Source organism: Collinsella sp. AF39-11AT, assembly GCF_003474585.1.
In the GTDB taxonomy this organism is placed as follows: Bacteria; Actinomycetota; Coriobacteriia; order Coriobacteriales; family Coriobacteriaceae; genus Collinsella.
Genome location: NZ_QROG01000012.1, coordinates 2,971 through 51,817, shown reverse-complemented (window position 1 = coordinate 51,817; position 48,847 = coordinate 2,971). Strand labels below are relative to the sequence as shown.

46 protein-coding genes, 1 tRNA gene and 1 pseudogene are annotated in these 48,847 nt (G+C 59.4%); 35 read left to right on the top strand and 13 right to left on the bottom strand.

Annotated elements, in window-relative coordinates; all coding sequences use genetic code 11:
* Positions 1 to 70 precede the first annotated feature (70 nt).
* The 14 genes from DW037_RS06515 to hisE all read left to right on the top strand — a co-directional run bounded on the left by DW037_RS06515 (position 71) and on the right by hisE (position 11,584).
* Entirely contained in the window at positions 71 to 541 is a 471-nt protein-coding gene (locus DW037_RS06515) for a PTS sugar transporter subunit IIB (RefSeq protein WP_118373020.1), read from the top strand.
* Positions 542 to 549: 8 nt separating this feature from the next.
* Positions 550 to 1,341, top strand: coding sequence for a PTS sugar transporter subunit IIC (locus DW037_RS06510; RefSeq protein WP_117637121.1), 792 nt, complete (start codon positions 550 to 552; stop codon positions 1,339 to 1,341).
* Complete coding sequence (locus tag DW037_RS06505) at positions 1,331 to 2,167, top strand: PTS system mannose/fructose/sorbose family transporter subunit IID (RefSeq protein ID WP_099432276.1); 837 nt, start codon at positions 1,331 to 1,333, stop codon at positions 2,165 to 2,167. The genes DW037_RS06510 and DW037_RS06505 overlap by 11 nt, the downstream gene beginning before the upstream one ends.
* 83 nt (positions 2,168 to 2,250) lie before the next feature.
* Positions 2,251 to 3,087 carry a sugar phosphate isomerase/epimerase gene (locus DW037_RS06500; protein ID WP_118373019.1) on the top strand — a complete coding sequence of 279 codons (837 nt, stop codon included), beginning with the start codon at positions 2,251 to 2,253 and terminating at the stop codon, positions 3,085 to 3,087.
* A 326-nt stretch (positions 3,088 to 3,413) separates the two neighbouring features.
* Positions 3,414 to 5,129, top strand: a complete 1,716-nt coding sequence (hisG, locus tag DW037_RS06495; protein WP_117564889.1) for an ATP phosphoribosyltransferase — start codon at positions 3,414 to 3,416, stop codon at positions 5,127 to 5,129.
* Between the two features lie 105 nt (positions 5,130 to 5,234).
* Positions 5,235 to 6,671, top strand: coding sequence for a histidinol dehydrogenase (hisD, locus tag DW037_RS06490; RefSeq protein ID WP_118373018.1), 1,437 nt, complete (start codon positions 5,235 to 5,237; stop codon positions 6,669 to 6,671).
* A gap of 1 nt (position 6,672) precedes the next feature.
* The gene (gene hisC / locus DW037_RS06485) at positions 6,673 to 7,788 is read left to right on the top strand and encodes a histidinol-phosphate transaminase (RefSeq protein WP_118373017.1); all 1,116 of its coding nucleotides are present in this window, start codon (positions 6,673 to 6,675) and stop codon (positions 7,786 to 7,788) included.
* A complete protein-coding gene (gene hisB / locus DW037_RS06480) occupies positions 7,789 to 8,376 on the top strand; it encodes an imidazoleglycerol-phosphate dehydratase HisB (RefSeq protein WP_118373016.1) in 588 nt (195 codons plus the stop codon).
* An 81-nt stretch (positions 8,377 to 8,457) separates the two neighbouring features.
* A complete protein-coding gene (locus tag DW037_RS06475) occupies positions 8,458 to 9,159 on the top strand; it encodes an imidazole glycerol phosphate synthase subunit HisH (RefSeq protein WP_233542287.1) in 702 nt (233 codons plus the stop codon).
* Positions 9,156 to 9,899, top strand: coding sequence for a HisA/HisF-related TIM barrel protein (locus tag DW037_RS06470; protein ID WP_117646207.1), 744 nt, complete (start codon positions 9,156 to 9,158; stop codon positions 9,897 to 9,899). Before DW037_RS06475 ends, DW037_RS06470 begins: the two co-directional genes overlap by 4 nt.
* 3 nt (positions 9,900 to 9,902) lie before the next feature.
* Positions 9,903 to 10,685, top strand: a complete 783-nt coding sequence (hisF, locus tag DW037_RS06465; protein ID WP_117799852.1) for an imidazole glycerol phosphate synthase subunit HisF — start codon at positions 9,903 to 9,905, stop codon at positions 10,683 to 10,685.
* The gene (gene hisI, locus DW037_RS06460; protein WP_118373015.1) at positions 10,686 to 11,027 is read left to right on the top strand and encodes a phosphoribosyl-AMP cyclohydrolase; all 342 of its coding nucleotides are present in this window, start codon (positions 10,686 to 10,688) and stop codon (positions 11,025 to 11,027) included.
* Positions 11,024 to 11,251, top strand: coding sequence for a hypothetical protein (locus DW037_RS06455; protein WP_117843653.1), 228 nt, complete (start codon positions 11,024 to 11,026; stop codon positions 11,249 to 11,251). Before hisI ends, DW037_RS06455 begins: the two co-directional genes overlap by 4 nt.
* A gap of 15 nt (positions 11,252 to 11,266) precedes the next feature.
* Positions 11,267 to 11,584, top strand: coding sequence for a phosphoribosyl-ATP diphosphatase (hisE, locus tag DW037_RS06450; RefSeq protein ID WP_117583614.1), 318 nt, complete (start codon positions 11,267 to 11,269; stop codon positions 11,582 to 11,584).
* Between the two features lie 27 nt (positions 11,585 to 11,611).
* Here hisE and DW037_RS06445 read toward each other — a convergent pair whose 3' ends face one another.
* The 3 genes from DW037_RS06445 to DW037_RS06435 form a co-directional block, all read right to left on the bottom strand.
* Complete coding sequence (locus tag DW037_RS06445; RefSeq protein WP_118373014.1) at positions 11,612 to 12,523, bottom strand: PHP domain-containing protein; 912 nt, start codon at positions 12,521 to 12,523, stop codon at positions 11,612 to 11,614.
* A 119-nt stretch (positions 12,524 to 12,642) separates the two neighbouring features.
* Positions 12,643 to 13,065: a nitrous oxide-stimulated promoter family protein gene (locus DW037_RS06440; protein ID WP_118206261.1), complete on the bottom strand. Its 423-nt coding sequence runs from the start codon at positions 13,063 to 13,065 to the stop codon at positions 12,643 to 12,645.
* Positions 13,065 to 16,631 carry an ATP-binding cassette domain-containing protein gene (locus DW037_RS06435; protein ID WP_118373013.1) on the bottom strand — a complete coding sequence of 1,189 codons (3,567 nt, stop codon included), beginning with the start codon at positions 16,629 to 16,631 and terminating at the stop codon, positions 13,065 to 13,067. Before DW037_RS06435 ends, DW037_RS06440 begins: the two co-directional genes overlap by 1 nt.
* Positions 16,632 to 17,014: 383 nt before the next feature.
* Between DW037_RS06435 and larC the strand changes: the two genes are divergently transcribed.
* From larC to DW037_RS06405, 6 genes are all read left to right on the top strand, one after another.
* A complete protein-coding gene (larC, locus tag DW037_RS06430; protein WP_117629970.1) occupies positions 17,015 to 17,500 on the top strand; it encodes a nickel insertion protein in 486 nt (161 codons plus the stop codon).
* Positions 17,501 to 17,557: 57 nt separating this feature from the next.
* A complete protein-coding gene (yfcE, locus tag DW037_RS06425) occupies positions 17,558 to 18,106 on the top strand; it encodes a phosphodiesterase (RefSeq protein WP_117629969.1) in 549 nt (182 codons plus the stop codon).
* Positions 18,107 to 18,108: 2 nt separating this feature from the next.
* The gene (gene mazG / locus DW037_RS06420) at positions 18,109 to 18,969 is read left to right on the top strand and encodes a nucleoside triphosphate pyrophosphohydrolase (RefSeq protein WP_117629968.1); all 861 of its coding nucleotides are present in this window, start codon (positions 18,109 to 18,111) and stop codon (positions 18,967 to 18,969) included.
* A gap of 189 nt (positions 18,970 to 19,158) precedes the next feature.
* Entirely contained in the window at positions 19,159 to 20,448 is a 1,290-nt protein-coding gene (eno, locus tag DW037_RS06415) for a phosphopyruvate hydratase (RefSeq protein ID WP_117629967.1), read from the top strand.
* Between the two features lie 195 nt (positions 20,449 to 20,643).
* Positions 20,644 to 21,405: a hypothetical protein gene (locus tag DW037_RS10780; protein WP_233502567.1), complete on the top strand. Its 762-nt coding sequence runs from the start codon at positions 20,644 to 20,646 to the stop codon at positions 21,403 to 21,405.
* Between the two features lie 20 nt (positions 21,406 to 21,425).
* Positions 21,426 to 22,427 (top strand): hypothetical protein, encoded by a 1,002-nt coding sequence (locus DW037_RS06405; RefSeq protein ID WP_117629966.1) that lies wholly within the window; start codon positions 21,426 to 21,428, stop codon positions 22,425 to 22,427.
* Positions 22,428 to 22,727: 300 nt separating this feature from the next.
* Here the strand turns inward: DW037_RS06405 and DW037_RS06400 are convergent.
* Positions 22,728 to 22,812 (bottom strand) — tRNA-Leu (locus tag DW037_RS06400).
* Positions 22,813 to 22,843: 31 nt separating this feature from the next.
* Positions 22,844 to 23,467 carry a hypothetical protein gene (locus tag DW037_RS06395; protein WP_117629965.1) on the bottom strand — a complete coding sequence of 208 codons (624 nt, stop codon included), beginning with the start codon at positions 23,465 to 23,467 and terminating at the stop codon, positions 22,844 to 22,846.
* A gap of 163 nt (positions 23,468 to 23,630) precedes the next feature.
* Here DW037_RS06395 and DW037_RS06390 point away from each other — a divergent pair, with 163 nt between their 5' ends.
* Both DW037_RS06390 and DW037_RS06385 read left to right on the top strand, forming a co-directional pair.
* Entirely contained in the window at positions 23,631 to 23,918 is a 288-nt protein-coding gene (locus DW037_RS06390) for a PTS sugar transporter subunit IIB (RefSeq protein WP_055252380.1), read from the top strand.
* An 11-nt stretch (positions 23,919 to 23,929) separates the two neighbouring features.
* Positions 23,930 to 24,304: a VOC family protein gene (locus DW037_RS06385; RefSeq protein WP_117629964.1), complete on the top strand. Its 375-nt coding sequence runs from the start codon at positions 23,930 to 23,932 to the stop codon at positions 24,302 to 24,304.
* Positions 24,305 to 24,599: 295 nt separating this feature from the next.
* Here DW037_RS06385 and DW037_RS06380 read toward each other — a convergent pair whose 3' ends face one another.
* The 3 genes from DW037_RS06380 to DW037_RS06370 are packed head-to-tail and all read right to left on the bottom strand — an operon-like array spanning position 24,600 to position 27,225.
* Positions 24,600 to 25,895: a cell wall metabolism sensor histidine kinase WalK gene (locus tag DW037_RS06380; RefSeq protein WP_117629963.1), complete on the bottom strand. Its 1,296-nt coding sequence runs from the start codon at positions 25,893 to 25,895 to the stop codon at positions 24,600 to 24,602.
* On the bottom strand, positions 25,879 to 26,664 hold the full coding sequence (locus tag DW037_RS06375; protein ID WP_117629962.1) for a response regulator transcription factor: 786 nt from the start codon (positions 26,662 to 26,664) through the stop codon (positions 25,879 to 25,881). Before DW037_RS06375 ends, DW037_RS06380 begins: the two co-directional genes overlap by 17 nt.
* Before the next feature lie 18 nt (positions 26,665 to 26,682).
* Entirely contained in the window at positions 26,683 to 27,225 is a 543-nt protein-coding gene (locus DW037_RS06370) for a DUF4342 domain-containing protein (protein WP_117629961.1), read from the bottom strand.
* A 377-nt stretch (positions 27,226 to 27,602) separates the two neighbouring features.
* On the opposite strand from DW037_RS06370, the gene DW037_RS06365 reads away from it, so the two are divergent.
* Complete coding sequence (locus DW037_RS06365) at positions 27,603 to 28,364, top strand: metallophosphoesterase (protein ID WP_117629960.1); 762 nt, start codon at positions 27,603 to 27,605, stop codon at positions 28,362 to 28,364.
* A gap of 12 nt (positions 28,365 to 28,376) precedes the next feature.
* On the opposite strand, the gene DW037_RS06360 is transcribed toward DW037_RS06365, so the two are convergent.
* A complete protein-coding gene (locus DW037_RS06360; RefSeq protein WP_117629959.1) occupies positions 28,377 to 29,180 on the bottom strand; it encodes a hypothetical protein in 804 nt (267 codons plus the stop codon).
* A 183-nt stretch (positions 29,181 to 29,363) separates the two neighbouring features.
* On the opposite strand from DW037_RS06360, the pseudogene DW037_RS10890 reads away from it, so the two are divergent.
* A pseudogene (locus DW037_RS10890) lies at positions 29,364 to 29,486 on the top strand (hypothetical protein); the annotation flags it as partial.
* Between the two features lie 12 nt (positions 29,487 to 29,498).
* On the opposite strand, the gene DW037_RS10775 reads toward DW037_RS10890, so the two are convergent.
* Complete coding sequence (locus DW037_RS10775) at positions 29,499 to 29,702, bottom strand: hypothetical protein (RefSeq protein ID WP_233505716.1); 204 nt, start codon at positions 29,700 to 29,702, stop codon at positions 29,499 to 29,501.
* 28 nt (positions 29,703 to 29,730) lie between these two features.
* On the opposite strand from DW037_RS10775, the gene DW037_RS10770 reads away from it, so the two are divergent.
* The 5 genes from DW037_RS10770 to DW037_RS06335 all read left to right on the top strand — a co-directional run bounded on the left by DW037_RS10770 (position 29,731) and on the right by DW037_RS06335 (position 37,509).
* Positions 29,731 to 30,012 (top strand): hypothetical protein, encoded by a 282-nt coding sequence (locus DW037_RS10770; RefSeq protein ID WP_233505715.1) that lies wholly within the window; start codon positions 29,731 to 29,733, stop codon positions 30,010 to 30,012.
* A 231-nt stretch (positions 30,013 to 30,243) separates the two neighbouring features.
* Positions 30,244 to 31,692 (top strand): ATP-binding protein, encoded by a 1,449-nt coding sequence (locus DW037_RS06350; RefSeq protein WP_117716262.1) that lies wholly within the window; start codon positions 30,244 to 30,246, stop codon positions 31,690 to 31,692.
* On the top strand, positions 31,693 to 34,455 hold the full coding sequence (locus DW037_RS06345; RefSeq protein ID WP_117629956.1) for a Z1 domain-containing protein: 2,763 nt from the start codon (positions 31,693 to 31,695) through the stop codon (positions 34,453 to 34,455). It begins immediately after the preceding gene.
* A complete protein-coding gene (locus tag DW037_RS06340; RefSeq protein ID WP_117629955.1) occupies positions 34,433 to 35,419 on the top strand; it encodes a PD-(D/E)XK motif protein in 987 nt (328 codons plus the stop codon). The genes DW037_RS06345 and DW037_RS06340 overlap by 23 nt, the downstream gene beginning before the upstream one ends.
* A gap of 5 nt (positions 35,420 to 35,424) precedes the next feature.
* Positions 35,425 to 37,509 (top strand): AIPR family protein, encoded by a 2,085-nt coding sequence (locus DW037_RS06335; protein WP_117629954.1) that lies wholly within the window; start codon positions 35,425 to 35,427, stop codon positions 37,507 to 37,509.
* Here DW037_RS06335 and DW037_RS06330 read toward each other — a convergent pair.
* Positions 37,484 to 39,025, bottom strand: coding sequence for a DNA cytosine methyltransferase (locus tag DW037_RS06330; protein WP_117629953.1), 1,542 nt, complete (start codon positions 39,023 to 39,025; stop codon positions 37,484 to 37,486). The two genes, DW037_RS06335 and DW037_RS06330, sit on opposite strands and share 26 nt — an antisense overlap.
* Before the next feature lie 414 nt (positions 39,026 to 39,439).
* Between DW037_RS06330 and DW037_RS06325 the strand changes: the two genes are divergently transcribed.
* From DW037_RS06325 to DW037_RS06310, 4 genes are all read left to right on the top strand, one after another.
* Positions 39,440 to 40,735 (top strand): ATP-binding protein, encoded by a 1,296-nt coding sequence (locus DW037_RS06325; protein WP_233505714.1) that lies wholly within the window; start codon positions 39,440 to 39,442, stop codon positions 40,733 to 40,735.
* A gap of 286 nt (positions 40,736 to 41,021) precedes the next feature.
* Positions 41,022 to 41,261, top strand: coding sequence for a hypothetical protein (locus DW037_RS06320; RefSeq protein ID WP_117583597.1), 240 nt, complete (start codon positions 41,022 to 41,024; stop codon positions 41,259 to 41,261).
* Between the two features lie 40 nt (positions 41,262 to 41,301).
* Positions 41,302 to 41,940 carry a metallophosphoesterase gene (locus tag DW037_RS06315; RefSeq protein ID WP_117629951.1) on the top strand — a complete coding sequence of 213 codons (639 nt, stop codon included), beginning with the start codon at positions 41,302 to 41,304 and terminating at the stop codon, positions 41,938 to 41,940.
* Complete coding sequence (locus tag DW037_RS06310; protein ID WP_117629950.1) at positions 41,937 to 42,662, top strand: metallophosphoesterase; 726 nt, start codon at positions 41,937 to 41,939, stop codon at positions 42,660 to 42,662. The genes DW037_RS06315 and DW037_RS06310 overlap by 4 nt, the downstream gene beginning before the upstream one ends.
* 15 nt (positions 42,663 to 42,677) lie before the next feature.
* Here the strand turns inward: DW037_RS06310 and gluQRS are convergent, their stop codons facing one another.
* Complete coding sequence (gene gluQRS / locus DW037_RS06305) at positions 42,678 to 43,679, bottom strand: tRNA glutamyl-Q(34) synthetase GluQRS (protein ID WP_117629949.1); 1,002 nt, start codon at positions 43,677 to 43,679, stop codon at positions 42,678 to 42,680.
* Between the two features lie 515 nt (positions 43,680 to 44,194).
* On the opposite strand from gluQRS, the gene DW037_RS06300 reads away from it, so the two are divergent.
* On the top strand, positions 44,195 to 46,141 hold the full coding sequence (locus DW037_RS06300; RefSeq protein ID WP_158551691.1) for a DUF2207 domain-containing protein: 1,947 nt from the start codon (positions 44,195 to 44,197) through the stop codon (positions 46,139 to 46,141).
* A 189-nt stretch (positions 46,142 to 46,330) separates the two neighbouring features.
* On the opposite strand, the gene DW037_RS06295 is transcribed toward DW037_RS06300, so the two are convergent.
* Positions 46,331 to 46,969, bottom strand: coding sequence for a GNAT family N-acetyltransferase (locus DW037_RS06295; RefSeq protein WP_117629947.1), 639 nt, complete (start codon positions 46,967 to 46,969; stop codon positions 46,331 to 46,333).
* Between the two features lie 276 nt (positions 46,970 to 47,245).
* On the opposite strand from DW037_RS06295, the gene purH reads away from it, so the two are divergent.
* The coding region (purH, locus tag DW037_RS06290) for a bifunctional phosphoribosylaminoimidazolecarboxamide formyltransferase/IMP cyclohydrolase (protein WP_118373021.1) at positions 47,246 to 48,847 on the top strand (1,602 nt) is incomplete at its 3' end.

Genomic DNA, 48,847 nt, shown 5'->3' with positions numbered 1-48,847 from the left:
GTTGCTGCCTAGGCTAGCCCCTTGTCACACAAACTACCGAAGCCTCAGTTTTAATCGTTAGGAGCACATCATGATTCAGATGATTCGCGTGGACTATCGACTGCTTCACGGCCAGGTTGCCGTTAGCTGGACCTCGGCTCTGGGTGCCGACTGCATCCTGTTAGTGAGCGACACGGTCCTCAACGACAAGCTTCGTCTGCAGGCCCTGTCCCTTGCAAAGCCCGAAGGATGCAAGGTCGTCGTCAAAAACACCGAGGATGCCGTCAAGGCGCTCCGGAGCGGTGTGACCGACAAGTACAAACTCTTCGTGGTTTGCGAGACGATCCAACAGGCCGGTGCCGTCGCCAAGGCGATGGGCGTCAAGAAGATCAACCTCGGCAATGTGGCCTTTAGCGAGGATGCCCGCCAGGTCTCGACGAGCGTATTCCTTACGCCCGAGAACGAGGCCTACGTGAAGGAGCTACTCGGCGAGGGCTATGAGCTGTTCATTCAGATGATTCCGGCGGATGCGAGGACTGATGCCGCAAAGGTCATCGGTTAGGGGCTGTCATGGTTATCAAGACGATCCTGATTTTCCTGATTGCCCTTTTGGGCTATTCCGAGTGGCTGACCGGTACGAGTTACCTTCAGCGCCCCATTGTGCTCGGACCGTTGGTCGGCCTTGTCATGGGCGATGTGGTGACCGGCACCATTATGGGCGCCACGATGGAGCTTGCCATGGTCGGTGCCATCTCGGTCGGTGCGTATAACCCGCCCGATACGATTTCCGGAACCATTCTGGGCGTGTCGCTTGCCATGCAGGCCGGCGCGGACGCTTCGGCGGCCCTGACCCTGGGCATTCCCATCGCAACGATCGTCCTGGCGCTCGATACGGCCCTGGGCCAGCCGGTCATGCTGCTGCTGGTGCACCGTATCGACAAAAACGTCGAGGACGGAGACACCAAGGCCATCACGCGCAACATGCTCATCGCCGGTTACGCGCAGAGCTGGTGCGGCCTGCTGATCATTCCCCTGGCATTCTTCTTTGGCGCCGATGCTGTTGCCAGCCTGCTCAACATCATCCCCGATTTCGTTCAGACCGGCATGGATGTCGCCGCCGCCTTCTTGCCCGCACTCGGCTTTGCGATGCTGGCGCAGATGATTATGAACAAAACAGTGGCTCCGTTCTTCTTCGCTGGCTTCTTCCTCGTCGCCTACTTTGGCATTAGCACGACTGGCGTGGCGATCTTTGCCGCGATTATCGTCGTCGCGATGACGGTTTTGGGTGACAAGAAAAAGGCGGAGCAGCCCGCAGCGGCAACCGAGGATCCTGCGATTGGGAGTGGGTTCGATGAGTTTTAAGTTTGAGTCTTCTTACGACGGGCTGATTTCCCGCGCAGACCTTAAGAAGCTGTTCTGGCGCTCGATTCCCTATGAGCATTCCTGGAACTACGAGCGTATGGGCCATATCGGCTTTATGTGGGCCCTTATGCCGATCCTTCGCAAGCTGTATCCGCAGGATGCGGACTTTAAGGCCGCACTCAAGCGCCATATGGAGCTCTATAACGTCACACCGTATATCTCGACGCTTCCCATGTCCATTGCTGCCGCAATGGAAGAAGTCAACGCCACCGAAGATAACTTTGACACGAGCGCGATCTCTAATGTCAAGCTTGCTTTGATGGGACCGCTGTCCGGCGTGGGCGATGCCTTCTACTGGGGTACGCTGCGAATTTTGGCAACGGGTGTCGGCACGTCGCTGGCGCTGCAGGGCTCTATTCTTGGCCCGATTTTGTTCCTGCTCGTGTTCAACGTCCCCCACTACATCATCCGTTACCTGCTGACGTTTGTGGGATATCGCTTTGGCTCGGACATGATCAGCAAGGTCCAGGAATCGGGCATTATGGACACGATCGTCAAGATGGCCTCTATCATGGGCGCCATGGTGATCGGCGCTATGACCATGGAGATGGTCACCGTGGACATTCCGCTCATGGTCGGCGCGGGCGATGGCGCTCAGACGCTCGCCGAGCTGCTCAACGGAATCTTCCCGGGCTTTGTCACGATGGGGCTGTTTGGAATTGTCTATCTCATGCTCAAGAAGAAGATGAATCCGCTGCTCATCATGCTCGTGATCCTACTCGTGAGTATCGCCGGCGCGTTCTTTGGAGTGCTTGGTGTTCAGTAGGGCATCCGTCATAATTAAAACAATGTAAGAGGGGGCGTCGCGCACATTGTGCTGCGGCGCCCTTTTGCCGAAAGGTGGACAAGATGGAGTATCCGCAGCTTGCCGTCATGAATATCAGCCATCGTTATTTTGACCTTGAGGAATTCTTTTCTTCGGCAGCGGCCTCGGGCTACGCGTGTTGTGAGCTTTGGACCGGGGCGATGCATCTGTATGTCGATTGCCATGGATACGATTCGCTCGAGCAGGTGCGAAAGCTGTCGCAGCGGTATGGAGTTCGGATTGTGGGGCTTTGTCCCGAACAGAACAACCCCAAGCCGTGGAATATCGCGGCGCGCGGGAATGAGGCGCGTGCCCGCACGCTCGCGTACTTTAAGAACGTTGTAGATATCGCGGCGGAACTTGGAGCCGAGCAGGTCATGGTCTCGAGCGGCTGGGCATTTTTGAACGAGCCGATCGAGGACGCGTGGGGTCGCAGCGCCTCGATGCTGCGTGCGATTGCCGAGCATGCGGGAGAGCGCGGCGTGCGACTGGTGCTCGAGGCCCTACAGCCGGTTGAGTCGATGATCGTGAACTCGGCGGCCGATACGAAGCGCATGATCGAGGCAGTTGATCATCCGGCACTTAAGGCGTGTCTGGATTTGGGCGCTATGGCGGTGGCGGGGGATACCATCGACGATTATTTTGATCTGCTTGGCGATGATGTCGCCCACGTGCATTTTGTCGATGTTGCGGCAGATGGCACGACGCATCTTGCTTGGGGTGACGGCGACCGCGATATGCGCGCCGACCTGGATAGGCTGGTGGCGCGCGGCTATCGCGGAGTTGTTTCGGCCGAGACCTATGATTGGCGCTATTTCGCCAATCCCGCGGCAGCCGACGCTCAGGTTATGGCGGAGTACCGACGCGCGATTGGCGCCTAAGTGGGACAGGGCGCCGAGTTGGCGTTTGACGCTTTTTGAGAAACGGGACGTGCTTTCCGCTTGAGGCTTCTGGCGGAAAGCACGTCCCAGAACAGGCGCTCAGAATGGGACACACTTTCCGCTGAGGACCTCAACCGGAAACCGCATCCCAGTTTTTGGCTGGCGGGCGGGACGCGCTTTCCCCTATGTTTCCAAATGAATACGCTATGAGCCGAGGAGGACGATTCTCCCCGCAAACACTCTAGTATGCTAAAGTACCCAGAAGACCGGCGGAGCTATGCCGGTCTTCTGCTCTATATGAAACACAGCATGAGGAGGCTCACCAGATGACGGCCACACCGTGGGGATTCCGGGACATATTGCCCGAGGAGGCTCAGGCGCGCGAGGAGATTGCGCTGACGGTGAAGGGCTGCTTCAGGGAGCATCATTACCTTCCGGTCGAGACGCCGCTGCTCGAGGACAAGGGCTCGCTCGAGGAGGGCGGCCGCATTGCGGACACCCCGTTTAAGCTCTTTGATGACGACGGTCGCCTGCTGGTGGTCCGTCCCGACAACACGCTGCCGATCGTGCGCTTGGTTTCGACCCGCATGCGCGCGGCCGATCTGCCGCTGCGCCTTCGCTACGAGGCACCGGTGGTTCGCGAGTGCCAACGCAATGCCGGTGGCTCGCGTCAGTTTACTCAGCTGGGCCTTGAACTTATCGGTGCGGGCGATGTCGCGGGCGATGTCGAGATCGTCTCGCTGGTGGCGGAGGCTATGCGCAAGCTGGCGCTGCCCGATGCGCGCATTATCGCGGGCAGCGTGCGTCCGTTTAAGGAACTGCTCGCGGCCTGTGAGGATCGCGAACTGGCTGCCGAGGCATTGCGTTGCGTGCACGCCAACGACTTTGTGGGCCTCGATGCCCGTGTGGCGGCAAGCGCCGAGCCCGAGGCCGTCAAGGCCGCCATTAGCGAGCTGCCGCGCTTGCACGGCGGCGCCGAGGTATTCGACCGCGTCGACGCGCTGCTGGCGGCGGCGGGCATCGTCGCGCCGCTGACGCGCGAGATGCGTGCCCTGGTTGATGGTCTGGCTCCCGAGGACGCCCAGGTGCTGTCCTTCGATTTCTCCATCATGAACTCTTTTGATTACTACACGGGCCTGGTTTTTAAGGCCTATGCCGGTGGCCTGCCCGATCCGGTGGGCTCGGGCGGTCGCTACGACTCCATCTTTACCGGTGCGTTCGGCGACGGCATCGAGGTGCCGGCGGCGGGCTTTGCCTTTTCGCTCGAGCGTCTGGAAGCCGCGCGCACCTCGGCCGAGGACGCTGCTTCCGATGGTGACCATGCCGTGGGCCGTGGCGCCGAGGGTCCGCTGCGTATCGCCGTGCCCAAGGGCTCGCTCAAGGCCGATACGCTCGATGTGCTCGAGGCCGCGGGCTTGGACGTCTCTGAGCTGCGCGATCCCGGCCGTCACCTGATCGTGCGTGGTCGCGACACACGTGCCGGCGAGGGCACGGTCGGCGATATCGAATTTGTCATCGTGCGTCCCAGCGACGCGCCCGCTTTTGTGGGCTGCGGCGGTGCCGACTGTGGCATCTGCGGCTGGGACTCGCTTATCGAGGCAGACCTCAACCTGCTGCAGCTGGTCGATCTGGGCTACGGCCTGTGCACCTTTATCGAGGCGGAGCCCGCGTGGCGCGCCGGCCAGGCCGAGCGCAACTATGCCCGCCGTGGGTCGCTTCGCGTGGCCACCAAGTATCCGCGCATCGCGAGTGCCTGGTATGCCGAGCGCGGCGTGAACGCCGACATCGTCTCGCTGCACGGCAACATCGAGCTGGGCCCCATCGTCGGCATGACCGATCGCATCGTGGATATTACCGCCACGGGCGCCACGCTGCGCGATAACGACCTCGTTATTACTGGTCGCATTATGGACTGCACGGCCCGCTTCTTTGTCAATCCGGGTGCCGCACGTCTGGATCCGCGCGTACGCAATCTGGCAGATCGCTTGGCGGCAGCCGTGAAGGACAAGCATTTTGAGCCCGTTGCGGGCTCGGCACAATAGCGCGAGCACGCACGGGCGCCCCAACGTCCGGGCGGCGGGCCGACTGGCGCCGCCGCCCGGTCTCTCGTTTTTCGAACACAACCTCGACCGATAGGGGATACCGAAATGAAGACCATCAAGCTTGCTCCCGGTGAGCGCCTCGTTACCAACCAGCTCAACCGTAAGGGCGTGCTGCCGCAAAACATCGTCGACGCCGCTCGCGATATCGTGGCCAACGTGCGTGCCAACGGCGATGCCGCGGTGCGCGATTACTGCCAGCGTTTTGACGGTGTTGAGCTGCAGAGCTTCCGTCTTCCGCAGGAGCAGATCGATGCCGCGCTCGAAGGCCTCGATCCGGCCTTTGTCGCCGCGCTCGAAAAGGCTGCGCGCCAGATTCGCGAGTTCCACCAGCGCGAGGTCGAGCAGAGCTGGTTTACCACGCGCCCGGACGGCACGATGCTCGGCGTTAAGGTGACCCCGCTTGCTGCGGCCGGCATCTACGTGCCGGGCGGTCGCGCGCAGTACCCTTCCACCGTGCTTATGAACGCCATTCCCGCCAAGGTTGCCGGCGTTGAGCGCGTGGTCATGGTGACCCCGCCGCAAAAGGATGGACTGATTAGCCCGTATACGCTCGCGGCGGCCAAGCTCGGCGGCGTGGACGAAATCTATATGGTGGGCGGCGCCCAGGCCGTGGCCGCGCTGGCGTACGGTACCGAGACCGTTCCGCGCGTCGACAAAATCACCGGCCCGGGCAACGCCTTTGTTGCCGCTGCCAAGCAGATTGTCTCGGGTGACGTGGGTATCGACATGGTCGCCGGTCCCTCCGAGGTCTGCGTGCTGGCCGATGCCACGGCCAAGCCTATGGTGGTCGCGGCCGACCTGATGGCTCAGGCCGAGCACGATCCGCTGGCGGCCTGCTATCTGGTGACCTGCGACGAGCAGTTTGCGCGTGAGGTCGAGGCGGGTATCGACATTCTGGTAGCGCAGTCCCCGCGTGCCGAGATTACGTGCGCTTCGCTCGATAACGAAGGCGCCATCGTGGTGGCCGCCGACATGGCGGCCGCCGTCGAGGCCGTGAACACCGTGGCGCCCGAGCACCTGGAGCTGCACTGCAAGGATGCGATGGGCCTGCTCGGCGGCATTCGCAACGCCGGCGCCATCTTTGTGGGCGCTTGGAGCTCCGAGCCGCTCGGCGATTACGTTGCCGGTCCCAACCACACGTTGCCGACCGGCGGCACGGCCATGTTCTCCAACCCGCTTTCGGTCGAAGAGTTCGTTAAGCGCTCGAGCGTTATATGCTATACGCCCGAGGGCCTGCTCTCCGACGCTCCCGCTACGCAGCGTCTGGCCGAGGCCGAGGGCCTGTGGGCGCACGCGCTTTCGGCCGCACTGCGTCGCCGCGTGTTGGAGCAGGGCGAGGATGCCGTGAGCGCCGAGTCGCTCGCCGCGGCCGACCTGACCAAGGTTGCCTGGCCGGGCGACGCCGTGGCGACGGTTGCCGAGGGCGTGGACCTGGCGGCTGCAGGCGCAGATGGCGCTGGCGTAACCGGCGGGGAGGCCTAATATGGCCGAACTCACGCCTCGCATGAAGGAGCTCGTCCAGCCTTACCTGGCCGGTATTGAGCCCTACGATCCCAACTTTACGCCCACGCGCATCAACCTTTCGGCCAACGAGAACACCTATCCCGTGCCGGCTGGCGTGCGCGAGGCGGTCGACGCCGCCCTGGCTGCCACGCCGCTCAACCGCTATCCCGATCCAATGTCCATCGATCTGCGCGACGAGCTTGCCGCTTGGCATGGTGTGGCGCGCGAGAATGTCTGCGTGGGCAACGGCGGCGACGAGCTGCTCTATAACTACCTGTTGGCGTTTGGCGGCGCGGGACGGACCCTGCTCAACTGCCCGCCGTGCTTTAGCGAGTATGCGTTCTTTGCGTCGCTCTGCCAGACCGAGGTGCGCGACGTGTGGCGCGACCCCGCGACCTTTGAGCTCGACCAGGCCGCCGTGCTTGCGGCGGCACCCGAGTGTAACCTGGCGATCGTGACCTCGCCCAACAATCCCACGGGTGACGTGGCGCCGCTCGACTTTATCGCGGCGCTGTGCGACGCGTGCCCCGGCATGGTGATGGTCGACGAGGCCTACGTGGAGTTTGCCGACGATTCGTTTGGCGCGGCCACCACGGCGCAGGGGCTTATCGCCGAGCATCCCAACCTGGTGATTCTGCACACGCTGTCCAAGGCGTTTGGCGCCGCCGGCACGCGTCTTGGTTACGTGATTGCGGCGCCCGAGGTCATCGACGTGTTTGCGGCGATTCGCCAGATCTATTCGGTCAATGTGCTGAGCCAGGCCGCGGCGCTTGCCTGCGTGCGTGCCCGCGATGCGTACACGCCCGTGGTGGCGCAGGTTACATCCGAGCGCGAGCGCGAGTTGTGCGCCCTGCGTGCAATGGCTGCCGAGGGCATGCCCGTGGAGGCATGGCCGAGCGCGGCGAATTTTGTGCTCGTGCGCACGCCGCATGCCACGCGCGTGCGCGAGCGTCTGCGCGACGAGTATTCAATTTTGGTGCGCGACTTTAGCTACGCGCCGGGGCTCGCGGACTGCCTGCGCATTACCGTGGGCACCCCGCGGGAAAACGACGAGGTGCTGGCCGCGTTTGCCGCGCTGGTGAAGGAGGAGATGTAGATGGACCGCTATGCCGAGGTGACCCGCAAGACGGGCGAGACCGACATTGTCGTCAAGCTCGACCTGGATGGATCCGGTGTGTGCGATATCTCGACCGGCGTACTGTTTTTCGACCACATGCTCAACGCCTTTGGCCGTCATGGTCTGTTCGATCTGACGGTGCACGCGGTGGGCGACGTGGAGGTCGATGCGCACCACACCGTCGAGGACACGGGTATTGTGCTGGGCGAGGCGTTTTGCCAGGCTCTGGGCGACAAGGCGGGCATTACGCGCTTTGCCGACGCGGCGATCGCCATGGACGAGACGCTTGTGATGGCTGCTGTTGATATTTCGGGCCGCGGGCAGGCCTACTGCGAGCTGCCCGTGCCGACCGAGCGCGTGGGCAGCTTCGATACCGAGCTGGCGGTCGAGTTCTTCTACGCCTTCGCGCGCGATGCCAAGCTCACGCTGCATGTGCGCGAGCTGGCGGGCGGCAACTCGCATCACATTATCGAGGCCGCCTTTAAGGCCGTGGGCCGCACGATGCGCCACGCCTGCGAGCTCGATCCCCGCGTGCAGGGCATCCCTAGCACCAAGGGCTCACTGTAACCGCTACAAAGGCAGAAACCACCACGAAGGTGCCTGTCCCCTTTGTGGTGGTTTTCGGACAAGATGAGGAGGAGGGGTCGCGTGGGCGAACCGAAGATCGTGGTGGTCGACTACCACAAGGGCAACTTGTCGAGCGTCGTGCGCGGGCTTGCGCGCGCCGGTGCCGCCGCCTGTACATCGGACGACCCGGAGCAAATCCGCCGCGCCGACGGCCTGGTCATTCCGGGCGTGGGCGCGTTCTATGACGCGATCGCCTTTATGCGCCAGAGCGGCGAGGAGGCGGCCGTGCTCGATGCCGTTGCCGCCGGAACTCCGCTGCTTGGCATCTGCCTGGGCCTTCAGCTGTTTTTTGAGCGCGGCAACGAGGGCGTGCCTGCGAACGAGGACGCGGACGCGGACGACGATGCCTCCGAGCAGGCCGGTGGTCCCTGGGTCGATGGCCTGGGCATCATGCGTGGCTCGTGCACGCACCTGGAGTCGAGCCGTCTGAAGGTCCCGCACGTGGGCTGGGACCAGGTGCGCATGACGCCCGCCGGTGCGGCCGATCCGTTGCTTGCCGGTTTTGCCGAGGGCGCCAACATGTATTTCACTCACAGCTACGCGGTGGCCGACGACGTCGATGCCGCCGATGTGTTGGCGCGCACGCACTATACACGGAGCTTCCCGTGCATCGTGCGCCACGGCAACGTGTGGGGCTGCCAGTTCCATCCCGAGAAATCCTCTGCGCTGGGTCAGCGCATCCTTAAGAACTTCGTGAGCATCGTCGAGGGGGCCGGCCGATGATTCTGTTTCCCGCAATCGATTTGATCGGCGGCAAGGTCGTGCGCCTGGAGCGCGGCGACCGGAGCCGCTGTAAGGTGTATTCTGACGACCCCGTGGCCGTTGCCCGCTCCTTTGCCGAGCAGGGCGCGAGCTGGGTGCACGTCGTCGACCTGTCCGCTGCCTTTGGCGAGGACGAGGACGCGTGCGCTGCCAACTCGGCAGCGATTAAGGCCATCTGCGGCGTCGACGGTCTGTCCGCGGACGTGGGCGGCGGCGTTCGTTCGCTCGCGCGCATCGACGAGCTGGCCGGCTACGGCGCGCGTCGCATCGCGCTAGGCACGGTGCTCGTGACCGAGCCGGGATTTGCCGAGGTGGCGGCGCAAGGCTTTGGCGAGTTACTGGTGGCAGACATTGCCGCCCGTGACGGCCAGGTCAAGGTGAATGGTTGGCGCGACGGCGCGGGTGTGGCGCTCGACGACGCCGTGGCGCAGCTCACCGAGCTGGGCTTTAAGCATCTGGTGTATACCGACATCGCGCGCGATGGCATGCAGACGGGCATCGACGTGGCGGCGTATCGCCATGTGGCCGAGGTCGCGGGCTTTCCCGTCGTGGCTTCGGGCGGCATCTCGACGCTCGACGATATCCGCGCACTGGCCGCGGTGGGCGAGGATGCCATCGAGGGTGCCATTACCGGTCGTGCGCTCTATGAGGGCAACTTTACGCTGGCCCAGGCGTTGGCCGCCGCCCGAGGGAAGGAGTAGCCCATGCTTGCCAAACGCGTGATTCCCTGTCTGGATGTTAAGGACGGCCGCGTGGTCAAGGGCGTCAACTTTGTGAGCCTGCGCGATGCTGGCGACCCGGTGGAGCTGGCGCGCGCCTACGACCGCGAGGGTGCAGACGAGGTCGTCTTCCTGGACATTACCGCGACGAGCGACAACCGCGCGACGACCATCGAGATGGCGGCGCACGCGGCCGAGGAGCTCGCTATTCCCTATACCGTGGGCGGCGGTTTCCGCGACTTGGCGGGCATGCGAACCATGGTTGCCGCCGGTGCCGACAAGGTGTCGCTTAACTCTGCCGCCGTGCGCGATCCGTCGTTGATCAGCCAGGCCGCCGCGGCGTTTGGCAGCCAGGCCGTGGTCGTGGCGATTGATGCCAAGCGCGTGGGCCTGCCCGGTCAGCCGGATGCCGACAAGTGGGAGGTCTTCACGGCGGGCGGTCGCAACGCCACGGGTATCGATGCGGTGGCGTGGGCCGAGGAAGCGGCTCGTCGCGGCGCCGGTGAGATCTTGCTCACCAGCATGGATCGCGACGGCACCAAGGCTGGCTTCGACCTGGCACTCACCCGCGCCGTGGCGCGCGCGGTGCCGATCCCGGTGATCGCAAGCGGCGGCGTGGGCACGCTCGAGCATTTTGCCGAGGGCGTGATCGAGGGCGAAGCCGACGCCGTGCTGGCGGCCAGCGTCTTTCACTTTGGAACTTTCAGCATTCGCCAGGTGAAGGAGTATATGGCGTCGCAGGGCATTCCTGTGAGATTGGACTTTTAAATGGAGCAAGTGACAACCGCGGCAGAGCTCAAATATGACGCCTACGGGCTGATTCCTTGTGTGGTTCAGCAGCATGACACCGGTGAGGTGCTTATGGTTGCTTGGATGAACGAGGAGTCGGTGGGACTGACGCTCAAGACCGGCACCACGTGGTTTTGGAGCCGCAGCCGCCAGGAGCTCTGGAACAAGGGCGCGACGAGTGGCAACATGCAGGAGGTCAAGGAGCTCTGGGCCGACTGCGATAGCGATACGCTGCTGGTCAAGGTTGACTCGCCGGGTCCTGCCTGCCATACCGGCAACCGTACCTGCTTCTTTAAGCACGTAAAGGGGGAAACACGATGAAGGTCGTGACGCCGTTCGAAGTCGCTGACTGCAACGCCGAGCTCCTCCGCGTGGGCGTGCCGTGCCGCGTGCACCTGACCGATGCCTGCGGGGCGCAGTCGCTTTGGCTCGAGGCCGAGAAGGAAAGGCTCGATGAGGCCCATGCCGTCATCGTTGAGTTCTTTGAGAAAAAGGGCGCAAAGCCTCGGTTCGATGAGACCGGTAATTACTTTACGCTGCAGTAACGAGAGGAAATAACCATGGGAGTCAGAACAGCTAACGTGCAGCCGGGAAACATCGGTGAGACGCTGACGGGACTGGCCGAGGTGATTCACGGTCGTCGCGACGCATCGCCGCAGGAGAGCTATACCGCGCGTCTGCTGACCGACGTCGAGGACGAGCTTCTCAAGAAGCTTGCCGAGGAGGCGAGCGAGGTGATCATGGCCTGCAAGGATAACGACCACGATCACATCCGCTACGAGGCCGGCGACCTGATCTACCACCTGCTCGTGACGCTCGAGCGCTACGGCATCACCCTCGACGAACTGGCCGGCGAACTCAACGCCCGCCGCCACTAGTCATTGGGGACGTTCTTAAACGACTAGTTAGGCGAGGGGCGTGGATTCCCATTCGCCGGTGGGGTGGGGGATATCGAAGGCCCGGTAGCCGCAGTCGTAGGCGTGGGCCTGGGTCTCGCGGATGTTCCAGCAGATGTCGCAGGCGCGGTGCGCGTCCGAGCCAAAGGTGATGGGCACCTCGGCATGGGCGAAGCGGCGCAACAGCCCGGTCGCGGGGTAGTAATCGTCGAGCCCCTTGCGCGGTGCGGCGGTCGAGACCTCAACGCGGCGACCCGTATCGTGGGCGCATTCGGCCATCTGCTCCCAAAACGGCGCGGGGTCAAAGTCGGGTGCAAAGCCGTCCTTCGAAAAGCGCATGACCAGGTCGGGATGGGCCATCGCGTCAAAGTTGAGTGAGCTTTCGCAAGCACGGCACCAGTCGTCGACGTAGCACTCCCACACGCCGCGCACGCCTAAGTTTTCCCAAACATGCAGGTTGGTATCGTCGTCGATCCAACCGCAAAGGGAATCGGGTGTATCGGGGCGCGCGACGTCCTCTGTCCCTGCCGTGCCCGCGGCGCCTGCCGCAATATCGCCCGGGTTGCCAATCCAGTGCACGCTGCCCAGACGTACGACGGCGCCCTGGGACCAGTGCTCTACCAAGGGCTCGCAGCCCTCGTACCAATCGCATTCAAAGCCATAGATAAGCTCGAGCTCCGGCGCGATTTGCGCGGCAAGCTTGCGGGCGTCCTCAAATGCCAGGCGATGCGCCGTCAGGTCGTCCTCGACAACCTGCACTTCGCAGTTGGCGTCCATGCTGGCGGGCAGGGTGAGGTGGTCAGTCGAGACCATGACGCGGCAGCCGGCCGCAGCAGCGGCGCGGACGTTGTCCTCAAACGAGGCATGGCCATCCGAAAACGAGGTGTGGGTATGGCAATCGACCAGCGGGCAGGCGGACATGGCGACTCCTTTGCATTTGGCGAATCCGTTCCATTGTAATGGCGCAGCCTCGGCGCGGCGGGAACGCTGCAAGTCGAAACCGACTGGAAAGGGCAGGCGGCGCGTGCCGGCGCCGGCGACTACTTGCTTCGTGTCGCCGCTCGTTTGGACTGCACGGTTATAATCGCGTGCCGCACGGCGGTGACGGGACGATAGCGGATCATACGCGGTCCCGACCAGCGCATGACCTCGCGGATCTTCTCGCGCATGGCAGGCCGGTAACAATGCGAAGGACAGGCCGAGCAAAATGTCTTGGTGCCCATGTGCGGGCAGTGCTCAATGCGCGCGATGGCGTATTTCTGCAGCTCGGCGCATTCGGGGCAGAGCGTAACGGTTCGGAGCCCGAGTTTGACGCGAGTGGGCTTTTCGCCGTTGGGAGCCTGCTTACCCTCGTGGCCGCCGCGATGATGCCCGCGGCACCACAGTGCAATCATCTGCGACACCATCTGGGCCTCGCGTGCACGTTTGCGCGCCAGCTCCGGTGTGTCGACTGGGCGCGCCATTAGCTCAGCCTCCCGTGCTCGACCGAAAGCGAGAAATCGGCAAACGCGCAGGTGCTGGCACGGTGGCTCACGAGCACAATGGTCTTGCCGCGGCGCTTGAGCTCGTCGATTGCCTGCATCACGGACGCCTCGTTGAGAGCATCGAGCGCGCTGGTGGGTTCGTCGAGCAAGATGAAGGGTGCGTCGTTGAGGAAGATGCGCGCAAGGCCGATGCGCTGGCGCTCGCCGCCCGAAAGCGAGTCGCCCAGCTCGGCAACGGGCGTGTCGAGTCCCTGCGGCAGACGGTCGATGAGCGTGGTGAGTGAGGCGGAGCGGCAAACGTCGAGCAGCTCGGCATCGGTGGCGTCGGCGTGCGCGACCAGCAGGTTCTCGCGTACGGTGCCGCAGAACAGATGCGTGTCCTGGGTCATATAGGCCTCGTGGCTGCGCAGGCTCGCCGTGTTGATGTGGCGGGCATCGACGCCGCTCACCGTGATGGTGCCGGCTGCGGGGTCCCAAAAGCGCATGAGCAGCTTAAGCAGCGTCGACTTGCCCGAACCCGAGCGCCCCATGATGCAGGTCATGGTACCGGGCGCAAAGGTGCAGGTCACGTCGTCGAGGATGAGACTCGCAGCGGTGTCGTTCGCGACCTGCTCTGTGGCGCCCGCACCGCCCGCGTCCACGCCGCCCACATAGCTAAAGCTCACATGCTCGGCTGCGGCGCCGGCAAACTCAACGTTCTGTCCATCGGCGACCTCGGCGCACTGGGGCTGCTCGTCGAGCAAATCGAGCACGCGTGCGCCCGAGGCGAGCGTCTCCTGCAGTGAGGCGCCCAGGCGGCTCACGGCCATCACCGAGCCAAACGACGACACAAAGGTAAAGACGGAGACAAACGCTGCGGCAAAGTCAATCGTTCCCGCAGCCACCAGCTGCAGCGCACGCCCGAGCATCACCAGATTAGCCACAAGAATAAGCGCATCGGCTACGGCCTCGCTGACCGCCTGGCGGCGCTTGAGGCGCGCGTCCACGGCGCCGACTTGCTCGGTCAGCTTGCCCAGGGCACGGCTGCGATCGGTGCCACCGGCAAACTGGATGGTCTCGCCCGCGCCGCGCAGACTGTCGAGTACAAAGGCGCCCAGCTTACCGGCGCCCTCGCGGCTCTGGCGGCCGGTGGTGCCGCATGCCTTGGCCGAGGTCAGGGGCAGTAGCACGCCCAGGACCGCGTAGGCCACGAGCGCGATGCCCGCGAGCTCGGGGCTCACAGCCAGCAAAAAGCCCTCAAACACAACGGTGCAGACCAGAGCTATGGCAATGGGCGAGATGGTGTGCGCGTAGAAGACCTCGAGCAGCTCGATATCCGAGGTGACCAGGCTCACGAGCTCGCCCTTGCCGCGGCCCTCGAGCTTGGCGGGGGCGAGCTGGCGCAGGGCGCCAAACACCAGGTCGCGAATGTGTGCGAGCAGACGGAATGCGATGTAATGGTTGCAGAGCTGCTCGCCGTAGTGGAGCGGCCCGCGCGCGATGCCGCAGGCGGCGCAGGCCGCGCATGCTGCGATAAGACCAAGCCCCAAGGCGTTGCGGCCCAGCGCGGCCATAAGGCCAAGGGCGCCAAAGGCCGGCACGAACGCGGCGGTGAGCATGCCGATGCTGCCCAGCGCGACGGCTAGCACAAGCCAGCCGGCAAGCGGTCGGACGAGCCCCATCATGCGCCACATGATGGACGGCGCCGAGCGACGGGCGCGGCCGGAGTCAGGCGCCGCGGCAGCGGAAGACGAACTAGTACCGTTGAGGCCATCGGCACAGGCGGCGCTGCCGTCAACAGCCTCAACCGCGCCGGCATCCTCAGCATCACCCTCTGCATACGCATATGCCGAGAGCTGCTCCTGGCTGTTCCACATGCGCGCATAGGCGCCCGCGGCGGCCAAGAGCTCGCCGTGAGTCCCGTGCTCGGCAATGCGGCCGCGTTCCAGCACCAGGATCTGATCGGCGTCCACGATCGTCGACAGGCGGTGTGCCACCACAATTACAGTGTGCCCGCCGGCAAGCGACGCGATGACCTCGCCGATCGCGGCCTCGCTTGCGGCATCGACGTTGCTCGTAGCCTCGTCAAACACATAGATCGGCGAGTCGTGCAGCAGGGCGCGGGCCATGCACACGCGCTGGCGCTGGCCGCCCGAAAGGTTGGTGCCACCCTCGTTAATCACCATGTCGAGCCCGCCGTTGGCCCGCACAAAGGCCGCCACGCGCGTGCGGTCGAGCGCGCGCAAAAGCTCGGTGTCGGTGGCGTTGGGCTGGGCGAGCAGCAGGTTGTCGCGCAGGGTGCCGGCAAACAGGTAGCCGTTGGTGGGCACCAGCGTGACGGCGCGCATGAGTGAGGCGGCCGTGACATCGCGCAGTTCGACGCCGCCAATGCGCACGCTGCCGCGGTAGGCGTCCTTGCGGCCCGCGATAATCCCCGCGAGCGTGGACTTGCCGCCGCCGCTTTCGCCCACGAGTGCCACGAGCGAGCCGTGCGCAATGGTCGCGCTGGCGCTGTCCAGCACGGTGCGGTCGCCGTAGGCATAGCTCACGCCTGCGAGCTCGATATCGCCGCGACCATCAAGCTCAACATCGCCGCGCTCGGGCTCGGGCGTATCCAAAATGCCAAACATGCGGCGCGAGGCGGCCATGCCGTTCATGGCCGTGTGGAACAGCGATCCCAGGCGGCGCATGGGCAAAAAGAACTCCTGCGACAGAAAGACGATGAGAAAGGCCGCCTCAAAGCCAATTTTGCCCGTGGCGAGCTGCAGCGTGGCTACGATAATGCCGAGCGCGGCGCCCATATAGACGACCAGGTCCATAACGCAAATGGAGCGCAGCTGCATCACCAGCAGGCGCATGGTCGCTGTGCGGAAACGCTCGGACTCGGCGTTGATGCGCTTGTGCCAGTCGCGGTCGGCCTGATACACCTTAAGGGTGGTGAGACCCTGCACGGCCTCCAGGAACATGCCGCCCAGATCGACATAGCTACCCCAGTACTCGGCACCGATCTTTTTGGCGTTGCGCATGACCATCATAATGGAGATAGGGATGACCGGAACGCACGCGAGCAGCAGCGCGGCGGGAAGTCCCGCTTGGCCCATGAGCAGGACGAACAGCGTGGCAGGCGCCAGCCCGGCAAAGAAGAGCTGCGGCAGGTAGCCGCCAAAGTACACCTGGAGCTGCGTGGCGCCCTCGACGCTGGTCTGGACGGCCTCGGCGGTGGGGGCGGTTTCGGTGTAGGAGGGGCCGAGTGCGGTGAGCTTGTCGTAGACGAGCGAGCGCGCGCGGCGGACGGCCTCGAAGGCGGCCTTGTCGCCGGTGCGCTGAGCCAGGTAGATGGCGGCGGCGCGCACGATGATGGCGACGGCGAGCGGCAAGGCGGCTTGTGCGAGCGCGTCGACGGCGAGCGCGGCGGAAAGGCCGTCCGTGACGATACCGCCCAAGATGCGCGCAAGCACCCACATCACCGTGATGTTTGCCATGAGCGCGATCCATTTAAACAGGACGCTCGCCACAATGTAGGGCGTTGCCTGCGGAACCAGGGAGAAGAGTCGCTTCTCGAACATGAAACCTCCGATGCCATGACGGTGCCGGGCGGGGTTCTCGGCAGCCGCTTAGTTAGCCAAATGCAACTAGAGTAACATCGTGCAGCGGATAAGTATGCCGAGGGTTATTTTTTGGCCGATGAACTGCGTAGAAAGTTCAAAATTGTTGAGTGCGGCGAACTTTGTGGTGGACGGAATGCGGGCGCAATTTTGATCGTGTGCGGCCCGCTCCAAAACGTGTACGTCAGCCTCCAAAACCGACAAAAAATGACATGTTTGGAGGCTGACGTACATGTTTGGATAGGGGCAAGGGCGACGACGGACGAAAGTCACGCCTGTGCCACGTTCGATGTGCTAGCGTTTGGGTGAATAAAACGAGCCCGTGCGGAAAGGATCCGGACCGTATGCAACGTGGAAGTACATCTCCGCTGTCCCGCGAGACCGATGCGCCCGAAACCATCGTCAAGCTGGAGTGCGACATCGATGATGCGTCGCCCGAGGTACTCGCCTATGCCGCCGATCGCCTGCGCGAGGCAGGCGCCCGCGAGGTGCACTGGCTGCCTCTCTACTGCAAAAAAGGTCGCCCCGGCTGGCAGCTGCAGGTAATCTGCTCGCATGAGGATATCGAACGCCTGCAGACGATTATCTTTTTGGAAACCACGACCAACGCCGTTCGTCGCCAGGTGACGGAACGCGTTTGCCTGCCGCGTCGTTTTGAGCAGGTAGCGACGCCTTGGGGCGAGGTGTCCGTTAAGGTGGCGACCCTGCCAGACGGCAGCGAGCGCGCGGCTCCCGAGTACGAGGATTGCGCCCGTCTTGCCCGCGAACATGGCGTGCCACTCCAGCGCGTGATGCAGGCGGCACAAGCCTCGGCACTGCGATTTGAATAGCGCGCCCGGCCACATCTCGCGCCTGGCCACATCAACCCCATCCGAAAGGACCCTCCCATGAAATACCTCATCGCCTCCGACATCCACGGCTCGGCATATTGGACCGAGCGCCTCTGCGCCGCCATCGAGTCCGAGCAGCCCGACCGCATCGTCCTGCTGGGCGACCTGCTCTATCACGGTCCGCGCAACGACCTGCCGCGCGATTACGCCCCCAAGCGCGTGATTCCGCTGCTCAACGCCCCGGCCGACCGCATCATCGCGGTGCGCGGCAACTGCGACGCCGAGGTCGACCAGATGGTGCTCGACTTCCCCGTCATGGCCGACTACGCCACGCTGTTCGATGAGGCCGGCCGCGAGCTGTTCCTGACGCACGGCCACGTCTTTGGCGCCGGCATGCACAACAGCGTCGACCACGCGCCCGCGCTGCCCAAGGGCTCCGCGCTCGTCTACGGCCATACGCACATCAAGGTCAACGAAGCGAGCGAGACGCACCCGGGCCTGTGGCTCTTCAATCCCGGCAGCGTGAGCATTCCCAAAGACGGCACGCACAGCTACGGTATCTACGAGGACGGTGCGTTCCGCCACGTGATCCTGGAGGAGGAGTAACCATGCCCGAGCAGCTGGCTCAGCAAAATGCCGAGGGCTCGCGCGATCTGTCCACGCTGGTCGACGCGTCGGCCGAGCTGCAGCATCTGGTGCAGACCATCTGGCGCCTGCGTCAGCCCGATGGCTGCCCGTGGGACCGCGAACAGACGCATCAGAGCATTGGCAAGAACATGATCGAGGAGGCCTACGAGGCGCTCGACTGCATCGAGGCCGACGACGTGGCGCATCTGCGCGAGGAACTCGGCGACGTGCTCATGCAGGTCGTACTGCATGCGCAGATTGCGGCGGACGCCGGTGAGTTTTCGCTGGCCGATGTGGCACGCGATATCGACGCCAAGCTCATCCGCCGCCACCCACACGTGTTTGGCGATGCGGACGCCGAGAGCTCCGACGAGGTTCTCAAGATCTGGGACGAGGTCAAGCTTGCCGAGAAGGCCGCCAAAGACCAGGCCGTGGCGGCAGGCGAGGCCGCGCCCGAGGGTCTGCTCGACGGCGTGCCCACGCACCTGCCGGCGCTGATGCAGGCTCAGAAGGTGTCGCGCAAGGCGGCTGCCGTGGGCTTTGAGTGGGAGACGGTCCAGGACGTGTGGGACGAGGTCGCCGAGGAGCGTGCCGAGTTTGAGGCCGAGGCTTCCGGCTCGCCCGAGCGCGAGATGGAGTTTGGCGACCTGCTCTTTGCTCTGGTCAACGTTGCGCGCAAGGAGGGAATCGACGCCGAGAGCGCCCTGCGTGCCAGCACGGCAAAGTTCCGCCGCCGCTGGGCCGCGATGGAGCAGATGGCGGCCGACGCCCACGTGGATCTGGCCGAGCTTTCGACCCACGGCCTCAATGACCTCTGGGATGCCGCAAAGGCAGAGGAGTAAGACTGCGGGGGCGACGGGACGGACTTGTCCCATCGCCCCTATTATTTTTTAAAAAGATTGTATCCCTTGGCTAACTTAGGGCATAATGCAAAAAGTGCGATAAGGCTAACTTATGAACCTGCGCGCCGCTGTAGCGTGCAAGCCGTGTCGCCAAGCATTCAACCCGTTTCCAAGTGAGAGGGAGACAACATGAGCGATATTTTGGATGTCTACGGTCGCGAGGTACTCGACAGCCGCGGCAACCCCACCGTCGAGGTCGAGGTCGTGCTCGAGGACGGCAGCTTCGGCCGCGCGATGGTGCCTTCGGGCGCTTCGACCGGCGCCTTTGAGGCCTGCGAGCTGCGTGATGGCGACAAGGGCCGCTATCTGGGCAAGGGCGTCTCTCGGGCCGTCGAGCACGTCAATAACGAGTGCGCTAACGCCGTCGTGGGCCTCGACGCCTTCGACCAGCGCGCCGTCGATGCCGCGCTGATTGCCGCGGACGGTACCCCCAACAAGACCAAGCTCGGTGCCAACGCCATCCTGGGCGTGTCGCTGGCCGTCGCCCGCGCCGCTGCCGAGTCGGCGGGCCTGTCGCTGTACCAGTACCTGGGCGGCGTCAACGCCCACCTGCTGCCCACGCCTATGATGAATATCCTCAACGGTGGCGTCCATGCCGACAATAACGTTGACTTCCAGGAGTTCATGATCATGCCGGTGGGCGCCCCGAGCTTTGCCGAGGGCCTGCGTTGGTGCGCCGAGGTCTACCACACCCTTAAGGGCGTGCTGCACGAGGCGGGCCTGGGCGGCGGCGTGGGCGACGAGGGCGGCTTTGCGCCCAACCTCAAGACCAATGCCGAGCCGTTCGAGTACATTACCAAGGCCGTCGAGAAGGCTGGCTTTAAGCCCGGCGTCGACTTCATGTACGCCATGGATCCGGCCTCGACCGAGTTCTACAACGCCGAGACCGGCATGTACGAGCTCAAGGGCGAGGGCGTGGAGTACACGAGTGCCCAGATGGTTGATTACTGGGAGAAGCTCGTCGACACCTATCCCATCATCTCCATCGAGGACGGCATGGCCGAGGAGGACTGGGACGGTTGGGTTGAGCTTACCCGCCGCATTGGCAACAAGGTGCAGCTGGTGGGCGACGACCTGTTCGTCACCAACACCGAGCGCCTCAAGAAGGGCATCGAGCTGGGTGCCGCCAACGCGATCCTGGTCAAGGTCAATCAGATCGGCACGCTCACCGAGTCGCTCGAGGCCATCGAGACCGCCAAGGAGGCCGGTTACGCCTGCATCGTGAGTCACCGCTCCGGCGAGACCGAGGATTCCACGATCGCCGACCTGGTCGTGGGCGTCAATGCCGGCCAGATCAAGTCGGGCGCCCCGTGCCGCAGCGACCGTATCGCCAAGTACAACCAGCTCATTCGCATCGAGGACGAGCTCGAGGGCAGCGCGCGCTACGCCGGCAAGGCCGCGTTCTACAACATTCGCTAAACGGGCGAATTTGGCGAGGAGGAGGCTGACTCGGTTCCGCCCCGCCTTGGCTGGACGCCGCAAAGCGCTGTGGGCGCTGGGCCATATGGCTCAGCGCCTTTTTTATGTCGAGCAAAGGCTGGCGAAGGCGGTGCGGGCGCTCGTGCTATAACTAAAGGACTTAGCGCAAACAAACCTCAACCGCACAAGGCGCACATGGATCAGATTTACGACAACAGGTACTATTCCGCCGGTTCACGCGAGCCGTCGCCTCGCCGTGCACGCACGGTGCAGCTCGGTGGGCCCGCCTACGCCGGCGTCGACCGCCCCGTGCAGCGCCCGACAAGTACCTCGCGCCCCAATGCTCAAGTGAATACTTCGACAGATGGACCGGTGCGCCCGGCACGTTCGTCGCATACGTCGCGTCCCTCGACTCAGGCACACGACAAATCGAGCAGGCCCTCGAACCGTTTTTCGGGCTCGGACTTTATGCGCTACGCCAACGACAACGCGGTGGTCAAGGCGATCTATGACTTTACGCATGGCTCTCTGCGTCCGCTGTTTATCGGTGTCGTGGTGGCGCTGGTGCTCGTGAGCCTGTATTTCCCCGTGCGCGACCTGTACGTGGCAAAGCGTTCGAGCGATATCTTGGCCAAGCAGGTCGAGATTCGCCAGCAATACAATGATGAGCTGCAAAAAAGCGTCGACAAGCTGCTCTCGGAGGAGGGTATCAAGGACGCGGCGTCCGAGGACCTGGGCCTGGTGATGCCCGGCGAGAAGAAGATTGACGTGCTGGGCTTGGACGACGATTCGGACTCGTCGTCGAGCAAAAAGTCCTCAAACGCCAAGAAGGCCAGCGAAGTGGCCAAGGAAATCGAAGAAGTCGGCAAGGACGCGCCGTGGTACATCCAGGCGCTCGACATGCTGTTTGGGTTTAACGGCGTCGAGGGCCAGACGGTCGTGTCCAACGGCAAATAGCGCCCGGAGGGGAGCCCGCAATGACAAATTGCAAACGCTATAAGGTAGCCGCGATCGACCTGGGAACGGTGTCGTCGCGACTGGTGCTGGCGCAGGTCGAGGCCGGGGCGATCGTGGAATCGTCCAAGCATACCGAGATTACCGACCTGGGCGAGGGCGTGGACGCGACGGGCCGCTTTTGCGAGGCGGCCGTTGAGCGTGTGCTCGCTGCGTGCCGTACGTTTGTGGACGAGGCGCGCGCCTTTGGGGCCGTGTGCGTCTGCACCACGTGCACGAGTGCCGCGCGCGATGCGTCCAATGCCGCGTTGCTGCTGGACGGCCTGCGCGAGTTGGGGCTCGAACCACAGGTGATTCCGGGCGAGGTCGAGGCGCGCCTGACGTTTTTTGGCGTGGCGCACGACTTTGCCGGCGAGCGCATCATCGTCGCGGATTCGGGCGGCGGGTCCACGGAACTCGCGACGGGCGTATACGCTCCGGAGCGCGGTGTCTTTGCGCTGGAGGGAACGCGCTCGCTGGACATCGGTTGCCGTCGCGTGACGGAGCGCTTTTTCTCCGCGTTGCCGCCCGCGGATGGCGAGCTTGCTGCCGCTGCCGCGTGGGCAGGCGAGCAGTTTGCCGCCTATTTTGAAGGCCTGCCCAGCGACTTTGAGCGCGCCGAACGCCTCGTTGCGGTGGGCGGCACCGTCACCACGCTCGTGGCACTCGTTCACGAGCTGGAGCCGTATGATTCGAGCTTTGTGCACCTGCGCGAGCTTTCGATGGAGCAGGTTTCGGCTGCCATCGAGCGTATGTCCGCGCTGGATGTGGAGGGTATCGCCGCGCTACCGGGTGTACAGCCCAAACGCGCGGGCGTGATTCTGGCCGGCGCCGTGGTGATTCGCGAGCTCATGCGAGCCGGCGGCTACAAGACGCTCACCGTAAGTGAGAACAGCCTCCTCGCCGGCATGGCCGCCACCATCAACGAGGTTCTCGACGGCGCGACCCCCACCATCGCCTGGACCCCGAGCCTGAGCACCCTTTAAAAGTAGTCAAAAAAGCTCTGTCCCAAATGAGCTGCTCTGCAGTTGACGGCACCTAAAAGAAACGAGCCCGCATCCCTTGGGGACACGGGCTCGTAGACAATACGTGGTAGGGGCGGTGGGACGTCTGCGCATTTGCTGCGCAAATGCGCACCGGCTTCGGCCGCCTGTCGGCGCCCTCGCCGGCTCGCTACGGACGCTGCGCGTCCGCTTGACGCTCGCCCCCTCGCGGGTTCGAGCCCCACCGGCGTCCAAAAGAAACAAGCCCGCATCCCCATGGGGCACGGGCCCGTAAAAGCCAAATGGTAGGGGCGGTGGGACTCGAACCCACAATCCTTGCGGCGAGAGATTTTAAGTCTCCTGCGTATGCCAATTCCGCCACGCCCCCGTGAGACTAGAAGTCTAGCACAAGCCGTCCGTTACGCGTTGACGGCCATCGAGTGCTGCCCCGACTTCTCCAGGAACTCCTGGAACTTGGCTTCGTCGCCCTTGTTCTTGTACTGCAGGGCCAGCAGGTACTCCAGGCGGCAGCGCTTGACCGGGTCGTCGCCGACATCCTCGAGCATGCGCTCCAACTCGGGAATGTCGTTGTGGCGCTTGAGGATCATCGTGTCGTACATCAGCTGACACTCGTGTGCAACCGCCTCGGCTTGACCGCCCTCAAAGCCCTTGATCTCGCGCAACAGCTCTTTGGACTTTTTGCGGTCCTCCTGGCCAACATAGTAGTTAAAGGCCTTAATGACCAGGTCGACGCGCTGCATCTTGGGGAGGTTGAGTCCCAGCAGCAGGTCGAACATCTCGCTGGCGCGCTCGTGGTCCTCGCGCAGCAGATAGGAGTTCAGACGCAGGTAGTCGCGGTTGTAGCGCGGGTACAGCATGCTGGTGAGTTTGCCGTCGAGCAAACGATCGAACTCGTCCCACTGCTTGGCAGCCATAAGCTGCTGCAGGCGCTTAAACGTGGTGCGTTTTTTGATGCTAAAGAACACCGACACGGCGATACAGATGATAACGACGGCGGTCCAGAGTGTGCGGGAATCGGGCATATTAGGGTCCTTAGTCGCTCATAAAGCGAGCGGTATGACAACACGTACTGGATGTATTATACGCAGCGCGCAAGCAAACTGGCATAAAAGCTCATCGAGGCCGAGTGCCATCGCTCGCTGCGGTACACTTACCTAAAGTAAACCATGAAGGGAGACATTACCTATGAAGAAAATCGTTTTGGCTTGCGGTGCTGGCGCTGCTACTTCCACGCTCGTTGCCCAGAAAGTCGCCACCATGCTCGACGCCAACGGTTATGCCGGCAAGTATGAGATCGTGCAGTGCGCCATCTCCGAGGCCAAGGACGCTTGCGACGAGGGCGCCGACCTGCTGATCGCCACCACCGTTGCCCCTGAGGGCCTCACCTGCCCGTACGTGAGCGGCGTGCCCTTCATGACCGGCATGAACCGCGTTGCTGCCGAGAAGGCCGTTCTCGACGTTATGGCTCAGTAGGCGCTGACTGCATGAGTGAGCAGAACGCCAACCCGGTCGAGCTCTTTGGTATGCGCGTTGCCCATGTGGGCATTAACGCTGCCGATCCGGCAGACGCCTTGGAGATCGCGGAGCTGTTCTCGACGATGATGGGCCTGCCCGTTATCGAGACCCCCGTTTCGTACTTTAACGATTCGCTGGTCGAGATCATGAAGCAGAACGGTCGTGGCACCAAGGGCCACATCGGCTTTGCCGTCAACGACATCGATGCGGCCGAGAAGTGGTTTGCCGAGCGCGGGCTCGAGGTCAACGAGGAGTCGCGCGTGCTGCTGCCCGACGGCGGCACTAAGCTCGTGTACTTTAAGCGCGAGTTCGCCGGCTTCGCCGTGCACCTGTGCCGCGAGTAGCGCACAAGCTGCCATAGCTAACGAAAAATGGGGTAAGGCCACGTGGCCTTACCCCATTTTTAATGCCGAGAGGGTGACTGACGGGCTGCCGTAAATCGAAGGTGAATGCTTTTCCGCGAAGTGAACGAGTGAAATCGAGCCCCTGAAGCATCGACACTTTTACGTCGCTCTTTCCTGCGGTTTTGTCAGGTATTTCCTGCGGTTTTGGCGCCAAAAAGTGCGGATGCTTCGGGGGTCCAAAATAGGTCGTTCACTTCGCGGAAAAGCATTCACCTTCGATTCGTGAGAGACGCCCCTACCGCGGCAGGCGAATCGTAAAGCGGCTGCCGACGCCCTCGACTGAGGTCACGCCGATGACACCGCCATGGCTGTCGACGATCCACTTGGCAATGGCGAGCCCCAGACCCGAGCCCTGCGCGCCGGCATCGCGTGCGTTGTCGGCGCGGTAGAACCGTTCAAAAGCGTGAGCTGCGGATTCCTGGTTCATGCCGATACCCTCGTCCTCAACACTTATGTCGATCGTGCCCGCGCCCGCATCCGGCACTACGCCAAATCTGATGGACGTGCCCGCGTTCGAATACTTGGCGGCGTTCTGCACGATCACGCGCAGAGCCTGCTTCACGAGCGCCACGTCGACAGATGCGTCGCAGCGCGGGTCGTTGGCAAGCGTGGTGTCGTACGCCAGCCGATACGTGTGCTCGGTATCGATCATCTGCGATTCCTCGCATACCTCGCCGACCAGTGCGGCCAGGTTGGTATGCGCACGCCGCAGGACCGTGCGCCCGGCATCGCCGCGTGCCAAAAACAGCAGCTGTTCCACGAGCTCTTGCATGTGCTCGCTTTCGGCCTTGAGGGACGCGATGGATTCTGCCAGCACGTCCGGGTCGTCTTTGCCCCAGCGGTCGAGCATGTTCACGTAGCCCTGAATCACCGCGATGGGCGTGCGCAGCTCGTGGCTCGCGTCGTTGACAAAGCGCATCTGCTGCAGCTTGGCCTCTTGCATCTGGCGCAGCAGGCGGTTGAGCGCGACCTCGATGCTTGCCAGGTCGGCGTCGCCGGTGGTGACGCTCGGCGAGTCGACGCTTGCGCGCTCGATGGCCTGCTCCAGCGTTTCCATCTTGCCGCCGGAGAGCTGCATGCGGCCGAGTTCGTCCACGCGCAGGGCCAGATCGTTGAGCGGCGCCATGGTGCGGCGCACGCGGCGGGCGCCGCCGAGCATGTTGAGCACGCTGATGACCTGCCAACCCACAACGACAAGGTAGAGAGGCCATAGCGTGACGAGGTCCTGCGCGAGGGGGAAAGTCTTGGTGGTACGCGCAAGCTCGACGGTATAGGTGAGCGTTGTCAGGTCCCAGCCGCGCGCGGGCGTCAGCGACATGCTGCGAACGGCGGCGCCGGGGATCCATCCCGCGGTAAACGCGCCATCGGGCAGCGTCTGGTTGTATCCATAGACGAGGATCGCCGCCGCAATAACCAACAGTAACAGGTCGAGCCAGATGTGGCTCATCAAGCGGCGCCACATATAGCTCCAGTTGATGGCGCGGGCGATGGAGGTGACGCGCTTGACCTCGGCGTTACGCACGGCAGACATAGCCCACCCCGCGCACGGTCTGGATGATGCGGGCGCCGCCGGCGTCCTCGATCTTGGCGCGCAGGTGCGCGATGTGCACGTCGACGTTGTTGGTGTCGCCCACGTATTCGTAGCCCAGCGCCTCGTGCGCGATGCGCTCGCGCGTGAGCACGGTTTCGGCATGCGTCATAAGCAGGGCGAGGACGTCGAACTCGCGGGCCGTGAGCGCGATGGGCGAGCCGCCGACCGTGACTTCGCGGCGGTCGGGATCGAGCGCGACCGAACCCACGGTGAGCGCGGCGGGGGAGGGCGCGGCAGCGGTCTGGGCCGTGTCGGTTGCCGGGGACATTGTGGCGATACCGGCGGCCGTGCCGCTCGCTACGCCAGCCCCGGCGCTGGCGCCGCCAACGCCCGAAGCCGCTCGCACGGCTTCCGAGCGCTTCAGTGCCACGCGGATCCGTGCGAACAGCTCCTCAATCGCAAACGGCTTGGTCAGGTAATCGTCGGCGCCGGCATCGAGCCCAGCCACCTTGTCCATCACGGCATCGCGCGCGGTGACCATAATCACCGGCACATCCTTGTGCTTGCGGACACGTCGCAAGACCTCCATGCCGTTGAGCTGCGGCAACAGTACGTCGAGCAGAATCAGATCGTAGTCGCGCTCCAGCGCCAGGTCCACGGCAGTGCGGCCATCGGCGGCGTGTTCCACCTGGTAGCCTTCGTGCTCCAGCTCGAGCGTCACAAAGCGGGCGATTTTCTCCTCGTCCTCTACGATCAGGATCCGTGCCATGCGTGCCCCCGTCTGCGATTACTTGTCGTCGTTGAGATTTTGCTTGATGTCGTCCGCAGCGTTAGCAGCGCTATCCATAAGGTTGTTGATGCTGCCGGGCACGTCGCCGTCGCTGTCGATGCGGTAGCGCATGCCAAAGAACAGGCCAATCAGCATCAGCCATATCGTGGCGCCCCAGGCAAACAGCGCGACGATGGGAATCAGGATGGGGATGTTGAGGATGATCGCATCGCGGCGCGTGGCGATAAACTTGGTGTCCAGACTCAGGCGGAAGAGCTTTTTGAGGTACTCCCACGCGCTGTCCATCTTCTTGGAGAAGTCGGTCTTTTCGCTCGACTTTTCGTAGGCTGCCTGCGCGGCGACCATCTCGGCAGAGGGCTCATCGACTGGCGCGGACTCGGTGGCGGCATGCGCCGACGTGGTCTGGGTCTTGCCCTGCGACTCGAGCCAAATGATGGCATCCAGAACGTTGCCGTCGGCGGCGTCGAGCGCCGCCTTGGCGTCGGTGTAGCTCACGTTGCACTTGGTGCGGATGGTTTCAACTTTTTCGAGGTCGTCCATGACCTGTCCTTTCGTTCGATGGGCGCGACGCCAGGCGATCTGCTCGGGCGCGAGCGTTGCGTTCGGCGGCCTGCGTCGCGCGGCGCCGCCCCGCCCTTGGTCGAACTCTATAGTGCAGGTTATAGATTAAGCGATTCTTGAGCCAAGATTAATGCTGGATGAGTTTTTGGGTGGTGTGGGCACAGGCAGTCTTTGAGGCAAGTGCGGGCCGGGCGCCCGGGGCGTAAGGGTAAATTTGTGTCCGCACGGCGAGATATACTTATTACCAACGTTAAGGGCGTGACGGGGCAAAGTTGCCTGCCGCCCGCGAAATCAGAGGGGTCGCCGTGCCGTATGGCGCAAACGAGCGGGGTCCCGACGCAAACAGGGGGTCATAGGTGCATATCTACGCTATGAGTGACATTCACGGGTGTTTGGACGCCTTTAAGGCATCGCTATCCACCATCGACCTCGATGCCCAGGACTTCAAGCTGGTCTTACTTGGCGATTACTGCGATCGAGGCCCCGATTCGCTTGGCGTCTTTGAGCTCATCATGGACCTGCAAAAACGTTACGGCGATCGCGTCGTGGCACTGCGTGGCAACCATGAGGGGATGTTCCTTGAGTACATTGACGAGGTGAACGATCCCAATTTCACGCAGGCATGGATACTTGCCGACAGCAATCTGGCAACGGCTAAGAGCTTCTTAGATGCCGAGGCATTCAAGCACGTTAAGCATCTGTTGAGGCTCAGGGAGTTCGAGGAAGCGTACGCCTTTACGGTCGAGAGCATGAAGGCCGAGCATGCGGACATCATCGCGTGGGTCCGCAAGCTCCCTTATTTTTACGAGAGCCCCTTCGGCCAGGTTTTTGTGCACGCCGGTATTGAAGAGGATGCCGGGGAGTATTGGAAGATGGGCACGTCTGCCGAGTCGTTTACCATGATGCCGCCCGATTACGTGGGGCGTAAGTTCTACCTGGATGTTATCGCCGGGCACATCAATACCGAAGCGGCTTCGGGCATCGCAGGCTACCGCGGTATCTGGTATGACGGAGCCAGCCATTTCTACATTGACGGGAACGTAGTTCAGCACGGTGAGGTCGTCGTGCTGAACTACGACTCAGAGACAGGGAAGTACAGCGGGCAAGGGCTGGAGTAGGTTGACGGGCGATTATTTGTCTGCCAACCTACGCAGTGCTTCCTTAAGCCAACCATTCATCGCTTCCGAGCGATATGTTATTGTCCAGGGCTTTGGGGCCGTCTTCGGTTTAACAAGCTGTAGCTTGATGCGCCTGTTTTCAGGCTGGTTAGGGGAACACAATAACTGTAGATGCAATGCACTTAAATCGCCCATGTCCCGCGATTTAAAATGTTGATACAGGCAATGGTATTCGTGCTGATCACTGCTTAAAGCGTGAGCGACATCGAGGTATGCGAGCACGGAGATGAGCACATGCCATTGCTGATTTAAATTGTCATGCGCGCTGTCGGTAAAGGGCTTGAAGGCATCGACTTCTGCAATTGTATCGTCGTCAAAATAAAAGCGGTAATGCTTTTGCTTATCGGTGCGGTGTCTGAGCACAAGATAGAAGGCCGCGTTTTCCGGGTGATTTTTCATTATGTTAATTGTCGGTCCGAGTCTTTTTGCCTGCTTCGCTTGTCTCCATTCGGTTCCACACCAATCGCCCCATACGTCTTCCCTGAGAGCGGCTTCCATTGCAGCGAGCTCACTGTTGTCAAGCTGATTCAGAGCGACTATGGCTTCGCCCAACGTCTCGGCATCGTCTGCGCTATTACTGCTTTCGGAACCGATCTCGCAGGAATCGTTGCACCATCCAATGAAGTTCTTGACGCCTATTCCTATTGGATGATCGATATGAAACTTTTTGGTCGGGGATGCACTGTTGCGCACGCTATCGACACGGTTGAAAAAGTCCTGGATGTGGTTCAAATCGGCGAGCTTGGCTTCGTCCATATCTGGATTCCTTTCTCATCAGGAAACATGTCTCATTATAGGCATGCCTGCGGTCGTAGCGGCTAGGGGTGCCAGCATGGTCCCAGGGGAGGAAAATGATGGCCTCTCAACGACAGCGCTGCGGCAGGAACAGATTAAGCAAGGCACTGCGCCTGTGCGTTATGCAAATCACGTTGCAAAAGTATGAAAATATCCTACAAATGCAACATGAAGTACTTTAGCAACATAACGGCGATAAGCGAGCTTTCCGAGAGCGAGGGCGTGTTCACCACGGCTCAGGCGGCTCGCATGGACATTTCTCGAGATGCGCTGGCGCACTCATGCCGCGTGGGGCGTCTTGAGCGGATATGCCACGGTGCCTACCGGATGTCGGGCGCGCAGCGCCGAGACACCGACGAGCTCAACGCTCTTTGGAAGCTCACCAATCCCTCCCTGTGCGCGTGGGAGAGAAAACGCCAGTGGGATGGCATCGCCGTGAGCGGTACGACTGCGGCGAACCTGCAGCAAATGGGCGATTTCCATCTGTCCCCCCTACAGGATGACCGCGCCCATGCGCATCAATACGAGAAACGATTCCCTTTCTTTTGTAAAGCGCGAGATTGCCGAGCGGGATATCGTTTGGCTCGACGGCCTGCCGGTAACCAAGCCCGAGCGCACGCTTGTCGATCTTTGCCTCGATTGCGAGGACCCCTCATTAATTATCGATGCCTATAACGATGCGCTTGGGCGAGGGCTCGATATACAGCGGCTGAAAGAATTCGTAAAGGAGAACTCTAAAACCGCCAAGCGGCGCGGACTGATGATGCCTTTGCTGATGGTACTGAACGGGTAATGTGAAACAGAGGACATGGTGAAGTACAAAACGCCTGCCGCATTGAAGATGGCTGTTAGGAATGCCGCAAGGCAGTTTTAAATGAGCGCCGAAACGTGAATAATCGTGCTGCGACTGTCACGTTATTGCCGGTAGCGCTACCGTTCGCATGATTTGGGTGCCGGTAAGTGATAATTGATTAATGGCCGCTGCTATACTTATCGATTATGATGCTAGTAAGATTGGCTTTGGATGGAATCGATGCAGCTTGAGCCCGAACCGAGGATTTTAATTGAAAGCCTAAGAGATATTGGGTATTCGTTTAATAGTGCACTAGCTGATATTGTTGACAATTCTATTACCGCGAGGGCAAGGAATATCTCAATCCTTGCTATTCCTTCTGATGACTTCAGAATTGCAATCATTGATGACGGTGAGGGGCTTGGCAGAGATGAGTTAATGCATGCCATGAGGCTCGGTAGCACTGATCCGAGGTGCAAGCGGAATTTGAACGATCTCGGGCGTTTTGGTCTCGGGTTAAAAACCGCTTCATTTTCACAATGCAGAAGGCTGACGGTTGTGTCAAAGAAAAACGGTGAAGTGAATGCCTTCACGTGGGATCTCGATCTTGTTGCCAGTGAAAACAAATGGACAGTTTTGGAACAGAAAAGAACGGACTCCATTCCGTTTATTGGAGAGATGAACGAGACGGGTACGCTTGTTCTATGGGAAAAACTTGATCGTCTAACCGGGGTAAATGGATCCGGAAAAGCCAATTACGACAGAATTATAAGTGAGGCTCAAGATTACCTCTCTCTTGTATTTCATCGTTACTTAGCGGGAGAACGTGGGCTCAAGCGCATTAAGGTCAATGTGAATAATCGCACGCTTGACCCCATCGATCCATTTAATGTTAGCAATCAGGCGACGCAACCATCGCCTGTCGAAAATGTTTGTCCCGGCGTTACGATGCAGGCGTTTACTCTTCCGCATAGGTCAAATTATGCTTCAGATGCAGAGTATGAAAAGTTTGCTCTTCCTGGCGGTTACTTAAAGAATCAGGGAGTCTTTCTCTATCGCGCGAAGCGCTTGATACTGCATGGAACTTGGTTTGGGATTGCCAAGAAAACCGCTCTCACCCAGTTGTGCCGCGTGAAGATTGATATTGATGTTAACCAAGATGAAGCATGGAAAATTGACGTTAAGAAAGTGTCCGCTCAGCTTCCGGAAGAAGTAAGGGCGAGTATCAAACAATTGATTGCTCATATTGGTGCGCCTTCAAAAAGAGTTTATCGTCGTCGCGGCGCTAGGTTAACGAGGCCTGAGGTATATCCGGCTTGGAATGCGATAAAAACTGGAGACAAGACCCTTTATTGCATTAATCGCAAAAACCCAATTCTTGATAGCTTCAATTCATCTCTTGATGATGATCAGAGGGCTGCTTTCAAGACTGTTCTTTCGCTGGTCGAATCGTCATTCCCAACGGAATCTCTTTTTTACGAACTGTCGAACAACGAAGGGTCAGTTTGCTTTGAGGAGATGAAAGACGATGACTTTTGTAATGCTGTTCTCACTTTCTTTGGCTCATTAAAACAAATGGGGAAGGATGAGGATGACATCCTCTCCACTATGAGGTCAGTTGACTTGTTCGCCACACGTTGGAATGAAGTACTTGCCATTTTGGGAATCGAGGAGTGCTAAATGGACGCCACACTAGAGCAGTTCATCAATTACATTGACAACTCCGCCAGAGATAAACTAGAGAACGATGACGGCGTTCCCGAAGAGGCGGATGTTGCGGATACCTATTCGCAGTTCTACACTGCATTCGCCGGAATTTTCCCTGTATCTAAACAATGCGACAAGGATGATATCGTCCGTAGGCTTGTTGAGAAGTATTGTAGCGAGCTTACGATTAAGAAAAAGCTTGGCTTTGAGTTTAAGGATGAGGATAGCCATCCCTGGTTGAGTGAAGCAGAAGACTCGATCGAATGGTTCTACTGGAATCGCTATAGGCGATACTTGGTGCGCGATAAGAAATGGGCGCCCGCCGCGGTTAAGTCGATAGATAGGGACAGTCGCAACATCCTTGACTTAATGGCCGATCCTTTAGAGTGCGGCTCTTTTACAAGACGCGGCCTCGTAGTCGCATCCGTTCAATCGGGAAAAACTGCAAATTATATTGGGCTGATATCCCGCGCCGCCGACGCGGGATATCGAATCATTATCGTCATGGCCGGCGTGCATAATGTCCTGCGAAATCAGACGCAAGCTCGTCTTGAAGATGGTTTTACAGGTTTTAACATTGAGAACAGCACAGTCGAACCGGTTGGCGTTGGCAAGGGGAGTCAAGCCCGACGACCAATTGCCTGTACCTCGAGAGAAGCAGACTTTAGTACAGAACGAGCTAAGGCTTTAAGGTGCATCCAGCCGACGCAAACAAACGAACCTTTTTTGTTTGTTGTTAAGAAGAATAGTAAGTCTCTCCAGCAGGTAATTGAATGGCTGGATGCCAGCAATAGCCAGGATCAACCTCTGTTGCTCATTGACGATGAAGCGGATAATGCTTCGATTAACGGAAAATACAAGCTCGAAAAGCGAGAGAATGAACCGACCAAAATCAATGGGCAGATAAGAAACCTGCTTAACCTATTCAATAAGGCCTGCTATGTTGGCTACACTGCTACGCCATTTGCTAACGTTTTGATCGACCCTAGCGTTGACAGCGATGAGTATGGCAAGGACCTTTTCCCGAGCAACTTTATTTATACGCTTGAGGAGTCCTCTGACTACTTCGGTGCCAAAAAGGTATTCGGAGATTACGACGAGCCTACTCACAAGCACTTGCGTTTCATTGACGATGCGGACGATGTCCTTCCTGCAAAACATAAAAGTAGCTTTGAGCCCTTTATGCTTCCCCTTAGTCTAAAGGCGGCAATTCGTACTTTTGTATTGGCGACGACGATAAAGACACTTCGTTTTGGCACTAATTTCCATTCAACGATGATGGTCAATGTATCTCCCTATAAGAAACCGCAGAATTGCATGCGGAATCTAGTTGAGGATTACCTTAACGACCTGAATACGGCGGCGAAATCCTATGGGGCCTTAAACCCGGAGGAGGCGCTTGAGGCTTCTCCGCACCTAAAGGATTTGAAAGCTACTTGGGAGCTGGAATATGCAGGCTGCGGTTTTGGCTGGAGCGAAATACAGCCACGTCTCTACGACCCGGATTATCATGTTCTGAGCATCAATACAGACTCAGGAGATGCTCTGGACTATGAGAACAGGAACGAGCGAGTTATCGCGGTTGGCGGATATAGGCTTTCTCGTGGTTTAACCCTTGAAGGGTTAACGGTCTCTTACTATTCGCGAAACGCCAGAGCATATGATGCGCTGATGCAGATGGCTCGTTGGTTTGGATATAGGCCTCAGTATGAGGATCTTTGTCGTGTATGGATGACCGACGAGGCGGCGGGCTGGTACAAATACGTTGCCGATTCGACGGAGAATCTGTTCGATCAACTAAGGAGCATGCGCCAAGTTAAGCGCACTCCAAAGAATTACGTTTTGAAAATACGCCAGAGCCCTGATGCCCTGACCGTTACCGCGAGAAATAAGATGGGTGCCGGGCAAAAGGAAAAGGCCCCCATCGATTTAAACGAGGGATTCGTTGAAACGATTGCATTTGACAGGGACGCGGAGATAGTTGCCGATAACGAGGCGGCATGCAGGGACCTTCTTAGCGCAATAAAGGGGTATGCGGACTTCAAAGACGGGGGCTCTTATAGATATCTTTATAAGGGGGTTCCGGTCAAGTTTGTTACCGCTTTTCTAGAAGCCTATGAAAATGAAGATGGCCTTTCGCCAAAGTCTCAAAAAGCTCCAATCCTAAGCTACGTCAACGAACGGCTGCTTGATGGCGAGCTGAAGGAATGGGACGTTCTCTTGGCACATGGCTCTCGATCAAATGATCCAATCGATTTGCCTGTTGATGGAACGGTCAGCATGGAGCAAAGATATCCCGGTAGCGCTTCGAACAATGATGTCGTTGTTGTCGGAGAGAAACATCGTTTATCCAGTCGTGGAGTTGAGGCCGCTGGCTTAAGTGCGGAAGAAAGGAAAATGGCGGAAGAACGATATGCTGCAGACCATAGCGGCGACAAGGCGAAAAACTGTTCTGATCTCTATTATCGTCAAATAAGGAGGCGGCCATTGCTGGTTTTGCATCCGATTTGCATGCGATTTGGAGAAATCAAAATTAAAGAAAAGAAGGAGGCCGGAAAAGAAGCTCCTTCCTGGTGGAAGAGCTGGGATGCTCAGGAATGCGTTTTCGGCTGGAGCATCAGTTTTCCGCACACCGATAAGCAAACGCGACCAGTCACTTACGTTTTTAATTCTGTGGCACTGGAGAACATGATGCCGGAACCCGAAGATAGCGATGATGATTATGAAGACGACTAGCGATAATCCGTGGGAAGAGCTGCCTAGATCGCGTGGAAGGGGCGACTACAACACGAGAATGGTCGCACCCGATGTCAATCCCGATGCAAAAAGGATTTATTGGGCAAAGGGGCGCTCTAATCACCCTGCTTTTCTTGTCGAATATGACAGCAGCGAGACGGGGGCACCGGAGCCTCCCAAGTTTAAGAACATCTCTATTCGAGACATTGAATCGGAGCGCTCCATACTGCTTGAGCTCCAAGACCAGGAAATGAAAGCCCAATTTCTCCGCTTATGTCTTGATATTGCCGACTCGGTGCAGAAAGCCCCCACCGTTGCGATGAGGAAGATGACCTTCATGAGGCTCGAGAAATGGGCTTCGTTTCTCAGGCCCGGGCGTGGTCCCCTCACAGCCGAGCAACAAAAAGGGCTTATCGGCGAGCTGCTTTTTCTTAAACGGGTTTCCGCTGCCATTTACGAGCCGTCGAATGCCTTGAGTGGCTGGACAGGGCCAGAACGCTCTAAGCGCGATTTCGGTTACGGGCAGATTTTCGTCGAGGTGAAAAGCAAACGAGGGTCGTCGAATTCGGAAATTGGAATATCGTCAGAAGAGCAATTGAACACCAACGAAAGTGAAAGGCTCTTCTTATATGTCGTTGAGTTGAACAGCGCTACGGATGAAGATAAAGCGGCATTCAGCCTTACCGATGTCGTCAACGATGTTCAAATGCTCTTCGACAGCCCATTGGATTTGGCGCACTTTCAGGAGAAGCTGTCGGATGCCGGGTATTTTCCGGAAGACGATTATTCCCACACCTTGTGGAGCGAGGGCGTAACTGAAACATATGAAGTTAAGGATGGATTTCCGCGAATCGTTTCCAGTTCGTGTCCGCCTGGAGTTAAGGCTGTTACATATAAAATCGACCTTGGCTACTGCTCTGATTACGAAGTTGATCAGAGCGCAATTACCCAAGCATTGAGGTGAATTAGATGACAGATTCCACTTCGTTTCAGGAGGAACTGTTTCAAGAGGTCAAGAATAAGGCGGACTCAGAGGGAGTCTATAAGAACGATGCGTTCTTTGACCTCATCACTGATTATCTTTGCGATGCGGGAGAATTCGATGAGGCCATCCCCGCCTTCTGTCAGAGAACTGGAATAAGGGTTGATGGCTACTGTGGCGATCCTTTTGAGTCAAGCAGAAAAGTCCTTGGCCTCATTGTCCTCGACTTCAACCAAGATACTGGCTTGCTGACATTAACGAATTCTGAAATGGAGGCAGATTTTCGGCGGCTTGAGAAATTCGTAACCAAAGCATTGGATTCTCAATTTAGGGAATCTCTTGAGCCGACGGATCCGGGGTTTGGGCTCGCCGATTTAATTCACGCTCGCTGGAACGAAATCGAGCGAGTTAATCTGTATCTTCTTTCAAACAAAAAACTTAGCCAAAGGGTTTCGGGTAAAGAGACGGGGAGTGTCCTTGGCAAAGAGGTTGTTTACAACGTCTGGGATCTTGAACGGATAGGTAATCTTATTGAATCGGGTCGTGAGCGGGAGAGACTGCTCATTGACTTTAACGAATTGCCGACGGGTCCGATTCGGGCCCTTCTCGCAAGCTCTCCGAAAGACAAGAACAAGGTTTACCTTGCTGCGATACCGGGTGTCGATTTGGCGCGCATCTACGATCGTTGGGGAGCGCGACTTCTTGAGCAAAACGTCCGTGTATTTCTTCAGGCGAGAAGCAATGTCAACAAGGGTATAAAGCGTACTCTCGAGAATGAGCCCGAGCTTTTCTTCTCGTTCAATAACGGTATCACGGCGACCGCAGAGAGCGTTACAACGGAGAGCGGGGAAGACGGGCTTTTAATTGACCGTCTAGAAAACCTGCAGATAGTTAACGGTGGCCAGACAACCGCATCGGTTTATGCCGCATATAAGGCTGGTAAAAGTTTGGACCGCGTGTTTGTCCAAATGAAGCTTAGTGTTGTCAGCCCGGAAGAGGCTCTCGAACTGGTGCCTAGGATCTCTGAATATGCAAACAGCCAGAATAAGGTTTCTTCAGCCGACTTCTTTGCAAACCACCCTTATCACGTGAGGATCGAAGAGTTCTCGCAAAGGATACTTGCTCCCATGCGGGCAGATAGCTTCACGCAAACCAAATGGTTCTACGAGCGGGCAAGAGGCTCATATCGAGATAAGCAAGCTTATCTTACGCCTGCGCAGAAGCGTAAATTTGTTGCTGAGTTTCCTAAAACGCAGACTTTTACGAAAACGGATTTGGCAAAATATCTCATGGTCTGGACGAATAAGGCCTACTTGGTCAATCGCGGTGCCCAGAAGAACTTCTCTGAATTTGCTCGGCTAATTAAAGACTCCTGGGATAAGGATGAGAGTCAGTTCAATGAGACTTATTTCAAATATTTGATTGCCAAGAAAATTATATTCGATCGCACAGGCAAGATTGTGCAGGCGCGTGATTGGTGGGAAACCGGCAGCTATCGCTCGCAGCATGTAGTCCTTGCGGTGGGAGTGCTTTCAAATGCAGTTTCCGCTTTAGGAAAAGCCGTTAACTTTCTTGGCATTTGGAATCAACAATCGTTGTCGCCAGCGTTTGAGAGGGCGCTTGGGCAAGCATCTGACGCTGCGCATGATGTATTGATGCATCCCGCGACGGGCTATCGAAACATTTCTGAATGGGCAAAACAACAGAAATGCTGGGAGGCTATCAAGTTAAAAAAGGTTGATTGGGACAAAGAGTGGCTTGGCGAGCTTATTGACCTCGATGAGGAGAAAGACATTCAGCGAGAGGGCTCCCGTAACCAGAAAACGCTGAATGGGATTGAAGCTCAGACGGCGGTTTGCGAGATGGGAAGCGGATTTTGGCAAAATGTTCTTAACTGGTGCCTTGCAGAGGGCGAGGGAACTGAGAAGGAACGGGGTATTTTGCAGTATGCATGTGCCTTGCCAAACAAAGTGCCCTCCGAGAGCCAGTCCGTTGTACTTATTAACATGATGAAGCGGCTGCACAGAGTCGGCTGTCCTTACCGTGTTAAGAGCAGTCAGTATCGTCTGTAAGATTCTCGTAAAACCCGTGGGCTTCTTTTCCAAGTGCCTTTGCGACTACCGCCGCTATCTGCTGGGCAAGTAGCGGCGGCACCGCGTTACCCACCTGAGTGTACTGAGACGTTCTGTTGCCTTCGAACAGATAGTCATCTGGGAAGGTTTGAAGTCTTGCGGCCTCTCTCACGGTAAGGCTCCTGCATTGCGACGGATCCGGATGGATGTAATAGTGTCCGTCCTTGGCGATATGCGAGGTGATGGTCGTAGAGGGTCTTCCCCATACTTGCACACGAAAACGGTCGTTGAATTTATAGTTACCAGTCGTTTTTGCTGCCTGGACGTTCTTATGATTGGGAAGCAATGACTCGGGGAATTCTTCAAGGCGTGCGGGCGTACCGTATTTTTCTGCATATGCCGCACAAAAGAGATAACGGTCAAGATCGCTCGCCAAGTGAGAGCGAGACTCATGATTTGTGAGGACCTTGCTATTTCCGAGCCTTCCTCTATACCATTCTTCATATCGATTGTGGACGGGATCAACTTTGTGCTTTGCGGTTAACTTTGGCGCGTAGCGTGAAATTACCCTATCAAGGATGTCTGTAAGATCGTTGCATTCGCCATTGTCTTTCAACTCTTTTGCCGCTGAGTTTATGTACTCTGCCCAGTTCATATCGCGCCAGTTTTCGTTGCGTTCAGAGAATCCGCTTCGCAGTTTAGGCAGCCCACGAAGGGCTGACCCAAGAGTGCAAACATGCTTTTTGGTTAGCGTGCTCGGTTCGATTCCGGTGTCATTTTTAATACCAAGGAGAATGACCCTGTGGCGCATCTGGGGGATTCCATACTGTTCGGCTTTGACAACGTAATCTTTTGGATTATGGGGGTCATCAGTGACGAGGGAATGGATAGTGTATCCCGCCTCTTCCATATCTTTGCATATGCGGTTAAAAACGCCATGGCCCTCGTGCTTTGCAGAAAGAAGTCCTTTGACGTTTTCCATAACGAAGACATCCGGCTTTAGCTCGTTGATAAACGAGAGGTAGCAACGGTAGAGGGTGTGCTTCGGGTCCTCTTCGAATGTAATGTCATGCTTGCGCCGCGATCTGCCCACCAACGAATATGCTTGGCACGGAGGTCCGCCAATAAGGACTAGCGGACCCCTATCACGGTCTTCAAACCATCTTGTCACGCGTTCGGCGCCGAGTTTAACCAAGCGGTCGTCTCCATCGACGAGCTCGTCGCATAAAGCTTCTTCGCAAGCAGCCTGCCATTCTTTTGGGCGGTAGCGGATAAGTTGGTCGAAGGTCTCATTGTCATGCTTTTTCATGTATCTGAGATAAACTCTCGGCAATGTTCCGTCCGGTTCTGCAATTTTGCGCAGATATGAACGAAGCCTCAGGGTCTGATGAGCCTGCTTGTCACGTTCAATGGACATGATTGTTTGGAACACGGGCTTGTTCTCAGCGTCTCGAAGTGATGAGAAGCCTTCCCCAAGGCCTCCCGGGCCCGCGAATAAGTCAATAACGGGAATCACTGCTAACCCTCTCCAAACAGAAACTTCTAGATATCCAGGCTACCAGGATGAAAGTCAAACGTCCAGGAGTGTCTCGCTATGTAAATAAACTTTCTATTTATAGCAGTTGCGGGAAACTCGATAAGTGCAGGCGGCGCGCCAGCATTTGAGTTTCTGCTCAAAGATGGCCCAGATCGCTTCCTGTCAAACGGGCATCTTATGGGCATTCCAAAAATGCGGGAATGAAATTGTTCAACGCACTCTTGAACGATTCGCCTCATACCATTGTTCTGCGCCTTGACGCTGCTTTGACTGAGCCCGACTTATAATGGCTCTGATGTAATTCTGCAGGTTCTTGTTGCTACGTGACAAGAACTTGCAAAATTCGCAAGTTCTTGTCATTCTGTGAGAAAAACTTGCAGATTGGGGCGAGCGATGGATAAACGGATGGTTCCCAGAAATCGATATCTCGAGAAGTTAATCGCCTTCCGTGACACGGATGTCATCAAGGTCGTAACGGGTATGCGCCGTTGTGGCAAATCGACGCTTCTGGACATGATGCGCAAACATCTGGAGGATAACGGCGTTCCATCCGAATGTCTTTTGACCTTTAAGATGGAGTCATTTGAGCTGGAGGGCGTGCGTGATTGGCGAGAGCTTTACCGCCACGTGGACGGCCTAATGCCTGCGGGCAAGAGGTGCTATCTCTTCTTCGACGAGCTTCAGGAGGTTGCCGGATGGGAGAAGGCGATTAACGCACTTCGTGTCGACCGGGACTGCGATATATATGTTACGGGTTCGAATGCTTTTCTCCTCTCGTCAGAGATCGCGACCTTAATCTCGGGCAGGTATGTCGAGATTCGGATGCACCCGCTCGCTTTTTCGGAATATGTCGACTTTCTTGGTCCGACTGACGTCACGAATAGGCTCGCTGTTTTTGGTCGGGAGGATATTGTTGCACTCGACGATCTTCTTGACCGATATCTGACGTTTGGAGGCCTGCCGTTTCTCGCTGCTTCAAAGCTGCCGGAGCAGGAAATGAAGGACTATATCTGGAGCACGTACCAAACAATCGTCGGGCGCGACATTTTGGCTCGCGAGGCGCGTCGGGGTAGACGGTCGGTGACGAGCAGGAGTGTGCTCGACCGCGTCACTTCCTACTTGGCTGATAACATTTCAAACCCGACATCAATTAATAAGATCGTTGGAACGCTGGCAGAGAACGGGGCGAAATCCTCGCACGGCGTCGTGGACACTTGTGTGTCCGCCCTTGAGGAGACCTATATCTTTTCGCACGCGCGCCGATTTGATATTAAGGGTCGGGACATTTTGAAGACCGGCGGCAAGTTTTACATTGAGGATCTGGGACTTCGAGCCTTCTTGGATGGGTATCGCGGCAGCGACAGCGGACGTGTTCTCGAAAATGCCGTTTACAATCGCCTTGTCTATGACGGATACCAGGTCTTCACGGGTCATCTTCGAGATGCCGAAATCGACTTTGTTGCGATAGGCGACGGCTCGGATCGTAAGTTTATTCAGGTCACAGAGTCGATTGACGAGGAGGCGACGCGTAAGCGCGAGCTGCGTCCATTTGAGCTCAGGTCGCTCGAGAAGATTACCGGCGGTTACGAGAAGATCGTCGTCGTTCGTCAGGGGAGCCATCCGACCGACATCGACGGCATCAAAATCGTTTCTGCAGTCGATTTCTTAATGGGTAGGCTTGGGGCTTAGTGCGTTTGGAGCGCGTCTGTTTCCTATGCCTAGCGACATTGCCACAGCTCGTGACGCCGCCGGCTTCTTCCTTTCCGTCGGGCGGCACCAACTCAGCTGATCCGTTGGGGATGGAGGAAAGCGGACCATTTTCGGCGCGCCGCAGGTGATACGAATCCTGCGGCGCGCTGTTATTTGAGCGAGGGCTTTCAGCTGTGTCCGCGTGGCGTGGGACACTTAACCTGCCGTCCTGCTCTGCCGCGACGGCACGTACCTGAACAACGACCCTCTAAGGAGCTCGAAATCGATGAGTGACAACACCAAGCATCTCGCAAAGAAATGCGTCAAGGACGCGGGGCCGTGTCTCACGCTGTGCCTTGCCGGTGCAGCGGTCGCGCTGCTGGCTGTTTTGGGGCCATTTGACGTGCTTCGAAGCGCCAGCTCTCTACACGTTTGCATGGCTCTTGCCGGCGCCATGATGACCGGCGGCGTGCTCGATCTAGCTTTTTGGGTGTTTGACCCGTTTGGATGGAAGAACGAAGGGTAAGCCCTAAGGGATGGATGCCCCGCAGCGTTAGGAGGTCCCCGTGATCTGGTTTACCAGCGATACACACTTTGGACACGAGAACATGCTGCGTCTCGCCGACAGGCCTTGGTCGAATGTTGCGCAGATGAACGACGCCATGGTCGCGAGCATTAATAGCAAAGTCGCTGCGGACGACGAGCTTTACATTTTGGGCGACTTCAGCTTTAAGATGACGGTCCAAGAGGCCTACGAGTTGCGTAAAAGCATCGTATGTAAGCACGTCCACCTGCTACCCGGCAACCACGACAAAGACTGGACGCAGCCTGCCGTAGCGGATGCTTTTATCGTCGAGCCGCCCATTTGCGTGCTCAAAATCGATCGGCAGAAAATCGTGCTGAGCCACTATCCCATGGTCGACTGGCAGGGCATGTCGCACGGCAGCTGGCATCTGCACGGGCATATCCATAGCTGCGGCGGCGCGTATAACAAGTTCAACCTTCGGCAGGGGCTGCTGCGCTATGACGTGGGCGTGGACGCCAACGGTTACGCCCCGGTAAGTTTGGATGAGCTCAAGTTATGGTTTGCGCAGGTAGACGAGCTGGTGCAGTGCGTTAAGTGGCCGTGGTGGGTCAACGTTACGGACGATGAACAGGTCGAGCGCGATCTCGAAGCCTATAAGAGGGAAGTGGTGATCCGATGACGGTCTATGTGACGGGCGATATTCACGGCGGCCTCGACATGCAAAAGCTGCGCGATTGGGACCTTGGGGATAGCCTGACGAGCGACGACTATCTGATTGTCGCGGGCGACTTTGGCTTTCCCTGGGATTTCTCTGCCGAGGAATGTGCCGACATCGCTTGGCTGGAGTCGCGCCCCTATACCGTGCTGTTCGTCGACGGCAACCACGAGCGTTTCGATCACTGGGCGGAGCGTCCCATGGAGCTGTGGCACGGTGGGCTGACGCAGCGTCTGTCGGATACCTCCCCCATACGGCGCCTGACGCGCGGCGAGGTTTTTGAGCTCGACGGCTCAACGATCTTTACCATGGGCGGCGCCACGAGCGTGGACAAAGGATACCGCATTCCCTATTCCAGCTGGTGGCCGCAGGAACTGCCGGACGAGCGCAACTTTGAGGAGGCGCGGGCAAAGCTCGACAGCGTGGGTTGGAAGGTCGACTACGTGGTCACCCACACCTGCCCTACGCGCATGCTTTCGCCCACGCTTTATCCGGCACCCGGCTGGAATTACCCCGCCGTTGATCGGCTTACGGCATTTTTCGATGAGCTGGAAGACCGCTTGGATTACAAGTGCTGGTATTACGGGCATTTCCATCGGGATGCCAACCCGGCCGAGCGCCATACCGTGCTCTACGACTGCATCGTTCGCCTGGGCGACGAACTCCAGCCCTGGGATGTTGCGTAGGGGTGGAGTGAGCGGCTACTCGGCCGTTACAGTGATGTTCTCCCGGTGTGCGCGGATAACGTCCCAGCTAAAGTGCTCGACCAGTTGCTCGGCAGAGCGCGGCGTGGTGTCCGGCACGATGCCTGTTTGCCCGGCGAGCCATCCCAACAGTGCCTCGGGTGTGCCAAAGCGGGTGCGGAGCTCGCTCAGGTCCAGATCGCGATCGCGCTTGGAAAGGCGGCGGCCGTCCGGCGACATGAGCAGCGGAATGTGCGCGTAGCGCGGTGTGGGCAGTCCCAGCAGATGTTGCAGATAGATCTGGCGCGGCGTGGAACCAAGCAGGTCGCATCCGCGCACGACCTCGGTGACGCCCATGGCAGCGTCGTCGACCACCACGGCCAGCTGATAGGCAAAAACGCCGTCGCTGCGGCGCACCAAAAAGTCGCCGCACTCGGTGGCGAGTGCCTCGCATTGGGCTCCGTACGTGCGGTCAACGAATTCGATCACGTCTTCCGCGAGGTCATCTACGGTGGGCACGCGCAGGCGCGTGGCCGGAGCGCGCAGGGCACTGCGGTGGGCAACCTCCTCGGCAGAAAGGCCTCGGCAGGCGCCGCGGTAGATGGGCGTGCCGTCGCTGGCGTGCGGCGCGCTTGCGGTGTGGAGCTCGGCACGCGTGCAAAAGCAGGGATAGGTGAGGCCGGCGTCTTGCAGCTGGTGCAGGGCGTCCTCGTACAAGTCCAGGCGATCGTGCTGGTAGTAGGGGCCTTCGTCCCACTCGAGACCCAGCCAGGCCAGGTCGTCGATCAACTGGGCCGCAAGTTCGGGACGCTTGCAGCGATCGTCCAGGTCCTCGATGCGCAACACGATACTGCCGCCCTGGCTGCGGGCCGAAAGCCACGCACACAGGCAGCTGAACACGTTGCCCAGGTGCATGCGGCCCGAGGGCGACGGGGCAAAGCGGCCCGCGACGGGCGCGGGAGCGGCCGCTGCTGGTGCGCCCGCGGCGTGTGTCGCTATGTTGCATGCGTTGATATCCATGCGGACGAGTATAGCGCGGGGTGAGGTGAGGGGGCGTCGTCGATGCTCGCGAGTTGCCGAGGCTGCGTGTTGTGCGCGGCGGGCACCGACTCAACACCTCGATTACCGCCCCAAGCTCAGCCCCTTCAACCCCTCAAACGACAGAAACCCCGGCAGCTCTTCGCAACTGCCGGGGTTTCCGCGGAAAAGGGGGACATGATCCTCAAGCGAACGGCAAAGGGGCAAACCGTTTTCGCTCAACTGCTTTATGCCCCTCGCTCGCCGGCTTAATCGGCTCACGCCGCGCCCACACAAAGCCGCTACACCTGTGACGGAGCTATGAAGTGGTATCTATTGCCGGAGCGGGCTATGCCAAGGAGTGTCCCAGATTGCCGGCAGATAAGGAACGTCCCCAGGTGCCGGCCGCGGGCGTGACTTTCGTCCCGTTTGATACTCCGCTGACCTAGATGTTCGTCACATGAACCCGCAAACGTGGGACAATGACGCTACTGGTATCACAGACAAAGGATGTGCCTATGAACGCCCCCGTTGCCAAGACCTGTCGGCAGCGCTGCCCGTTTGCGCGATTTGCTTCCATTTGCGCGCTCGTCGCGTGCGCGCTGCTGCTGTTGCCCGCCGTTGCACGTGCCGACGGGTATTCCATGACCCAAACCTACATCAGTGCCACGGTCGAGGCCGATGGATCGCTGACCGTTGTCGAGGGACGCCAGTTTGATTTCGACGACGACATCAACGGCGTGTTTTGGGAGATCAATACGGGCTCCAACCAGCAGGGCGGCACGGCGGGCGTCGACGTGCTGAGTGTCGAGGAAGAGGACACCGCGTTTAACAAAGTCGATAGCGCGAACAAGGGCGACTCTGGCGTCTACACGGTCGAGCAGACCGGTGACGGCGTAAGGATTAAGGTGTTCAGCCCTCACGAGAGCGGCGACAGCGCAATCTACTACGTGAGCTACACCATGACCGGTGCGGTTATGAACTGGGCCGATACCGCCGAGCTCTACTGGAAGTTCGTGGGTGACGGCTGGTCTGCGGATTCCGATGACGTCGAGATGGAAGTGTGCTTCGCGAATGCCGCTGCCGGGACGGCGGCCGTCAAGGGCGATAACTTCCGCGCATGGGGCCATGGTCCGCTGACGGGCGACGTGTCGCTCGATGAGGACGAGCCCATGGTCACCTATACCATTCCCTGCGTGCACCAGGGCGAATTCGCCGAGGCACGCATCGCCTTCCCTAGCGACTGGGTGCCGCAGCTTGCCGCTTCGGGCGAAGAGCGCATGTCAACGATCCTGAGCGAAGAGAAGGAATGGGCCGACGAAGCTAACGCCCGCCGTGAGCACGCGCGTGCGGTTGCCAGCGCGATTGCCGTGGTGTGTGTTGTTGTGGCGGTTGCCTATACCGGTGTAATCGTGATGCTCAAGCTGCGCAGGCCCAAGCCCAAGCCGCTCTTCCAGGACGAGTACTTCCGCGATGTGCCCTCCGCCGATCATCCCGCGGTGCTTGCAACTCTTATGAGCTGGAACGACGTGCCCGATCAGGCATATATCGCCACGCTGATGAAGCTGACCGACGACCGCGTGATCAAGCTGGAAGAAGCGACCGAGACCAAGAAGAAGGGTCTGCTCCGTCGCGAAAAAGAGGAGCAGACGTATCGCATCACAGTGACCGACGAGGCCTGGAAGGCTGCCAAGAAGGACGGCATCGATCGCGACGTGCTCAAGGTCTTCTTCGCTGGCGTTAAGCCCGATAAAGACGGCGTCCGTTCGCGCACGTTTAGCGAGCTGGAGGAGTATGCCAGCGAGCGTACTGAATCTGTTGGCGACAAGCTCGAGGACTATCAGAGCACGGTTAAGGGCAAGCTGGAGGAGTGCGAGTTTATCGCATCGGATGGCACTATCGCGATGGTGGCCGGCCTGGTTCTCGGCATCATCATTGTCTTTGGCATTTTGGGCTCTCTGTTCTATACCGACTTTGCGGACGCCAACGTCGGTGCCGCTATGATTTCGATCCCCGTCACGATCGTGGGCTTTGTCCTGAGCTGCACCTTCCGCCGTTACACGCCGGAGGGCGCCGAGGTGGCGGCTCGCTGCAAGGCGCTCAAGCATTGGCTCGAGGATTTCACACGCCTAAAGGAAGCCGTTCCGGGCGATCTGGTGCTGTGGAACAAGCTGCTGGTGATGGGCGTTGCCCTAGGCGTTTCGAAAGAAGTGCTGCGACAGCTGGCCGAGGCCGTGCCTGCGGACCTGCGCAACAGCGACGATTTCTACGACAACTACCCCTGCTACTGGTGGTATTACCATCACTACGGCAACGAGTCTCCGCTCGATTCGTTCAACGATGTGTATCACGAGACCATCCGCGAGTTGGCTTCGAGCTCCGATAGCTCGAGTGGCGGCGGTGGTGGCGGCTTCTCGGGCGGCGGAGGCGGCGGCGTCGGCGGAGGCGGCGGCGGAACGTTCTAACGGTCGTAAATTATGGGATGGGCTTTTCTCGACAGCCGTCGGGGAAAGCCCATCCCCTTTTTACGCGCTACCTACGAAGACTGTCCCCAGCGACTAGTCATTTAAGAACGTCCCCAATGACTAGGTGTGGTTGCTGCCAAGGGGTGTCCCGGAGTGCCGGCACAAGAGGAACGTCCCTAACTGCCGGGTTTAGGCTGTTAGGTCGAGTTCGTAGAGAAAGCTTTCGCGCGGCATGGCGTGGCGGCGCTCTTCGCGGTTGGCGCGGTGCGTGGCCGTGCGCTTAAAGCCGTGCAGCTCGTAGAACTTCCACGAGCAGTTGGAGTCGGTGTACAGGTGCGCCCTCGTCGCTCCAAGCGAGGACAGGTGCGAGACTGCGGCATCGAGCAGAACCGTGCCAACGCCCAGGCCATGGACATCGCGATCCACGGCAAGCAGCGTGACCTCGTTGTCGTGCGGCAACGGGCTGCTCTCGAGCAGACGGTTGTTGGTTCGGATGGTTGCGCGTACAAACGAGAGATACTCGGCGCAGGCATCGGGCTCCAGCTCACGCATCTGCGATAGCAGCGCGCGTTCGGTATCCATCCAGTGTTCCTTAACGGCGCCGGAGCTCTGTCCCGCACGCGCGAGCGAAATGCCACGCGCCTGACCGTCAATCACCGCAACCTGCGAAAACGTCGACGACGAAAGGCAGTAGGCAAGGTCGCACGCGGCCTCGAGGCGGTTGTACTCATCGTTATCCGAATTGTTATGCCAAAGCTGCTGCAGAATCAGCGCGATGGCGTCGAAGTCTTCGGTATCAAACGGTCGGTAGAGAACCCGCGAGACCATGGTGCCTCTTTCTTTTGCGGATGCATATCGAGCACAGTTCTACCACGCCATTGGCATCTAATTATGGTGCCCCTGTGTTCCATGAACTCACCGTGCCCGGTGCCGTGCCCATCCCCCCGCTCGCAAACTTTTTCCGCACAGCCGTGCGTTGCGGGATGCAACGTCGCGCTCGATGCGCTACATTGAATCAGTATTTTCAATGCCGCTGCGCGAGCGCTGCAGATCGACGTATCACCGACTCACAGAGCACGGCGGCGTATCAGACAGGAGGACTGCATGGGATCTGATGTGAAGATCGCACGCGCGTTGATCTCGGTTACCGATAAGACGGGTGTCGTCGATTTCGCACGGACGCTGGTCGATGACTTTGGCGTCGAGATCATCTCTACGGGCGGCACGGCTCGTGCCATCGAGGACGCGGGCGTTCCCGTAACCCCCATCGAGGAGTTCACGGGTTATCCCGAGATGATGGACGGCCGCGTTAAGACCCTGCACCCCAAGGTTCACGGCGCGCTGCTGGCCCGCCGCGATTCCGAGCAGCACATGCAGGAGGCCGCCCAGCACGGCATTAAGCTGATCGACCTGGTCGTCGTCAACCTGTACGAGTTCGAGAAGACCGTCGCCAACCCCGAGGTCACCTTTGCGGATGCCATCGAGCACATCGACATCGGTGGCCCCTCCATGTTGCGCTCTGCCGCCAAGAACGCCGCGAGCGTTACCGTCATCTCCGACCCGGCCGACTATGATGCCGTCCTGGCCGAGATGCGCGAGACCGGTGGCTGCACCACGCTTTCCACCCGTCGTCGCCTGCAGGTGAAGGTCTACCAGACTACCGCCGCCTACGACACGGCTATCTCCCGTTGGCTTGCCGCCCAGGCAAGCGACGTGGCGGACACCTCTGCCAAGCTCGAGATCTCGTTGGAGAAGGTCGACGACCTGCGCTATGGTGAGAATCCTCAGCAGAAGGCTACGGTCTACCGCTTTGCCGAGGGCTGCGAGAACACCGCGAGCTCGCAGTTCCCGCTCGTGGGCTCCGAGCAGATTCAAGGCAAGCCGCTCAGCTACAACAACTATCTGGACGCCGATGCCGCTTGGAACCTGGTGCGCGAGTTCGACGAGCCGGCCTGCGTGATCCTCAAGCATCAGAACCCCTGCGGCTCCGCCGTTGCCGAGGACATCACGGCTGCTTACGACCGCGCCTTTGCCTGCGATCCCAAGAGCGCCTTCGGCGGCATCATCGCCTGCAACCGCGAGGTCCCCTTTGAGCTGGTTGAGCACTTTGCCGATCAGAACAAGCAGTTCGTCGAGGTTATCATCGCCCCGAGCTACACCGCCGAGGCGCTCGAGCGCATGGCCAAGCGCCCCAACCTGCGCGTGCTGGCTACCGGCGGCGTGGACCACGGCGCCAAGGTGGAGCTGCGCTCCATCGACGGCGGCATGCTGGTGCAGGAGGTCGACCACGTGATCGAGGACCCCGCGACCTTTACGTTCCCCACCGACCGCAAGCCCACCGATGCCGAGATGGCCGAGCTCGAGTTTGCCTGGAAGGTCTGCAAGGGCGTCAAGTCCAACGCCATCCTGGTCTCCAAGGGCAAGGCCGGCATTGGCATGGGCCCCGGTCAGCCCAACCGCGTTGACTCTGCGCTGCTTGCCTGCGAGCGCGCCGAGGACTTCTGCGAGCGCGAGGGCGTGGAGAAGGGCGGCTTTGCCTGCGCAAGCGACGCGTTCTTCCCGTTCCGCGACAACGTCGACGTGCTTGCCGCACACGGCGTGACCTGCATCATCCAGCCCGGCGGCTCCAAGCGCGATGACGAGAGCATCCAGGCCTGCAACGAGCATGGTATTGCGATGGTCTTCACGGGCGCCCGCCACTTCCGC

Excerpts from the sequence above, each read along its gene's own strand:
- DW037_RS06515 (WP_118373020.1), top strand. The coding sequence starts at position 71 with ATGATTCAGATGATTCGCGTGGACTATCGACTGCTTCACGGCCAGGTT.
- DW037_RS06510 (WP_117637121.1), top strand. The coding sequence starts at position 550 with ATGGTTATCAAGACGATCCTGATTTTCCTGATTGCCCTTTTGGGCTAT.
- DW037_RS06505 (WP_099432276.1), top strand. The coding sequence starts at position 1,331 with ATGAGTTTTAAGTTTGAGTCTTCTTACGACGGGCTGATTTCCCGCGCA.
- DW037_RS06500 (WP_118373019.1), top strand. The coding sequence starts at position 2,251 with ATGGAGTATCCGCAGCTTGCCGTCATGAATATCAGCCATCGTTATTTT.
- hisG (WP_117564889.1), top strand. The coding sequence starts at position 3,414 with ATGACGGCCACACCGTGGGGATTCCGGGACATATTGCCCGAGGAGGCT.
- hisD (WP_118373018.1), top strand. The coding sequence starts at position 5,235 with ATGAAGACCATCAAGCTTGCTCCCGGTGAGCGCCTCGTTACCAACCAG.
- hisC (WP_118373017.1), top strand. The coding sequence starts at position 6,673 with ATGGCCGAACTCACGCCTCGCATGAAGGAGCTCGTCCAGCCTTACCTG.
- hisB (WP_118373016.1), top strand. The coding sequence starts at position 7,789 with ATGGACCGCTATGCCGAGGTGACCCGCAAGACGGGCGAGACCGACATT.
- DW037_RS06470 (WP_117646207.1), top strand. The coding sequence starts at position 9,156 with ATGATTCTGTTTCCCGCAATCGATTTGATCGGCGGCAAGGTCGTGCGC.
- hisF (WP_117799852.1), top strand. The coding sequence starts at position 9,903 with ATGCTTGCCAAACGCGTGATTCCCTGTCTGGATGTTAAGGACGGCCGC.
- hisI (WP_118373015.1), top strand. The coding sequence starts at position 10,686 with ATGGAGCAAGTGACAACCGCGGCAGAGCTCAAATATGACGCCTACGGG.
- DW037_RS06455 (WP_117843653.1), top strand. The coding sequence starts at position 11,024 with ATGAAGGTCGTGACGCCGTTCGAAGTCGCTGACTGCAACGCCGAGCTC.
- hisE (WP_117583614.1), top strand. The coding sequence starts at position 11,267 with ATGGGAGTCAGAACAGCTAACGTGCAGCCGGGAAACATCGGTGAGACG.
- DW037_RS06445 (WP_118373014.1), bottom strand. The coding sequence starts at position 12,523 with ATGTCCGCCTGCCCGCTGGTCGATTGCCATACCCACACCTCGTTTTCG.
- DW037_RS06440 (WP_118206261.1), bottom strand. The coding sequence starts at position 13,065 with ATGGCGCGCCCAGTCGACACACCGGAGCTGGCGCGCAAACGTGCACGC.
- DW037_RS06435 (WP_118373013.1), bottom strand. The coding sequence starts at position 16,631 with ATGTTCGAGAAGCGACTCTTCTCCCTGGTTCCGCAGGCAACGCCCTAC.
- larC (WP_117629970.1), top strand. The coding sequence starts at position 17,015 with ATGCAACGTGGAAGTACATCTCCGCTGTCCCGCGAGACCGATGCGCCC.
- yfcE (WP_117629969.1), top strand. The coding sequence starts at position 17,558 with ATGAAATACCTCATCGCCTCCGACATCCACGGCTCGGCATATTGGACC.
- mazG (WP_117629968.1), top strand. The coding sequence starts at position 18,109 with ATGCCCGAGCAGCTGGCTCAGCAAAATGCCGAGGGCTCGCGCGATCTG.
- eno (WP_117629967.1), top strand. The coding sequence starts at position 19,159 with ATGAGCGATATTTTGGATGTCTACGGTCGCGAGGTACTCGACAGCCGC.
- DW037_RS10780 (WP_233502567.1), top strand. The coding sequence starts at position 20,644 with ATGGATCAGATTTACGACAACAGGTACTATTCCGCCGGTTCACGCGAG.
- DW037_RS06405 (WP_117629966.1), top strand. The coding sequence starts at position 21,426 with ATGACAAATTGCAAACGCTATAAGGTAGCCGCGATCGACCTGGGAACG.
- DW037_RS06395 (WP_117629965.1), bottom strand. The coding sequence starts at position 23,467 with ATGCCCGATTCCCGCACACTCTGGACCGCCGTCGTTATCATCTGTATC.
- DW037_RS06390 (WP_055252380.1), top strand. The coding sequence starts at position 23,631 with ATGAAGAAAATCGTTTTGGCTTGCGGTGCTGGCGCTGCTACTTCCACG.
- DW037_RS06385 (WP_117629964.1), top strand. The coding sequence starts at position 23,930 with ATGAGTGAGCAGAACGCCAACCCGGTCGAGCTCTTTGGTATGCGCGTT.
- DW037_RS06380 (WP_117629963.1), bottom strand. The coding sequence starts at position 25,895 with ATGTCTGCCGTGCGTAACGCCGAGGTCAAGCGCGTCACCTCCATCGCC.
- DW037_RS06375 (WP_117629962.1), bottom strand. The coding sequence starts at position 26,664 with ATGGCACGGATCCTGATCGTAGAGGACGAGGAGAAAATCGCCCGCTTT.
- DW037_RS06370 (WP_117629961.1), bottom strand. The coding sequence starts at position 27,225 with ATGGACGACCTCGAAAAAGTTGAAACCATCCGCACCAAGTGCAACGTG.
- DW037_RS06360 (WP_117629959.1), bottom strand. The coding sequence starts at position 29,180 with ATGGACGAAGCCAAGCTCGCCGATTTGAACCACATCCAGGACTTTTTC.
- DW037_RS10775 (WP_233505716.1), bottom strand. The coding sequence starts at position 29,702 with ATGGAAATCGCCCATTTGCTGCAGGTTCGCCGCAGTCGTACCGCTCAC.
- DW037_RS10770 (WP_233505715.1), top strand. The coding sequence starts at position 29,731 with ATGCGCATCAATACGAGAAACGATTCCCTTTCTTTTGTAAAGCGCGAG.
- DW037_RS06350 (WP_117716262.1), top strand. The coding sequence starts at position 30,244 with ATGGAATCGATGCAGCTTGAGCCCGAACCGAGGATTTTAATTGAAAGC.
- DW037_RS06345 (WP_117629956.1), top strand. The coding sequence starts at position 31,693 with ATGGACGCCACACTAGAGCAGTTCATCAATTACATTGACAACTCCGCC.
- DW037_RS06340 (WP_117629955.1), top strand. The coding sequence starts at position 34,433 with ATGATGATTATGAAGACGACTAGCGATAATCCGTGGGAAGAGCTGCCT.
- DW037_RS06335 (WP_117629954.1), top strand. The coding sequence starts at position 35,425 with ATGACAGATTCCACTTCGTTTCAGGAGGAACTGTTTCAAGAGGTCAAG.
- DW037_RS06325 (WP_233505714.1), top strand. The coding sequence starts at position 39,440 with ATGGATAAACGGATGGTTCCCAGAAATCGATATCTCGAGAAGTTAATC.
- DW037_RS06320 (WP_117583597.1), top strand. The coding sequence starts at position 41,022 with ATGAGTGACAACACCAAGCATCTCGCAAAGAAATGCGTCAAGGACGCG.
- DW037_RS06310 (WP_117629950.1), top strand. The coding sequence starts at position 41,937 with ATGACGGTCTATGTGACGGGCGATATTCACGGCGGCCTCGACATGCAA.
- gluQRS (WP_117629949.1), bottom strand. The coding sequence starts at position 43,679 with ATGGATATCAACGCATGCAACATAGCGACACACGCCGCGGGCGCACCA.
- DW037_RS06300 (WP_158551691.1), top strand. The coding sequence starts at position 44,195 with ATGAACGCCCCCGTTGCCAAGACCTGTCGGCAGCGCTGCCCGTTTGCG.
- DW037_RS06295 (WP_117629947.1), bottom strand. The coding sequence starts at position 46,969 with ATGGTCTCGCGGGTTCTCTACCGACCGTTTGATACCGAAGACTTCGAC.